We start from the raw sequence: 57,671 nt of genomic DNA, 5'->3' as shown, positions 1-57,671 counted from the left end.
GTGAAGGAGCCTGACATAGATGCGGTGGCGATGATAAAGCCGGAGCTGTACATTTGTCAGGGATGCTCGAGGGACAAGGTCATTGCGGTGGACTCATACGATGAGGTGTATGAGCTCATAAAGACTGGCAAGGTAGACGCCGGAATGGGAATACTTGAGGACATAAGCTACGGAGTTTCGGATGCGCTTCACGAGGTGCTCACCAACAACAAGCTGTATATATACAGATGTAACATTGTAAATGAGAATGGACACAACAAGAAGGTTGTCACATTTGCAGACCACCTCATAGTGGAGGAGAACCACAACAGGCTGAAGGTGATGTTCGTATGTAAGAATAAGAGCGGAAGTCTCAGCAGCGTACTGTCCATGATCTCTGATTACGGGGTGAACCTCACAGAGATACACTCGGCGCCAAACAGGCAGGAGCATTGGAATTACAGATTCTATGTGGAGCTGTCTGCCAATTTACTGAAGAAGGATATACAGGCTTTAGTGTTCCAGCTCATGAACGAGACGGAGGAGTTTACGATCATCGGGAGCTATGCCTGTGACGAGGAACAGTTTTAGAGAAAAAATAATTTTTAAGGAGAAAATATCATGATAGACAAGTTAGTAAAGAATATCCAGAAGACAAATGCACCTATAGTAGTTGGACTTGATCCAATGCTCAACTATGTACCGGAGCATATCCAGAAAGCTGCATTTGCAGAGTATGGCGAGACACTTGAGGGCGCTGGTGAGGCTATATGGCAGTTCAACAAGGGAATAGTTGACGCTACATATGATCTTATACCTGCAGTTAAGCCACAGATAGCCATGTATGAGCAGTTCGGAATCGAGGGACTCAAGGCATTCAAGAAGACAGTTGACTATTGCAAGGAGAAGGGACTTGTCGTTATCGGAGATATAAAAAGAGGCGATATAGGTTCAACATCAACAGCATATGCGGTTGGTCATATCGGAAAGGTACAGGTGGGAAGCAAGACATATGCTGGATTTGATGAGGATTTCATCACAGTAAACCCGTATCTTGGAACAGACGGAATCAAGCCATTTGTGGATGTGTGCAAGGAGGAGAACAAGGGTATATTCGTTCTCGTCAAGACATCCAATCCATCATCAGGTGAGTTCCAGGACAGACTTGTGGATGGACGTCCACTCTATGAGATAGTCGGAGATATGGTTGACAAATGGGGCAGCGATGTTGTAGGTGAATCAGGATATTCAGCGGTTGGAGCTGTTGTCGGTGCCACATACCCTGAGATGGGCAAGGTGCTGAGAAAGGTTATGCCAAAGTCATTTATCCTTGTTCCGGGTTACGGAGCACAGGGGGGTAAGGCTGCAGACCTTGTACACTACTTCAATGAGGACAGACTCGGTGCGATCGTCAACTCATCAAGAGGAATCATAGCTGCTTACAAGCAGGACAAGTATGCACAGTTTGGTGCTGAGAACTATGCAGATGCCTCAAGACAGGCAGTAGTTGACATGATCGAGGATATCAACGGCGCACTTGATGCGTAATTAAGCCGGAATGTGTGCGGCAAGCCGGGCTTGTCCGCCGTACACTGATAATAGAATGATGATGGAGGAAGACTATGGGCAAACTTAAGATGACAGCAAAGGTGGTCAGCCAGGAGACTCTTGCCACTGATGTATACAGTCTGGTGCTTGAAGCTCCAGAGATAGCTTCACAGGCTATAGCAGGACAGTTCGTGTCTGTATATACTCACGATGGCAGCAAGATGCTCCCGAGACCTATCAGCCTCTGCGGAATAGACAGGGAGGCGGGAACACTCCGCCTTGTATACAGAGTGGTTGGATTTGGAACAAAGGAATTTTCACAGCTTGCGGCTGGAGATACGGTCGATATATTGGGGCCTCTCGGCAACGGCTTCATGAAGTCCGACAAGAAGGCGATCCTGATAGGCGGAGGTATAGGAATCCCACCTATGTTACAGCTTGCAAAAGAGCTTGACTGTGAGAAGTCAGTCGTGCTCGGCTACAGGGATGAGATATTCCTGAACGAGGAATTTGAGCCATACGCACAGGTGTATATGTCATCTGAGGATGGACAGCACGGTGTGAAGGGCAACGTAATAGATGCCATAAAGGAATACGGCGTGGACGGTGCTGTCATATATGCATGTGGCCCTACTCCTATGCTTCGGGGAATCAAGGCATACGCCATGGAGAAGGGCATCGAGTGCCAGATATCCATGGAGGAGAAGATGGCGTGCGGCGTGGGCGCATGTCTTGCCTGCGTATGCAAGACAAAGGATATAGATGAGCACTCACAGGTGCACAACAGAAGGATCTGTAAGGATGGACCTGTATTCTACGCTGAGGAGGTGGAGCTGTAATGTCAGATAAGATCAATATGTCAGTGGATATAGCGGGTGTGACTCTCAAGAATCCAATAACAGTAGCTTCAGGAACATTTGGCTCAGGCATGGAGTACAGCGAGTTCGTGGATCTTTCACAGCTCGGTGCAGTAACCACCAAGGGCGTGGCAAATGTGCCATGGCCGGGCAATCCGACACCTCGTATAGCTGAGACTTACGGCGGCATGATGAATGCCATAGGACTTCAGAATCCTGGAATCGATGTGTTCAAGAAGAGAGATATACCATTCCTCAGGGATTATGATACAAAGATCATCGTAAACGTGTGTGGAAAGTCCAAGGAGGACTATGTTGACTGCGTTGAGAAGCTTGGCGATTGTGATGTGGATCTGCTTGAGATCAACGTGTCATGTCCGAATGTAAAAGAGGGCGGAATCGCATTTGGCCAGCAGCCGGATGCGCTCTACGATATAACAAAGGCAGTCAAGGCAGCGGCAAAGCAGCCTATCATCATGAAGCTGAGTCCGAATGTCACAGACATAACAGAGATGGCCAGAGCTGCAGAGGCTGGTGGTGCTGATGCGGTATCACTCATCAATACACTGACAGGTATGAAGATAGATGTGAACAGAAGAACATTTGCAGTGGCAAATAAGACTGCAGGTGTGTCAGGCCCTGCGATCCATCCGATAGCAGTCAGAATGGTATACCAGGTGGCAAATGCAATAAAGCTTCCTATCATCGGAATGGGCGGCGTGGCTACCACAGAAGATGCCCTTGAGATGATTATGGTCGGCGCAAGTGCGGTGGCAGTTGGAACGGCCAACTTCCACAATCCTTATGCAACAGTGGAGATCATAAAGGGTATTGAGGAGTATATGAAGAAGAATTCCATCAGCGATATCCATGAGCTGATAGGCTGTGTAAAATAGAACGATATAAGTCTTCTGTAAGAGTTTTAAGGGGTGTTGGGTTATGGAAGATAACATAGATATTGAAAAATATGCACAAAAACTCCGCATGGAACTGGATGAGGCGCTTGGCAGAAATGAGGAGCTCAGCGAGGAGATATCTGATCACGCAAGGATGCTGGAGAAGACTCTTGACAATCTGGCAGGCGGTGTGGGTATATTTGAACTTCACGGGAATAAGCCGGCTGTCAGGTACATGAGCAAAAGCTTTTATAAGCTGTTCAATGTGACCGAGGATCAGATGAGTGGATATGCCAGTGACTACGTGATGTTGGCCATTCCAGAGGATCGGTCTGCCCTTAAGAAGCAGATACTGGAGACCATAACGAGTAACAAGACCACGGTGCGTGACATCCGCTTTACGGATGTGAATACCGGGGGATATTTCTGGATACAGGTCTGCCTTTCTGTCATGTCCATAAAAAAGGGAATCATCGCACTGTGTGCGGTGTTTATCGATGTGACAAGCAAGATGGAAGCGGAGCTGGAGAACAAGGCGCAGTCTGAGATGCTCAGGCTGATACTTCAGGGAAGCGGAGAATCCATAATCGTGTACGATGTCCCGACGGATACTCTGATAAATGAGAAGGTCGTGGATGGTGAGATGGTCACCACCATGAAATATGAGAATTTCTATAAGGGTATCGACACTAACAGGATAGTCCACGCTGACGACAGAGACGCCGTGACCGGCATGTTCAGAAAGATCCTTGATGCGGATGCGGATAGCTGTGACAGGCTGATGGGTGATCTGCGCCTTGATCTGGATGGCGGAGGCAAATGTGAGTGGTACAGAGTGCTCTTTGTTCCTCTCAGGGACTCCAAGAAAAAGGTTCGCAAGATATTCGGCAAATATTACTCCATAAACGATGAGAAGATAAGAAGTCAGGAGCTTCAGCTCAGGGCGGAGAGGGATTCTCTGACGGGACTTTACAATCATGTCACATTTCAGCACAAGATTACGGATATGCTAGAGTCTTTCCCGGGTGAACTGTGCGCTTTTTATATCATGGATATAGATGACTTTAAGCATATAAATGACGCATTTGGACATTATGCGGGAGATGATCTTCTGTGTGATGTTGCAGTGACGCTGGAGGAGGTTGCGTCGGCAGCCGGAGGATTCTCAGGACGACTGGGCGGCGATGAATTTGCACTGTTTATCCCGATAGTCGACAGAAGAGAGGACGTGTATAAGCTGGCTGAGAATATACAGACCAGACTCACCACGATCAATTGCAGTCTGCCGCATACTATGTCGATGGGAATAAGTATCCACAGGATAGAGGGTGGTATAGATTTTGACCTTCTATACAGTGAGTCGGATCAGGCGTTGTACGCAGCAAAGAGGGGCGGCAAGAACCGTTACTGTGACTATGCCGACTCAGCGGATATGCATTCATGTGATTCGCATCACAGCGGATATACATACAATGATGACGAAGGTCTTATGCTGGATGAGATATCTGATATAGCATATGTTGCTGACATGAAGACCCACGAGATGTATTTCCTCAACAAGGCGGCGAAGAGAAGTCTTGGAATTGCGGAGAACGACGATTCTTACAAGGGTAAAAAGTGCTTTGAGATAACCCAGGGCGGTGATGACCAGTGCCCATTTTGTTCTAATGAGATACTGGTTCCCGGACAGAGTTATGTATGGAATCACTACAACAGCAAGGCAAAGGGACTGTATGTGGTGAAGGATAAGATAGTTGACTGGCACGGAAGAAAGAGCCGGCTTGAGATTGCAGTTGACGTGTCTGACATAGATAAGACAACACAGGTTCTGGCGGACAGCTATGACATAGAGGATGCCCTTGTCAATTTCATGGCGAATATAACTTCAAAGCAGAGCAGTGAGGAGAAATATACCAGTCTGCTCGAGGTGATGGGAACTTTCTACAATTCCAAGAACGCCTGCCTTGTGGAGTATGGACAGGATGGCACAGGGGAGCTTTATTACTGGAAATCATCAGATGAGGAGTCGATAGAGGATGGTCTGAAGGCTCTTGTCACACAGAAAATGAGGGATGAACTGGAGAAGGAAGTCCTCAGGGACGAGGTTCTCATAGTGGACCGTTCCCATCCATTAAGGAATCCTGAAACAGAATTTGCACGGATGCTGAGTGACAGCAGGATATGGTCACTGTATGCGGTTCCGATCATAGTGGACGATGAACTGCTCGGCAGGGTATTTGTGTTCAATCCGGAGAAGCACAATGGAAACATAAGACTCATGAAGAACTTCGCTGCTTTTATCGGAAGTGAGATATATCAGAGACATCTGAAGGAGGACCAGCAGTTTGAGTTCACCCACGATAAGCAGACAAAATGCTTTAATAGGAACAGTTACATAGACTATATAAGAGGCAGAAAGAATCTGAGCAGTATTGGACTGGTTGCTGTGGATATCAATGAGATAAGGGGCATCGCGGAGATGTTCGGTCCGGATTATGCGGACGATGTGATCCTGCAGCTTGTCGGCAGGATAAGGAAGACGTTCCCGGACGACAGGGTGTTCCGCATGGGCTATGACAGCTTTATCATCATATGTGAGAACATTGAGCAGTTGAAGTTCAATGTATACGCTTCAAGACTCAGGGAAAATCTGCTCTACGGTGAGTTCACGGCATGCTGTGGCTATGTCTGGACAGATTGCAATATTGATGTCCGCAGGATGGAGGATCATGCGGCAAATCTCCTGTATTCCGAGAAGCAGCGGTGGTATGAACAGCAGGACTGTCATTCGGTGAAGTGGAATACGCTGAAAAAGGATATGGTGAAGAAGGAGCTTGAGGAAGGACTGTTCTATGTCCTTTATCAGCCGAAGATGCTGTATCCGTCAGGAAAGATATGTGGGGCAGAGGCCCTTGTAAGATATTCCGGAAATGATGACTTGGCGGATGTTATCGACAGGCTTGAGAAGAGCAGGACTGTAAAATATGTGGATTTTTACGTGCTTGAGAATGTGTGCAGAGATCTGGCAAAATGGCATGAAGAGGGAATGCCATACATCCCGGTATCCTGTAACTTTTCCAGAATGTCGCTTATAGAGAGCGATGTGGCCAAGCAGATAGCAGCAGTGGTTGACAGGTACGGAATACCGCATGATGTGGTCGAGATAGAGATAACGGAGTCGGTCAGTGAGCAGGAGCATGATACTCTGGTGAACATTTCGAACAATATACATGAACTGGGCTTCAGGATCGCGATGGACGATTTTGGAACAAAATACTCAAATGTCGCTATGCTTGCCCATATGGGATTTGACATTATCAAGTTCGACAAGAGCATGATAAATGACATAACTGTCAATCCGGTGGATCGCACGGTTATGTGTCATCTCATAAACATGTTCAATGAACTGGGAATGTTCTGTATAGCTGAGGGTGTGGAGACCGAGGATCAGGCGGATGTGCTCAGCAGCATAGGACTGGCTTGTATACAGGGGTATCTGTGCAGCAGGCCGCTGGAGAAAGAAAAGTATGTGGAGATGTGCAGGGAAAGAGGCATATCACAGCCGTACACCAATAAATAATTGAATCTTTATATGGATTATGGTAGTATGTGTAGGAAAAAGGGCAAAAAAGCCTGAAAACAGGAGGATTCGCAGAGACATGGAACAGTACAAGAAGGAATTTATAGAATTCTTGGCTGTCCTGTTTTGAAGACTCTCCCAAACCTCGAAAAACGCCGTATTTACAAGGCTTACAGCACTTTTACAGAAATCGCAAAAGTATCGTAACTTATCGTAAAAGTGTGTAGTTTATCATAAAAAGTGTGTAGTAAAGTGTGTAGTACAAACGAATAGGAATCATCAGATGAGGATGATAAAAGTATAAGTCCATGTACTTGTAGAAATGCAGGTATGTGGGCTTTTTTTATTATCAAAAATTCAAATGGATTATGGAAGGAGAGTTAAGATTATGAGTAATGAAATTTCATTGTTTGAGAAGCTGGGAGGTACTTATACAGAGGTGGATGGTATTTTGTATCCGAATATCGGTATGGATGATACTGATACGAAATCCGATACGGCTTCGGTTGTAGCAGCCGCCGATATCGGAAAATACGGTCATCTGTGGATTTGTTATATGAAGGAAAACCACCCTGACAGGTATCGTCATCATATTAGGCTGGGTCAGCTTCTGATTAGGGCAAAGGAAGTAAATGAGGAGGCTTATGAGATGTTAGATAGGATTGTAGAGAAGTATCTGGTGAAGCATAAGCCAAAGGATGCACATTCCACTATGGAAATGTGGAAAATAAGAGAGCAGGCAAAACAGCTTGCGGAGGAGGTTATTTATGGAGAGATTGTTTACAAGTATCACTAATGCAGGAGCGACTGCAACACAAAACAAAAATATTATGCAGACCGGTTATTATGCCGGAGAAAGAGAGGATTTTATGAGAGAAAATTTATTTATGACTGAAACAACTATGGCACCTGTTAAAATTGCACTGGATCATGGCTGGAGTTCCATTAAGGGCGAGCATACTTTTATGGAGACTTCTATAGTTCCGGTGGATTATGAGCCTCTTACCAAGAACGGACTTTTGGAGTATAAAGGGAAAAAGTATATCGTAGGACAGGGCAGACTTGGAAAGCAGGCAACCAAGACAGAGAATGAGAACTATTTTCTGCTGACCCTTGCAGGGATTGCCAAGGAATTGCAGTATCAGGGTAAGACAGCGGCTTCTCATGTGGAATTATATGCAGGTGTGCCTCTGACCTTGTTTGGTGCGGAGCGTAAGGAGTTTCGTGATTATCTGTGGCATAAGGAGCGTATTTCTTTTACCTTTGAGGGAGTGCATTATTCTTTCTTCATGGATAAGGTAAAGATTTATGCCCAGTGTTATGCAGCTATTGCGAACCGTATGGGAGATATGGACAGACTCAGATGTGTGGACTTGGGCTCCTGGACCTTGGATATATTAAGCGTCCGTGACAGAATCCCTATGGATAAGGATGCCTGTACTTATGAGCTTGGACTGATTACCACCATTGAGCGTATCAAAAAGGAAGCCCTTCCCAAGTTAAAGTGTGAAATGCCGGAGGATGACATTGTTGATGTTATCCGTGGAAAGCAGTCCAATGTAAATGCTGACTTTATCCCTTTTATTGAGAAGGGCTTACAGCAGTATGCAGACGAGGTGGAAGCGAAGCTTCGGGAGATTAAGGTGGATTTAATGCATGAGAATATTGTGTATGTGGGCGGTGGCACCTGTGTGATGAAGCGTTTTGGCAGAGCGCAGGGCAGAAACATCCAGTATGTAACGGATGTGAAAGCCAATGCCATCGGCTACCGTTATCTTGCAGAAAATCTGGGATAGGAGGCTTTTATGGGAAATGCAATATCTTTTCGGTTGAATCCGAAATGTGAAAGTGACAGAAAAATCCTTGCGTGGCTGGAGGCAAAATCCAGCCAGCCGGGATATCTGAATCAGACAGAGCTTATCAAGCAGGCATTGTTTTCTGCTATGGAAAGTGAGCAAAGGGGCATTCGGGAAAAGGAAACCACAGAATGGATGGAGCAGGCAATCAAAAGCATGGCAGAGGAATTTACCAAGGTGGTGCAGGAGTCCTCACAGAATATGGCTAACAATATGTTTGCCGGAGTTCTGGGAGCAATGGCTCAGCAGATGAATATGGGAGTTGTTCCTATGGCTACGTTGCCGATGTCTGGTGCAGTTCCTAATGGTATGACAGTTGCTGTACCGAATGTAATGCCTTCTGCTGTAGCAGCTAATGTGCCGGAGCCAACGGTTCCCGATAATGAACTTGCCGCAGATACTTCCAATGCTATGGATAGTGCCACAAAAGATATGCTTGGAAGTCTGTTTGATATGGATGATGAGTAAGAAAATGAAAAATCACAGTATGACGGACTGTCTTACAAAAAGGTGCCTTGTATGAGGAAATGACCTTATCTGTAAGACAGTTCTTTTTCTATGGGAAAAGCTGTGATACGAAATTCTTACGAAGCCAGCCAAGCCTTTGGCAAAAAATAAAGTCTGCTTGCAGGCTTTATTTTTATGTCCATAAGGCGAAAAAGCTAGGGCTTGGGGATGTCAAATCCCCAACAAGTTCCTGCCCGTGTATATACAGGGCGGAACTTGCTCTACCTTATGCGACGTATCCGGAGCCCATGCCGACTTAGGTCGGCACGCATCAGCGAAAGAAGGATTTCTTAAGGAAAATGATGCGGAGGCTATAGCAGGATTTCTTATGAGAAATGTGATTAGCAGATTTCTGTAAGACAGGTGTATGACACATTTCCATATATTCGGCGAGCGAATTATAACGAGCCGCAACAGACTGCTAAAGGAAATATCCGTGAGTGCAACGAGCGCATTGGTGAGCGACCTTAGGGGAGCGAGGCTATGCACGGGAGGGGAGATGCAGAATCTGCATCGGGGAAAATCTTCTGACGTATCCGGCAGTTTAATTATTCTATTGGAGTAGCAATTAAAAATTTATATTTTGTAGGTACGAGGGAGCAGGTATTTATTTACCTGCTTTTTTGTGTATCGGAATGGAGGAATTTATGAGAAATACAGATAAAAAGAAAGAGAATATGGTTCTGATGTCCATGCGTATTTCGGCAGAGGATAAGGAAGAGATTGAAGCGAAGGCAAGAAAGACCGGGCTTAGCACCTCGGAATATATCAGACGGTGTGCATTAGGAAGAAAGCTTCCTTGTTATGGTGATACCAGTCTGCTGAAGGAGTATTCCATGCAGCTGGGCAAGATTGGTTCCAACCTGAACCAGATAGCAAAGCACTTAAATGGTGGCGGAGATTTTTACAGCATTTATTATGAACTGAAGGAAGCCATAAGGGAGCTGTTGGATTTGAAATTTAAAATACTTCCTGCATTGGAGGATGTTGCCTGTGGAAAGAAGCGTAGGCGCAAAAGTGGAGAGGATGGTGAAGGTTAATGGCGATTTTGAAGCATATCTCAGTAAAGAACCGATTTTATTCTTCGGCGGTGGAGTATCTTACCTGCCAGTTTGATGAATATACCAACAAGCCTGTGTTGTATGAAAAAGGCAGAATACAAGAGCGTGAGAATTATCTGATTGTAGGTGTGAACTGTGATGTGGACAGCTTTGGTGCAGAATGTATCGAGGTCAATCGTCTGTATGGCAAGAATAATTCCGTAAAGGATGTAAAGGCGCATCACTATATCATCAGCTTTGAGCCAAATGATCCCATTACCATAGAGCAGGCGTTGGAATTTGGCAAGCAATGGCTTTCGGTATTCGCACCGGGGCATCAGGCAGTGGTGGCAGTTCATCCGGATGGTCACAATGGCAGTCAGAATATGCACGTTCACATGGTTATCAATTCTGTCAGAAAGTATGCCGGAAAGCAGAGCAGGTGGCATGAGAAACCCTGTGAATGGAAGCTGGGCTGTAAGCACAAAAGCACCGGGAAGATGATGTTCCATGCAAAAAAGTGGGTAATGGAGAAGTGTATCCGACTGGGTTTAGGACAGGTAGATTTGCTTGCTAAGAAGCACACGGACAACTACTGGGTGGAAAAGAATCTGATGAATCAGAATGCCAAGGACGGTGTTGGTGTCACTTCTAACAGAGAATTGATTCGGGATACCATAGACAAGCTGTTGCCTTTCGTGGATTCCTTTGAGCAAATGGTTGAATGTCTGCAATTTATGTATAACTGGAAGATTCGTGTTACGAATAAAACAGTGACATTTTCCACGTCGGGTATGAAGCAGGGTATTCGAGGAAATAAGCTGGGAGAAGGTTATGGCAAAGCTGACCTTGTAGAAAGAATTGCAAAGGTTGTGGCAGAGCGTAATGCGGAAAAAGAAGCCCGTCGCATTGCTGAGGAAGTAGCAAGGGTAAAAGCAGAGGCACTTGCCAGAGAAGAGGCTGCAAGGAAGGAGAAACAGCTACAGGAGGAGCAGAAGCAGAGAGAGCTTCTTGCGCGGAAAAGAAAACTGGCATTTGACAGAAATCGTATTTGTCAGGATTATTGTAGTGAAGAGCTTGCAAGAGAGGACTGGAATAAAGACTATGTGGATTATCTGCAATCACAGTTTATAAATGTAAATGATGCAGCCGGATTCATGGAAGGGGAGCTTACAGCACCGGTTATGACCAAAGATGAGTTTGAGCGACAGCAGGCAGTAGAACTGTATCATGAAAAAGCTGCCAGAGCAGTAGAACTTTGGGATATGGTGTTAAGCCAGCTTTCCAGTTCTACCCATAAGTGGAAGTGGGAGTATATGGATTATTTGGAAGATATCAAATACCAAGATACAGCAGATGTGACTTTGGAGATGGCAAAGGAAGATATTATGTCTTATGAGGAATTTGCGGAAGTGAAGGACGCAGAGAAAGCAATACAAGAGCAGATTTCTGAGACTGTAGAGGATTCTAAGATCGCAGCTATTCAGACTGCTTCAATAGACGAGCTACTGGCTATTGTAGTATCAGAGGAAGCAGATGTTGAAATTCCTGAGACAGAAGAAAAAGTATCAGAAGATACAGAGGTTTTTCCGGAAACGATTGATTATACTAAGCTGTCTATGGAAGAACGTGCTTCGCTTCTACCTGTGCCTACAGATGATTATACAGCAGAATATAATGCTTACTGTCAGCGTATGGGATATACGAGAGAGAAGATGAATAGTATCCGTTATAAGATGACTGTGTATGATGAATTTATGGCTGAATATCAGTATCGTAAGAAATACTATGGTGTAAGAGATGATTCGAGAAGTATCAGCGTACAGAAGAGTAGAGAAACAAGGTAGTAATTATTAAAACGTAATATTTGCTATATTGTTATGTTGTGGGCGAATTGTTGTAATTTACAGTTCGCCCTTTAATAAAAAATATAGAAAATATAAGTGGAATGAACCTCCTGAACATGGTAAAGTGTAGGTTGTACAAGTAGCGTAGTTGTATGTGTTATAAAGCTATTGATTGGTAGGTAAGATATGTTTGATAATTATGAAAGAAAATTGCATAAGTGTATTGCCAAATTTATAAAAAGAGCGAATAAAGACTATCCGGATTGGAGCGAAAGTCACGACAATGGTGAATGGGAAATCGACTTAGTTGAATTTGATGATATGTGCAATATTATCTTTGAAATAATTAAGACCACATCCTGTGATGAAGCTTCGGAGCAAATGCTTGATGATATTTTATTTGGGATAGCAAGGGATAATGAAGGTAGCCTTATTGTAGGCATGTTATTAAAATACCCTGAGTGGTATGTATGCCTATGCAGGAAAGTACTGTCCACCGATTATATAAATGCAAAATGGCAGTTTGCGGAGACCCTAAAGGATTATAATGGTAAGGATGAAATACGGGAGTTGATATTCGATTTTTTACAGGTGGATAACGAATATACACAGCGTCTTGCCTTGAAATCTTTAGCATATCTCTATCCGGACAAGGCAGAGAAGTACGCAATAGATTTTTGGTGGAGAGATAAATATAAGGATGATGATTACGCATCAGAATACCAAAAGATTATGGTGCTTCATGTGTTATATATTATTCATTCAAAGGAGCTTGAAAATTATCTGGATCTTGCGGATAAAAGTGAATATCACTATTTGAAGGAAAATGCAAGGGAAATTAGACAGAATATGTTGAAAGAGCAATGCTAATTGGGAGTGAGGTTTTAGGTGTGGAAGACAAAATTGAGAAATTGAATATTGAAAATACAGATACCATAGATGGTTTGGCGTATGAACAGGAGACTTCCATCTTAATACTTCTTTTAGCAGATGGAATGGATTGGTCAGATATGAATCGTCATTTATTGTTGTTGCAGGAGAAACTTAATACCTATATCTGGTACATAGATTCAAGACAATATGAAGAAAAATATACTGATGTTAAAAAAATAGAAATTCGTGTAAGTTTTCTATTTCAGGAGCCGGAGATATGTCATAAGCTTTTAGAAAGAGCAAAACTGGTGTTTTTGAATGCTTTTGAAAATTTGGAAATGATTGTGGAGCATGGAACAAAGTAGTGGAGGAATTGAACATGGATAAAGCAACCGAAATGTATAAGGAAATAATAGATGAACTTGCCAATATGTCAAAGGATTGTGCCGATGCCAGAGGTGTGAAAAAGGGCAAGCTGCCGGGAACCGATGCAGAGCAAATGGGCATGAATGACATATTAAAAAAGCTTAATGATACTGAACGTGATATTTTGGCAGAGCTGATAATAGATGTATATCATTCCGGAATATATGACACCTTGGAAAAACTGGAATGGCTTAGGTGTTGTAAAAATATGGAGCTTACAGTAGAGGGTGAAAAGCTACCATTGGATAAGTATGAGGGCATACCAAATGATTATATCGGTCGCAGGAGTGATTGGGAGTGGCCTGAAGAGGATTAATTTTACGGAGATGGCATATGGTTCGTGGATGGATGGTGCCAGATGAGATGGAAGAAGGGAAAGTAAAATGTCAATATATATGATTCGAAGCAAATCCAGAGGACAGCAGAAAAAATTTAAAAGATTGTTAAGCTGGCTGGATAAAATAGAGCCATTTAAAAATACAAATGATTTACTCTTCAAAGATGTAGAGGATAAATTTGAGCATTTTCATGTTCCATGCGGACCATGGCTTTCAAAGCCAAAAACCTCCGGTAAGATAAAGACTGCGTTTTGTAAGGAATGGATTAAAAAGACTGAGGAATTTATTGATAACAAACCGAAGGATATACCCTTTTGCAAGGTGGTAGCAGCCATAACCTATCCGGAAGTACGGGAGTCCCAGATTATTATTTTCTATGACGAGGAATATTATCATTCTTTTTGGGATAGGAAAGGACCTTATCAGATATGGACGCTGGTAGATACTAAGCGTTCCTTTATGAAGGAAAGAGGAATCATGACAGAATTACCGGAGATAGGTTATTTAGAAGAGCTTAATGATGAAGACTATTGTGCTAAGTCGCATATTTGGTTTTATGGTGAATGGATTTAATATGTGTTTTGGGAGGATGAGCTGAGTGTTACCTGATAATATAGACTACGAAATAGTATTTCAAAAAGCAAAAGAATTTGCATTATCTTATTCCAGCGAAATTTGTATAGATACCAGTCATAAAGAAACAGTTTACAATGATGGGAAATATTATCCATGTGTGCCTTTACGTTTTCCGGCAAAAGGGAATAAGCAATTGTTTGAAAATATTATGAGTACCGGCGTTTGCAGTAGAATGGATGGACGAACTATAGACGGTCGAAGATGGATTGCTGTATTGCTGTGGATAGAACCAGAGACATATAACTACCATAGGATTACATAGCTTTTTGTGAGGTGTGATGGATGAAAGAAAATGAATGTAGAATCATTAAAATCGATAAGGATGCATTATATGAATTTATATATGAAAATTTTATAGCAAATCATGAAGAACTGATGGATATGGATGCTGTTGGAAATATGAACACATTTGCTATCAATTGGGAGACTGGAGAATTTATCTTCTGTGCACATAAGGACGAAAATGAACACGGGGATATTGTTTCGTTTCCGAAAGACATTGATGTGAATGAATTGCTAAAGGTGATTCCGGCAACGACAAATTCTATTCTGGAACCCGGTAAAAAATATATGGATTATACCTTTGATGAGTTAAAGAAATTGCAGAAAAAGCAGGTGATTATTTGAGTATTGAAGATTTCAAATATTATTGGAGATTTAGCGATGAAAAATATGCAGTACTATCTGAACAGGAACTATCTACAATAAGTGTTATATCCAAGGATGAAGTAGAGAAGGAATGGATTCGGATTTGTGAAAAGGAAATATTTCAAGAGAGTGCATACATAAACGATATCGTTCATCATAGTGCTCCAGTATTAATTAAAGATTGCCAGTGGGGAAAGAATGAAGATAAAACCAGAGAAGCTTTTGAAACATTTTTTAGTGAATTAAATGTGGACAAGATATTGGTATATTATGACTGTGAAAATGGCTTGCAATTGCCAATTAATCTTTTTTGTACAAAGTGGTCGGATTTTTGTTATCCATCTGATTTGGTTTTGATTTTGTTGCCGTCGGTGATGGTTGTTTATTATGAGGATATAGTATATGGACCATACAGAATATAATTTGAATGCAGTAGATTTTAACTATTTCTTGGCAGAATTGAGAAAAGGCGAAATTATGAATGAAACATCCTTCTATTTTGTTGGTGAAATAAGTGAACCAGAACACTATATAGGTTGCCTTCCACAGTACGATAAACCCTACTGGGCTGGATTGTGTGATATTCCTAATGGAACGGAATTTTTAACAGCAGATGAATTAGTGAATGCAACAATTTATAGAGGAAAATCATTAAAAGAAAGATGGGATGATGTACGAATTATCTGCATGGGTGGAATTCCGGTAGATGATTACATGAAGTTGAGTGATTAGCGATAGAAACTTTAATGGTGTTATAAATCGTTTGAAACGGAGGTACTTATCATGAAGGACACTGCACCTACAATAGAGGAAATGAGAGAGGTTATACATACATTTGAAATGTTATCATTTAAAGAATTACAGGCACAGGGTATATTTGATGACAAAAGAAAAATGATAATTACAAAGCCTATGACCTATATCCTTATGTCTCATACAGACGACACCAATAAGGAAAAGATCTGGAAGTATTGTAAGAAGATAGCTTCTTTTAGTCATGCGCTAATCAAATTAAAGGACTACCAGAGAATGTTACCTTTTTCAGAGGATGTGGAATCGTAGATGTGATTATGAAAGCATTGGAAGAAAATAGGTATCCGTTCTCTGATGGGAAGAATAAAGTGGAGCCGGTGGAAGGATATTATTACGCCATAGCGACTATATCACAATCCACATACCGAAGAGAGGAAATTCTTTCACTACTTCAAGTTATTACGGATTATTTTAAGAGTAATCAGCCGGATAAACTATCGCTGCTAAAAAGGAATATGGATGTGCTTAAGAAGGGCTATCCGGACCTTGGAGAGATTGTGTTTTAAAATTTGAACTGGAGAAAATACGTGGATAAAGGAGAAAATTGTGATGAAAGGTTTTGAAGACGCGTTTACTGATTTACAGGCGGAGTTTGTATCTCTATGTATGGAGTATACAAACGGAAATGTTGATAAAATATATATCTACATTTACCAAGATACATCACAGAAAATGTTTAATGCCATTTTCGTGAAAGGAAACGATGTTATACCCGCGGGGAATTTTGCTGATGATGAAGCTTCTGACGAGTTTTTATCAATTGGAACAAAAGATATTAATAAGCTGGTTGAATTGTGTGATAGTTATCAACAAAAATGTCCCAATGAATATAAGCTGGAATTTGATGTTGCTACGCATAAATTCGATGCATCCTATCGTTATGACAACTATACCAAGAGTGGAATATCACCTGTGTCAGAGCTGATGAGCTGGTATGGAGAAATTAAAAAAATGGTTTAATAGGATTGGTGGTTTTGAGTATGGTTGCAAAGAAAGGGAAAAGAAAAATAGAATATGAAGGAAATATATTTTATTGGTTTGTACGTGTTGATGATAATGGTAACATGAGAATTCGTATTTTGTCAGATAATAAAAAGATAAATTTGGAATATCCGCCGTTTGATTCGGAAGTACCTGTGACACCATCCTATATTAGAAGTCTATTGGATAATTATTTCATGAATCATACAAGGTAAAACTTATATACGAAGGGAAAATTCGAATATGTACAAAGAGAATTTACATACAGCCAGTGGCATGTGGGGGCTATGGAACTATAATGAATATAAATACATTGACGATTATGATAAATGTTTATAACATAGATGATAGTGGGTGGACTTAACATGGCGATATGGCAGTTTCAATGCAATATTATACCGGCAAGATTAAATTTTGATAGATTAAGTCATGATGAAATGATTTCGTGGAAAGGGATACCTCAACCACCGCATAATCTTAAGTTTCTTGAACAGGAGGATAGTTGGTCAAAAGACATTATCCAGTATGGAAAATCGGATGAAACGTGTATAGAGTTCATATACATTGATAACATATTAGATGAAATAAGCTGTCGATTGGATTTGCGAAGTCTTACGAAAACCAACTTAATTTCAGTGATTGAATATGTACAAGAAATCGGTGCAATGTTTCTTGTGGGAGATAAGATTTACTCACCACGAATGGAAGAGATAATTGGGGTTATGAAAAAATCAAGAGCAAATCGGTTTTGCAAAAATCCAGTGGAGTACATTTTATCTCAAAATGAAAAATTAGAAATTTAGCAACACAATGCCGGGAGGGATCGATATGTATTTGAAACTGAATAATTATGAATATAAAATCACTGCTGCTAATGTAGGTTTTGAGATGTCAGAAGATAACAAATCATTAATCATGTTTCTGGATATAGACGGAAGCTATGAGGGTGAAGATTTGGATTATGAGCTTAGAACCATTAGATTGTATCATAATAATGGTTTTCATATCGGAGTAAAAGAACCAAATAAATTAATAGGAAAAAGCTTTGAATGGAATGAGGCTTATAATAACAAGGGCGAAGAGGCAGGAACTTTGTATGTGCTAGAGCACGAGGATGTCACATCAGGAAAAATTGATATTTTAGATGTTACGCAGGATTTGATTAAGGTAAAATGGTCCGGTCAGGCGAATGTGTTTTGGAATGAGGAATGTGGAGAAAACGTTTCTTTTGAAGCAGAAGTAGAAGCAAAAGTGCCATCTGTTCCAAAGGTAAAGGTGATAAATGGCTTTAAGGAGACAAAATTAAAAATAGATAAAAATACAGAAATCGAGCTGTTGAATTTTTCGGATATGGTAATGGAAGCAGAAAGGTGCAAGGAGTCATATCTGAAAAATGATTCGAATGCATGGTCTACTTTTGATAAAGCATTAAAGCTGAAGCTTACATATATGAAAAAGGAATATTACGGAGAGGCTGTATATCAGGGCTCGGGAACGAAATGTTATACGGTATTTGATGACCAGTGCCCTTTAAATGTGCAAATTACAAAGACTTCCATGTGGATTGAGAACGAGGAATATAAGTTTTATATTTTGGTAGAGGCTAAAATTGAGTAATATGGTTGAACAAAAAATAGTAAGGATGTAAAAAAATGATTGTAGAATTTCATGGCATGAAGTGTCGCTGCAGCACATACCGAACAAATGGAGAAGATAAGAATATTTTAACGCTTTTGAATGCAAAGGATTGGGAGAAATCATTGCAATATGATTTTACGGAGCCGCAATACGGTTTGTGGTGTCATTTCTTGACGGAAGAGGAAATGATGCTGTGAAAAACAGTTCTGTCAGACCGACTTTTGAGTATAATGGACAGTATTATAGAGTGGATGAAGTTTGTTTTTCGGATAAACCATTTATTGTGATAGAGTATGGAACATATGATGAACTTATGAATAATGCTATGGAGGATGCAGAGCCTTTTCCGTATAACTTAACTGAGGAAGAGCTATTGAATGAGGTAAAATATTCGTTGGGAATAGAAGTATGTCCGGGAGAGTATTAAGAAAAATTTATTAGTCGGAATGAAGGGATAAAATTATGAATAGAATAAAAGATGATTTTAAGTCAAAGGAATACTATCAGAAAGAATTAGAAAATCTTGAAAAAAGAATTAATCGATATAAAGATAATCTTAACCAAGAGAATGCCTCAAGACTTCATATTGCAATAGGCTTAAAGCTATTATCTGTTATTTTGATTAAATATCAATTGGGGTATGAAATTGATGAGATAAAGCATGATGTTTTGGAATATATAGAAAATGATAAACAGAAGGTTCTGTACTGTGAAGGGAACCTAACATATGACGATGTGGCTAATTTACTCTCATTAGCATATTTGTTTGATGTTGATTCTGAGCAAGTGGATTTTATTAAAACAAAAATGGTTGAAGAAAAATACATAGATATTCGTCTGGATATTATCCGTAATTTATATTTTGAAGGAAAGTGTTATTCTTCCAAAGGTTTTTATTATAGGGATAAGGGGTATTTCGGAGATTTTAGTAAAGAAAATGGAGGGATTGTAGATGTTTACAATGCTCCTGATGCAGAAAGAACTGACTTGTTTTTAAGGCATTTGAACACTGTAAAGGACAAGCATCACAGAAAGCTTGTAAAGTATTATGAGTCATTAGCGGAAGACAGATATACATATACCGGTGCTACTGATATTGTGCTGACAGCAGTTGCAAAAGCGCTAGCGCTTGATATGTCTGCACTATGCGATTCGAAATATATCGCCTCCGATTTATTGTAAGGAACTACAGGTTGGGTATGTTGCAGTGTTGTGATTTATGGATTGGAGTGATTAAATGTTCGGAATAGAATTTGGTAATCTTGCCTTTAATTGCGAGGTTTCAGAACAGACTTTATGTATAGTAGTTGCAGGAAAAAATGAAACATCAAGCATTGATGAATTTATTCAAAAAGCTTTGGACTATCAGATAAAGAATGATTTTTCTTGTGATGCTGAAGAATATAAAAACTGTGTTTTTGTAGATGCTACAGACGATGTTGTAAAATGGCTACATGAAATTATTGAGGGAATGAATCGAAAAGTATCCTTTGAAATAGGAGAACCCATAAAAACCTTAACAGGTACTATAACAGATTTTGACAATGCTTGGGTTATAGAAACAAAGGAAATGTTTTATTATATATTTTGGTGTACAACGGCATAAATAGATTTGATTATTGTGGAGGAGCGACTATGGATATACATGAAATCTATCAGGAAGATAATAAATTTGAGGGTGAGGAGAGCATATATTACGTTCTTGTTGGAAAAGGTGACTCGTCCAGATGGGACAAGAGTCACAAGTATTATATTATTACACGTTCTGCTGTTGCAATCTATGATATAAACGCTGCCAGTATGGTGAAGAAGATAAAGGTTATGACATGGCCTATACCTAACGAGGAACATGATGCACAGGAGAAAAACAGCGGATATTTTAACAGATTTAAAGAGGGTGTCATTTATAAGGTGGCAGGAAGATTACAGTATAGTTACTTCGGAGAACTTGCATTTCTGTACATCAGAGAGGTTTTGGAAGAAAATGCATCCGGAACAAAGCTTGATAAAAATCAGGAAAAGTATCTGGCACCAATTGTCTTAGAGGATGAGGTGCTGGGGAAATTAGTGTTAGAAAAATCGGAAGGTCTGTTTGAAGGTAAGTATGATTTTGCAGGTAATGACATCACAATTTATATTGAGGTAGAGTGGGACAGTAAGGCAACTTGGAAAAAGCCTTTGACTGTTGCCAGAGATTTTGCAGAGCATATTGCTTCAAAGGATGAGGTGTTTAGATCGTATATTGCATCTGATGAGGATCTGTATGATGCTGCATTGGAGTGCGTGGAAGAATATGAAGATGAATGCGAAATTCATTTTTCTACACCGGAAGAATTTGCAGACGCATTAAAGGGTCGAATGAAATATATATTTGTGAATCAGAATGGCTCTTATACTGTAGGATACGATGATGGTTATGTATTTGGTGGACATGAGATAGATGTGGATGTAAATTCTAAGGGTGAAATGGTGTGTGCCGAGATGAGATAAAACATAGGAGCATGAGAAATAAGATGAGTGAAAAATCTGTTTTTATAAACCATTGGTTATATTCAAAGCCTAATCCGGAACCAAATAAAGCTGGAAATGTTGTTAGACGTGATTAATTCCGAGATTCAGAAATTTAATGAATGCGGATTGGCTGAATGGAGCGGAATCTTGGATGAAGCGATTGCTAAATTTGATTTAGGAAATCCAAGAAGTTGATTTTGTTGCAAGCGGGCTGTTTAGGCCCGCCTGAAGTATTTTTGGGTATTTATTTCTTGTCGGAATCTGCAATCTCTTCCAATGTACCAATGCTTTTGATAAAGTCCTGTTCAACTGGGGAAATGGTGTTTTCCAAGCGGTTCTTGTACTTGGTGTATTCGGCATGAGCCTTATCAAGTGCCTGCTTGTGGCTGATGTGACCGCTACTGGTAAGAATATCACGGCGGGTCATTTTCAGATAGTCGTCAATGGTTTCCAACCAGTCCTTCATATACATTGGTTCCTGATTAAGAGCATGTACCTCGGCGATATCAAGGTAGGCGGTAACTATTTTATTTAAAGCATCCAGCTCCTGCTGGGTGAGATAGTTTTTGGCAACTTCCACATCGGAGCGACGGATGGTGTCACTAGCCCATGAAGTAAGTCCCATATTATCTTTTTCAGCATCGGCACGCTGGTAAATAACTTCTGCGGCTGTGTGCTTGTGTGCTGCCCAGTGCATCTTATTCTGCACCTGCTTAAAGAATAGGACGGAGCTTTCTGCACTAGGATCGTAATCGATGCTGGTAGCATAGATTTCCAGAACCTTTCTCCAGAATACTTTTTCGGATGACCGGATGTCTCTGATACGGGCAAGCAATTCGTCAAAGTAATTGCCGCCGCCAAGTTTCTTCAGTCGGTCATCATCTAATGCAAATCCCTTTTTCATATATTCCTTTAAAATTCCCATAGCCCAGATACGGAACTGTGTACCACGGTGGGATTTTACACGGTAGCCTACGGAGATGATTACATCGAGATTGTAGTAATCGACATTGTAGGTTTTTCCGTCGGTGGCAGTTGTTGCAAAATTTGCAACAACTGAAATGCGCTGTAATTCTCCCTCTTCAAAGATGTTTTTGATATGGCGAGATATAGTGGATTTATCACGCTGAAACAACTCTGCCATCTGGTCAATGGACAGCCAAACAGTATCTTCTTCAAAGGTAGTTTCTATTTTTGTCAAACCATCTTCGGTTGTATACATAATAATATTCGATTTGTTCATGTGTATGTCCTCCCGCTATTCAAGATTGCTGTCATTATTCTTTTTTGCCCTGCTCTTATACACATTGTACTGGTTTTTACATTGTGGTGAACAGAATTCCATATTTGGTCTGGTGGCAACAAAAGCCTTGCCGCAGTGCTTGCATACCTTCATGGTGGAGTTTTCATCCGTCAGCATAAAGGAAAACATCATTTGGACGCATAACAACAAGGAATTGAAATCCCAGACAATGGTAGGGCGTTCCCGTAGTTCTATGCGGTAGGTAGGTGCCACACCGCCGAAAGCCGCCATTCCCTGACGGTATAGGTTACGCTCATTCTCATCTAGTCTGTCATAATCCAGATAATAAAGAAAGCTGGAGAAGAAGGTAAATGCCCAGTCTCGGAATACTTCAACAAGCCATTCATAAGGCTCTGCATATTCCTTCTGAAAGCTCATCATAACAGCCTGCGGCTTATTCTTCATGGTCATAATCAAGGCAATCATTTCCACGCAATCCGTACTCCAACTGGATTCCACACCCATTTTGCGGAAATCAATGTTGTCAAAAGGGAAGAAGTAGGACAAATACTTCTCTGTAGAGATGCTTTCTTCCTTGATAAAATGATTCTTTGGCAGATAGACTGCCTCATATGTAATAAAATCCGGTGTGGTAGGCAGGGCAGTCATTAGTCCCAGCATACCGTATTCGGATACAAAGCTCATAATGGCTTCTTTTAATTCAACTTCACTTGCCTTGTTCATGGCAGTAGTACCGATGTTAATTGCGGTCAGCACCAGCTTCTCATAATCCTTGATAGGATTGTAGATGGATGGCTTGGCATCCGCAGAAGGTGTAATATAACACTTTCCGTTTGCGGCTGTTCGCCATTCGTATTTATCATATTTCACCCAGTTGGAACTGGATTTCTGAAAGATATTCTTCATAGTAATTCCTTTCTGTGCAAAAACTATTACTATCATAGCACGTCTGTATGCATATTTAAACTTTTTTTTTACGATCCGATCGATTATTTTTCTTGCGTTTCTTGGTTTCTTCCTTTGCCTGGTTTTCCTGTTCTCTGGCAATTCTTCTTACCACTACACCGATTTCCTTTAGTAGAGCCAGCTTTTCTTTATCCAGTTTTTCCATAGTAGCCGGGATCTCTTCTTCATGTCTTAATAGGAAGTCCAGTTCTTCCATGGTAAGATTACCATTGGTAGAAGGAAAATCCTCTCCCTGCCTGTCCACCAGTATCATAAGAACCTTTTTCTCAATCTGACCAAGAATAGTAGAGCGGACACCACGGATATTTCTGTCGCTCTGATTACGTAAAGCAGCAAGCTGACTGGTAGTGAAATCTCTAAGATATAGGAAGTATATCAACTCCTTATGGTCGTCCTTTAAGTCATAAATAATCTTGGAATAGTCCTCATCGGAAAGGGAGTTGTGCATCTCAAAAGGACAGTTAGAGATAATGTCTATATAGTCCCCTTTCATAAGCTGTCGCCAGTAAGCATGATTGATGGGAGCCGGGATAACAATGGCAAGTGGTGCCACATCCTTCTTGCTGTCTAGGTTTTCTCTGCCGATTTCGTGATATCGCTCCTTGCGTTCTCTGTTGGAATCTAATAGGTCCCATTCCCTTATCACTTCCTCAAAATCCGAAACAGTGCGGGCACCGTCCTCCAGTCGCTTTAAAGCAATGGCACGAAGCTCCTTTTTTAACATGGTCTTATTGGGGTGCTCATCCTTCGGCTGGAAATTATCATCTTTTATGGGATGTAATTCCTGTTCCAAATCCATTTCATTAAAATGCTCTAATTCAATTTGTAATTCCTGCTGGGATGCCTCAAAGGTAATATCCTCATCTATGGAAAAGGCTCCGTCTTCGCTGTCGAAGTTATGAGAATATTCCCAGAAGTCCATCAATTCCTGATGTTTTCTAATGTTCATTTATCCGTAAAACCTGCCTTGTATATACATATTTAAAATTTTTTGCAACTTTTTTTAAAAACACTTCCGCAAAACCCCTTCTAAATCTCCTATAAGTGAGAGAGTAATAGTTTTTGATAAGAAACGATTACTTTTGAAAAGAAATGGTATGCGCATAACCATTATAACATGACACAAACAAATGTTCTGTATTTTTGGAGAAAAAACAGAAATTTATTTGTGTTTGGCTTAGAAATAGGATTTTGAGGAGGTAGAAGAATGAAGGATAAGGCTTTATTGACTGTAAAAGAGTTTTGCTCTTATTTGGGGATTGGTCAGACAAAGGCACGTGAGTTGTTGGCTGAAAATGCTGATGTATTCGCGGTTCGCATCGGAAACAGACTGTATGCTCACAAGGGCAAGCTGGATGAATGGCTTTTGAATCAGATTGGATGCTAGGAAATTTGATTCATAAAAAGACAATGAATTTATTAAATAACCATGAAACTAATTGAAAATTAAGTGTGTATATGCTACAATTGGGTGGACTGATGGTTCCTTTCAACGTATATACACGCTGGAAGGAGGCAGATATGGGTAAATCCATAAAAGGTAAAGAACTTGGTAAAGGCATTACACAGAGAAAGAGTGATGGACTTTATCAGGGACGATTTGTGAATCGTTTCGGCAAGACGCAGACCATATACGCAAGCAATCTGAATGAACTTCGTAAAAGGATGCGTGAGGAACAGTATGAGGATGAGAAGGCACTGAATGTTGTCACCAAGGATGTAACCCTTGATGAGTGGTATGAGATTTGGATGAATACCTGTAAGAAGAATTGCAGGAATTCCACTAGGGAATCCTATGCCACACATTATAAGCGGATACAGAAGGAGCTTGGGTGGCGTAAGCTGACATCATTGAACCTGATTATCATGCAGAATGCACTCAATGAGCTTGTTTCTGATAATGCCAGAAAGAACACGAAAAAGATTCTGGTGGATATGCTGGAAAAAGCAATCGACTCTGATTTACTTACAAAAAATGTTGCAAAGCAATTAAACACGGTGATTTCCAAGGAAGATAAGAAGGAAAGACGTGTACTGACAGTAAGTGAAGCAGAGTTGTTTTTAGGTGAGGCACAGAGTAGTTTCTACTATAATCTGTTTGTGCTTGCCATAGAAACCGGAATGCGTATTGGAGAGCTTTGTGGTGTTCAGTGGAAGGACATTGATTTTGACAAGAAGGTACTGTATGTGCGTCACACATTGTGCTATTTTCAAAAAGATGGTAAGTACATTTTTGAGATGCACGATGCAAAGACCAAGAATGGAAGACGAACGATTCCATTAACCACGAGGGCGTTGGAGGCATTGAAACGACAGCGCATTCAAAAACAGAAGATTCTCTTTAAGGGAATCGAAACAGAGGAACAGTACAGGGACTTGGTGTTTGTTACGAAAAACAACAGACCTACACAACAGTTCATAGTGCAGGAGGCAATCGGTGCCATTGTAAACCGGATTCGAAAAGAGCATCCTGACTATGAGATGTTTTCACCACATTGCTTAAGACATACTTTTGCAACCAGAGCAATTGAGAACGGAATGCAGCCAAAGACATTACAGAAGATTCTCGGACATGGCTCCTTGCAGATGACAATGGATTTGTATTGTCATGTGACAGAGGATACACTGTTTACAGAGATGATGAAGATGGAAAAGGCTGTGTAAGCTCAAAAGTGTGTAGTAAGTGTGTAGTAAGGCTATTTTGAGAATAAGGGGTTCCCCGGAACCCCTGTAAATACAGGAGGTTTTATTAAAATGGAAGCATATAAGCAGGAATTTATCGAATTTATGATTGACTGTAACGTACTCAAGTTTGGAGATTTCGTTACAAAGAGTGGAAGAAAGACACCATTTTTTGTCAATACAGGCTTTTACAGAACAGGTGCCCAGCTAAAGAGACTTGGCGAGTATTATGCTGAGGCTATAAATGCAGAGTTTGGTCTGGACTTTGATGTGTTATTTGGTCCTGCATACAAGGGAATACCTCTCACAGTTGCGACAACTATGTCCATAGCAGAGATGTACGATGAGGACATCAAGTATTGCTCAAACAGAAAAGAGGTAAAGGATCACGGCGACAAGGGAATACTCCTTGGAAGCCCTATAGAGGATGGTGATAAGGTTGTCATCATCGAGGATGTCACAACAGCCGGAACATCTATTCAGGAGACACTTCCTATCATCAAGGCACAGGGCGACGTGGATGTCATGGGGCTTGTGGTTTCAGTAGACAGAATGGAGAGAGGCCAGGGCGAGAAGAGTGCGCTGACAGAGATCGAGGAGAACTACGGAATCAAGACAACAGCCATCGTAACAATGGCAGAGGTAGTGGAGCATCTTTACAATAGAGAGTATAAGGGAAGAGTTATCATAGATGACACCCTTAAGGCCGCTATCGACGCTTACTACGATCAGTACGGTGTAAAGTAGATATAATATATCTTAAAATATTGTAAAAAGTCTTAAAATATTATATAAAATAAAGATATGGAGTTAAGGGCCATATCTTTATTTTTTTTGTTTATATGGGAGATTTCAACGTATGATAAAGTTTTTTAAGGCGATGTTTGGGGCTGCAAGGGAATATTTCAGAAAATGGTCGGGGTGGATACTGTTCACTGTGTTGATCCTGTATTATGAATTGCTGTTTCACGGCATGAATTTCAGCCTGGATGATGGAAACATAGCCGCTATAATAGCATTTGCGGTGGTGGTTGGAGGCGTGTTCGGCGTGCTGACAGGATTTTTTCCGCCGGTCATCAATAAGATACTTGCAACGCTGTTCACGTTGTTTACGGGTGTGATCTTCATCGCCCAGTACGTATATCATTCTGTCTTCAACAACTATCTGTCTGTTATTGGAACCATAAAATTCGGCAATCAGGCTGTGGACAATGCGGACACGGTCATATCCAATATAAAGGCACAGATAGTGGACGTTATTCTTCTGGCTGTCCCGGTGCTCATAATGATCGTGTGCATATGGACATTTATGGCATTTGACAGGAGAAGGTGGTGGGTGAACCTCATAGGTGCCGCCGGAACAGCTCTGGTGTATGCCACAACACTGTTTGTGATGTGGGCTGTGAACTCGGATGTGTACAGTCCGTACAATTTATACAAGGAATATACATCGGTTGATCTCTCTATTGAAAAGCTCGGCGTCATGGAGAGTTTTGTGGTGGATGTCAGAGAGGGTATCGCAGGCAAGAGCTCAGCACAGAGCAGGATAAACTTTGCCTCTGGTGGTGAGGTCGATATCGACTCACTTGCCTCCACAGAGAGCACAACGATGCAGGAGATTACCACCGAGACGGTGGATGTCGCGGAAGCGACCACAGAGGAGGTTGTGATCGACACATCCCCGAATGTCCTGGATCTGGATTTTGATGCCATAAATGACCTTGCGGGAAATGATGCGGTTTCATCGCTCAGCGAATATTTTGCAAATATACCCCCGACAAATAAGAATGAATATACAGGTATGTTCGAGGGCTATAATGTCATATGGATAACTGCGGAGGGGTTCTCAGGCTATGCGCTTGATTCCGGTCTGTTCCCTACACTGTCAAAACTTGCGGACGAGGGCTTTGTCTTTGAAAATTACTATCAGCCGCTATGGTACGGTTCAACATTAGGCGGAGAGTATGCAAACCTGATGGGAAGCCCGACTAAGAACGGTTCATACCTCAGTATGTGCAGGGCTGCCGACAATGAGAATGGCATGCTGTTTTCCATGGCGAATACGCTCAAGAGACTCGGCTATAGCTGTTACGGATTCCATGACAACGACTATACATATTATGACAGGAATATCACCCATCCGGCGCTGGGATACGAGTGGATAGCCAGCGGTAATGGGCTTGAGTACCAGACTGACGAGAACGGGCAGGACATGTGGCCTCAGTCGGATCTTGTCATGATGGAGGAGACATTTGACAAGTATACAGAGACGCAGCCGTTCCACCTGTACTATCTGACGGTCAGCGGTCATGTGCCATATGGATACGGTGCGGCAAATGCCATGGCGGAGAAGAACAAGGCTGTGGTCAGTGACCTTAACTATGTCCTGGATACGACAAAGGCATATCTGGCATCCCAGTACGAAACGGAAAAGATGCTTGAATATATGATGAAGAGACTTGAGAAGAAGGGGCTGCTGGACAATACTGTTATCGTCCTGGCGGGGGATCATGTACCGTATGACAATATGGACGTTGTGGATGAACTGGCAGGGGAGAACTTTGAAAACAGTCTTGAGGCGTACAGGAGCAGACTTGTCATATGGTCGGCGTCGATGGAGAAGCCGGTGAGAGTTGACAAGGTGTGCAGCAGTATAGATATCCTGCCGACCATGCTCAATCTCATGGGAGTGGATTATGATTCGAGGCTCATCATAGGAAGGGATATCCTGTCAGACAGTACAGGACTGGTGCTGTTCCCGGACAGAAGCTTTATAACGGATGCATTTGAATATAACGCAGTCACGGACACGCTGACATCCCACACGGGTGCGGAGGTATCGGATGACAGTTTCATTGCGATGCAGCTATATGTCGCGGATAAATTTACAGCAGCTGACAACATAACAGAGTCGGGGTATTATACATATGTTGCCAGGTATCTGGGGATAGACGAGTATAATTGACAATATTTATCATATTAAAATGTGGAATTATTCTCAAAAACGTATTATAGTATTTGTGGCTAATACCATAGGTATGTAATGAAAATATTATGCAATAAAGAAAGAGGTTAATTATGAAACTTGGTAGAAATGATATGTGCTGGTGCGGAAGTGGTAAGAAATACAAGACCTGTCACCTGGCTCTTGACGATAAGCTTGAGGATATGAAGAACAGAGGATTCAAGATTCCTACACATGCGATGATCAAGAACGCAGAGCAGATCGAGGGAATCAGGGAGGCTTCAAAGGTCAACACATCTGTGCTCGACTACATAACTCCATTTGTCAAGATAGGAGTGTCTACCAGAGAGCTGGATGACCTTATCTATAACTATACAAAGTCCATAGACGCTATTCCTGCATGTCTTGGATATGAGGGATATCCTAAGAGTGTGTGTATATCGGTAAATGATGTGGTATGCCACGGCATTCCAAGTGATGACATTATTCTCCAGGATGGAGATATAGTTAATATCGACTGTACAACAGAGTACAAGGGATATTTCGGAGACTCATCAAGAATGTTCATGCTGGGAAATGTTGATCCCGCATGGAAGAAGCTTGTAGAGGATACAAAGAAGGCTCTTGATATAGGTGTTGAGGTGTGCAGCAAGCCATATGTGACCATAGGAGATATAGGATATGCCATCAACAAATTTGCACAGGAGCAGGGCTATTCGGTTGTCCGTGAGATAGGCGGCCATGGAGTAGGTCTTGCAATTCATGAGGAGCCTTATGTAAGTCATATAGGACAGCCTGGCAAGGATTATGTGCTTGCTCCGGGAATGGTGTTCACCATTGAGCCTATGATCAACATGGGCGGCCCTGATGTATATCAGGATGCAGATGACGGCTGGACTATCTACACGGAGGATGGCTCACCATCGGCACAGTGGGAGTACACACTGGTTATGACAGAACATGGAGTGGAGATACTTGCCCACTAGGGAGTGTAATAGAATAAAAGAGCAGCAGCCTGATATGCTATCAAAGACATATCGGGCTGCTGCTTTTTGTTGTGTTAGTTATCCATTAGGATCTGCTGCCGTAAACCGGCAGACAGATTATATTACTTTGTAAGTATTCCAAGGATCTCGTTGCTTCTTGCGATGAACTTGGTCATTGCCTCTGCTGACAGTGGACGGTTGGCAAGTACGGCCAGATCATATAACTGGCAGCAGATCGTAGCTGTGTTGTCGCTGTCAGGGTTGTCCAGAACGTATTTAACAAGCTTGTTGTTGCTGTTCAGGATGAGTGTCTCGCCCTCGCCCTGACCGAACATTGATGGATCCATACCGGCCATGCCGTACATCTTCATCATTTCCTGCATACGTCTTGTCTCCTCAGGCTGGGTGAGGATAGAAGATGTGTTCTCGTCCTTCAGGGATTCAACCTTTACATTCAGGTTCTTCATGTCGAGAGCCTTCTCAAATGTAGCTGTGAGCTTATCCTTGTATTCCTTTGCAGTCTCCTCTGAGAGCTCCTCGCCGACAAAGTTGTCAGAGAGCTCAGCGTCTATTCTGTAGAAGTGAACATTCTCGTTCTTCTGCTCAAGCAGAGTGATGAATGGGCTGTCTATGGTCTGTGTCATGATCAGAGCGTCCATGCCCTCAGCCTTGAACATGTTGATGTACTGTGACTGAGCCTGCTCGTCGGTTACATAGAATACCTTGTTCTCGTACTTTTCTTTTCCTGCCTCAAGATACTCAGGGAGAGTTATATATTTGCCCTCGAGGTTCTTGTAGATGCAGAAGTCCTTCATCTTGTCGAGGAACTTGAGATCCTTCAGACAACCAAACTTGATAAATGGGTTGATGTCATCCCAGTACTTCTCGTAGTCCTCTCTGTGTGTCTTGTACATGCCGGACAGCTTGTCTGCAACCTTCTTGGTGATGTAGTCTGAGATCTTTTTGACAAATCCGTCATTCTGAAGCGCACTACGTGATACGTTCAGTGGGAGATCAGGACAGTCGATACATCCCTTTAAGAGCATGAGGAACTCAGGAATTACTTCCTTGATATTGTCGGCGACGAATACCTGGTTGTTGTACAGCTTGATCGTTCCCTCAAGGTTGTCATACTGTGTATTGATCTTAGGGAAGTACAGGATACCTTTCAGGTTGAATGGGTAGTCCATGTTCAGGTGTATCCAGAACAGAGGCTCCTTGTAGTCGTGGAATACCTTTCTGTAGAACTCCTTGTATTCCTCGTCGGTGCAGTCGTTTGGATGCTTTGCCCACAGTGGGGTAGTGGTGTTGAGTGGCTTAGGAGCTTCAGGCTTCTTCTCCTCGGTCTTTATATCGTCTGCGTCTGGGCCTTTGCTGTCAGTGCTGCCCTCAGCATTATCTGCTGTGTCGCTGACTTCCTTTGCATCCACGTCTACAGTAGCATCCTTAGGATCTTCCTGTGGCTCGTCTGCGTTGGTGTAGTAGATCTCAACAGGCATGAACGAACAATACTTGTCGATGACCTCCTTGATCCTGTATTCATTTGCAAATTCATAGCTGTCCTCGTTCAGATAAAGGGTGATGGTAGTACCTCGGTCAGCCTTAATGCACTTCTTCATGGAGTACTCAAGGCCGTCCTCGCACTCCCAGTATACAGCGTCCTCGCCGTCCTTGTATGACTTTGTCTCGATGGTGACCTTGTCGGCAACCATGAATGCGGAGTAGAAGCCCAGTCCGAAGTGGCCGATGATCTGTTCCTCTGTTGCCTTGTCCTTGTACTGCTCAAGGAATGCCTCGGCTCCTGAGAAAGCGATCTGGTTGATATATTTCTCAACCTCCTCCTCAGTCATACCGATACCGTTATCGGTAAATGTGATGGTCTTGTCATTGGCACTTGTGGTCACATCTATACGATATGGCTCATCCGGCTCGTCAAATTCGCCCATGAGAGACAGCTTCTTAAGCTTTGTCACGGCATCACAGCCGTTTGATATAAGCTCCCTGACAAATATATCGTGGTCTGAATACAGCCACTTCTTGATGACAGGGAAAATGTTTTCACTGTTGATCGATAAATTTCCGTTCTTCATAATTGTATACATCTCCTTAAAATATAATGGTTTTCAATGAAAGATGTGTCATCCTCGATCTGTGTTCAATCTTAATAGAAATGTACACTGACACATCAGGCTAAAAGGTATGATAAATCAGCTGGGAACTAAAGTCAAGAAAAAATTAGCACTCAGACAAAATGAGTGCTAACAGGGGGCGGCGCGTAAAAAAATCCGGCATCAGATGAGGTGCCGGATCTTCAAAAATCATATTAAATTTCTTCAAAAAATCAGCTTTCGGTGAAATATATTCCGGCAGTCTTAAGGAAATCCCTGATCTCCGCATCCCACACATGCTCAAGGGTCTTATCCATGGTGAATATGTTCTGGGTCGCCATGGATGTGAGTTGTATGCTCATGCCGTCATAGTAGACGTTCAAGGTGAGATTTGCCACACCGGATACCGGTATGGTGAGATGGTTCTTCTCAAGCATATCCATGATGTCCGGCTGGGAGAGCACGAGCACTATCTTGAAGCTCAGTGGCAGCTTCTTTCCTCTTATAACATTATATACATGTGGTTTTATGGACTCCCATGAGGCGTAGGATGTGGAAGCCATGAGCTCCAGCTCCTCCTTGTCATAGAAATCCTTGTTTACCCTTCCGTCAAAGCTGTATGTTATCCCGCTTTTTACAAATGCCTCCATGGCGAGAAAACGGTCAAATGTATTGTCCATCAGAAGCTTCTTCACGAAGTCCCTGGTCTCGGTGATGGTGATGTCTAACATTGAAAATCTCCTGTTTTCTGGATTGTGATCGCAGCCGTATCTGCGTGCGGCTGCATGCTAAAAGTATATCAGCGGAATGTGGCAAATGCAACAATATAGATACACTGATTTATTGAATTATGGATACCCGTGTGATATAATATACAAGGATTTAATGTCTAAATGTCATGGAGGGTTTATTTGATGAAGAAGGTTGCATATATAGCATCAGAGTGTGTGCCATTTATAAAGACGGGTGGTCTTGCGGATGTAGTTGGAACACTGCCAAAGATATTTGATAAGAACGAGTATGATGTGAGAGTCATCATGCCGAATTATCTCTGTATTCCGAACAAGTACAGGGAGAAGATGCAGTATATAACGCATTTTTATATGGACATCGGTTACAAGAATGATTATGTTGGCGTTATGTATCTGGAGTATGAGGGTGTCAAGGTATATTTCATAGATAACGAGTATTACTTTAACGGATTTACACCTTATGGTGATGTAAAGTGGGATATCGAGAAGTTCTGTTATTTCTCAAAGGCAGCGCTTTCGATCCTTCCATCGATCGGTTTCCAGCCGGATATACTTCACTGTCATGACTGGCAGGCAGGACTTGTGCCTGTATATCTCAAGACTCTGTTTGCAGGAGATATGTTCTATACAAGCATGAAGTCTGTTATGACTATTCATAATCTCCAGTTCCAGGGCAAGTGGGATATAAAGACCATTCAGGAGTATTCAGGGCTCCCTGATTATGTATTTACACCGGACAAGCTGGAGATCCAGAAGGATGCTGCCATGCTCAAGGGCGGACTTGTATATGCAGATAAGATAACAACGGTAAGTAACACATATGCCAAGGAGATACAGACTCCATATTATGGAGAGGGACTTGACGGGCTCTTAAGTGCCAGATGGCAGTCACTCTGGGGCATTGTCAACGGTATAGATTACGAGGTATGGAATCCTGCAACAGATCCACAGGTATATAAGAACTACAGCGTGGATAACTTCAGACAGCTCAAGAAGATCAACAAGATCGAACTGCAGAAGGAATGTGGACTTCCTCAGGATGAGAATCAGTTTGTAATAGGAATCATATCCAGACTCACAGACCAGAAGGGTCTTGATCTGGTTGACAGGATCATGAACGATATATGCTGTGACGGAGTACAGTTCATCGTCCTCGGAACCGGTGACGGCAAGTACGAGAACATGTTCAAGTATTATCAGGGAATACATCCTGCAAAGGTATCAGCGAACATCTATTATTCAGATGAGAGATCTCATAAGATGTATGCAGGCTGCGATGTGATGCTCGTGCCTTCAAGATTTGAGCCATGTGGACTCACACAGCTCATGGCACTCAGATATGGCACAGTTCCAGTAGTAAGAGAGACAGGTGGTCTTGCAGATACTGTTGAGGCTTATAATCAGTTCGAGGGTACAGGAACAGGATTCTCATTTGCTAATTATGATGCATATGAGCTCCTCAATGCCATAAACTATGCAAAGGAAGTGTACTATAACAACAAAGAGGCATGGTATGGAATCCAGGAGCGTGGCATGAGACAGGATTACTCATGGTACAACTCAGCGAATATATATAAGGATCTCTACAATTCACTGTAGGATCAGGATAGCAGTAATGTGGTAGTAGATATGGAAGAGGCAGAGAATGAATTTGCATTTTCTGCCTTTTTTCAGGGATATAGGAGAGACAGATATGGCGTTTGACGGAATAGTGATATCCAATGTGGTAAGAGACATGAAGGAGAAGCTCATCGACGGAAGGATATATAAGATATATCAGCCGGAGAAGGACGAGCTCAACATAGTAATAAAGAATAACAGGGAGAATTACAGGCTGCTCATGTCTGCGGATGCAAGCCTCCCGCTTATATACTTTCAGCAGTCCGCCAAGGAGAATCCTATGACAGCGCCGAATTTCTGTATGCTCCTCAGGAAGCATATCAACAACGGAAGGATAGTTGATGTGTATCAGCCGGGCTTTGAGAGAATAGTTGTCATGGTCATCGAGCATCTGGACGAGCTTGGAGATCTAAAGAGAAAGAAACTCATCATAGAGATCATGGGTAAGCACAGCAATATCATATTTGCCACGGATGAGAATGTCATCATCGACAGCATAAAGCATATATCCCATATGGTGAGCTCAGTGAGGGAGGTTCTTCCGGGCAGGACTTATGAGTATCCTCCGGCGGGAGGAAAGGTATCCCCGCTTGAGATAGAGCGCGGGGACTTCATAGAGCGTGTGAGCTCGAGCCCTACGAATATCATAAAGGCGATATACCAGAACATAACCGGATTTTCACCGGTTGTGGCGAGTGAGATAACCTACAGGGCAGGACTTGACGGCAACATGCCTGTGGACAGCATGAGCGAGGCGGATGTCGCAAGGCTTTATGATGAATTTGCCGGGATAGTATCTGATATAAGGAACGGGAACTATACTCCTGAAATCATACTGGACGGTTACACTCCAGTGGAGTTCTCGTCGGTGCATCTGTCGATGTACAGCGACAAGACCATAGAATCAAGGGATGACATTTCAAAGGTGCTTGATGAGTATTTCTACAGAAAGAGTGCGGTCACAAGGATAAGACAGAAGTCATCGGATCTCAGAAAGATCGTCTCGAATGCCATTGAGAGAACGAGCAAGAAATACGACCTGCAGCTCGCTCAGTTAAAGGACACTGAATCCAGGGAAAAGTACCGTGTGTACGGAGAACTGATCAACACATATGGTTACAATATAGAACAGGGAGCGGACAGTTTTGAGGCTCTCAACTACTATACTAACGAGATGATAAAGATCCCGCTTGACAAGACCATATCTGTTATGGATAACTCCAAGAGATATTTTGCGAGATACAACAAGCTCAAGAGGACTTATGAGGCACTTACACAGCTCACTGTCGAGACGAAGAGTGAGCTGGAGCATCTTCAGTCGGTACAGACGTTCCTTGATATGGCGATAGATGAGAATTCACTGGCACAGGTCAAGGAGGAGCTCGTAGCCTGCGGATATGTAAAGGGACATTACGGACGCAAGGGCGACAGGAAAAAGGCAAAGTCGAAACCGCTGCACTACATATCCAGCGATGGATTCCATATGTATGTGGGCAAGAATAATATCCAGAACGATGAGCTCACATTTAAATTCGCAAATGGTGGGGATATGTGGTTCCATGCTAAGAAGATGCCGGGTTCCCATGTCATCGTGAGACTTGAGGGTGCGGGAGAACTTCCTGATTCTACATATGAGGAGGCGGCAAGACTTGCAGCGTATTATTCGTCTGGAAGGACGGCACCGAAGGTGGAGATAGACTATACCGAGCGCAGAAATATCAAAAAGCCTGCGGGGGCAAAGCCTGGATTTGTAATATATCATACGAATTACTCGATGATCGCAGAGCCGAGGATTGCGGGAATAGAGGAAGTACAATAAATAATTTGATTTTTAAACAGGTGTGAAGTATAATATATTATCTGTTATCAGGTAATTGAAAACAACATATAACCTGGGAATATTAGGAGACAGATATGGTAAAAAGCATGACAGGATTTGGCCGCAGCGAGAGGGTGACTGATGCATACAAGATAGTTGTAGAGATGAAGTCAGTCAATCACAGATTCTGCGACATCAATATAAAGCTCCCAAAGAAGATAAGCTTCTTTGAGACAAACATAAGAACATATCTCAAAAAATATATTGAGAGAGGAAAGGTTGACGTGTTCATCACATACGAGGATTTCTCGGATGACAATGTCAAGCTGAAGTACAACAAGGACGTTGCCGAGAAGTACATGGGATATTTCGAGGAGATGTCCAAGGATTTTGGAATTGAGAACAGCATAACACCTGCACAGCTTGGAGGCTTCCCTGACGTGTTCACGGTTGAGGAGCAGGCGGTTGACCAGGATGAGCTGTGGAAGATAATAGAGACATCCCTTGACGAGGCTGCGAAGGTGTTCGTGCAGTCGAGGATAACAGAGGGAGAGAACCTTAAGAAGGACATGATCGACAAGCTTGACGGAATGAGAGCTGCCGTTGATTATATAGAGGAGATATCACCTGAACTTGTGGAGGAGTACAGACGCAAGCTCACGGACAAGATCACAGAGGTTCTTGACAATCCTGTTATAGATGAGAACAGGATCGCCACAGAGGTCGTTATATATGCGGACAAGATATGTGTGGACGAGGAGACTGTAAGGCTTAAGAGCCATATCAGCAGCACGAAGAAGATTCTGGAGGATGGCGGAAGCGTCGGCAGGAAGCTGGATTTCATCGCACAGGAGATGAACAGAGAGGCGAACACGATACTTTCAAAGGCCAATTCACTTGATGTGTCAGACAAGGCGATACAGCTCAAGACTGACATAGAGAAGGTCAGAGAGCAGATACAGAATCTGGAATAGAATACATAATTTTTAGAGGTAATGATGATGGCAGATAAGAGTACAAAGCGTGGATCGCTCATAGTCATATCCGGTTTTTCAGGAGTTGGAAAGGGCACAGTTGTCAAGAGACTTGTGTCGGATTTTGGATATAACCTTTCAGTGTCGGCGACGACAAGATCACCGAGAGAGGGTGAGGTCGATGGAAGAGAGTATTATTTCATGGATCGCAAGGATTTTGAGAATCTCATTGACTACGGCGGATTTATCGAGTGGACACAGTATGTAGAGAATTATTATGGAACTCCAAAGAAGTATGTTGAGGAGAAGCTTGCTGATGGCAAGGACGTCATACTCGAGATAGAGGTCATGGGTGCACTCAATGTCAAGAAGCAGTTCCCTGATGCGCTTCTCATATTTATATCAGCTCCAAGCATAAGCGAGCTTAAGAGCAGACTGGCAGGAAGAGGAACAGAGTCGGAGGAGACCATAATCAAGAGACTCCGAAAGGCCACAGAGGAAGCTGAGGACATGGACAAGTACGACTACATCATAGTCAACGATGATCTGGACGAGTGTATACACACCGTGGATTCAGTCATCAGAAGCTATGGCTGCAGAAGAGATAATCAGCTTGGATATATAGCCGGAATAAAAGAAGAGCTTGCAGAGATAAAGAAACTCTGATAAATTAGACTGGATAACAGTGGACAGCAGTTTAGAAGAATATTTCAATAATCATATAAGAAAGGGGATATAATATCATGTTACATCCATCATACACAGACTTAATGTCAGTAGTAAATGCAGAGGTTGAGCCAGGTGAGCAGCCTGTAGTAAACAGCAGATATTCAATCGTTCTTGCAACAGCAAAGAGAGCAAGAGAGATCATTGATGGCCAGGAGCCTATGGTGGCAGCAGACCCAAAGAAGAAGCCATTATCCATCGCTGTAGATGAAGTTTACCATGGAAAGGTAAAGATCGTCGGAGCAGACGAGGATTAACAGACCGGAATATATAGCGGTAAGTGAGAAGAATGGAGGTTGGAGCTTTTAGCACAGCCTCCTATTTTTCTGATACACAACTGTGCCGGATGTGGCATATTCTAAATAAACAGGAATATGTCGACGGGAGGTGTATCATGAGGGCGTCAGATGTTCTAAAAGGCACGGTCTATGAGATCCTGGCAGGGGACATTGACTGTCAGATTACGGATCTGGCAGATGATTCCAGAGATGTCACACAGGGAACTCTTTTTGTGTGCCGGAGAGGTGCGAGAACAGATGGACATCGCTATATAGATGATGCCGTGGCAAGGGGCGCAGCGTGTATAGTCATGACAGATGATATCGGCATACCTGCGGAGCGGTCAGCCGGACGCTGGGGGGATACCGATTGTGTACTGATCGTGAGACTGTATGACTATCGCCACGGTATAGGAATGATATGTAATAATTTCTGGAATTTTCCGTCACGAAGTATGAAGGTTATAGGTGTGACCGGGACAAAGGGAAAGACCACGGTCGCATGTATGATAAAGTCTATGCTGGACAGATGGGGGCGTAGAACCGGTCTTGTGGGAACCATAGAGATCGATGACTGTATCCGGAAGATACCATCTGTGAACACCACTCCGGGAACGATATATCTCCATCGCAAGCTTGCAGACATGGTGGCAAATGGTGCGGAATACTGCGTCATGGAGGTATCGTCACAGGGGCTTATGCACGGCCGTGTGTCAGGGGTAGAATTTGATATATGCGTATATACAAATCTTGCTCCGGATCACATTGGGCGGAATGAACACCGCACATTTGCCGAGTATGGGAGATGGAAGAGAAGCCTGTTCTCAAAGTGTAAGACTGCGGTGATAAATGCAGATGACATGTATTCTGGGTGTATTGCTGCCGAGGCTGTGAATGCAGGGGCTGAAGTGGTATATTATGGTGTGAGGAATCACACTGCAGCCGGGGATGGCAATGTGTGTATGGCGGGAGCGATACACAGGCTCATTCTCCATAGAGTTATGGGGATAGGCTATGAGTGTGAGAGAACGGACGGGGAGAGCACTTACATGACTGTTGGCATACCGGGAGAGTTCAATGTGTACAATTCTCTTGCTGCGGTAACCACTTGCGGGATCATCGGGATACCGATGGAGGTAATGCAGGATTCGCAGTCGGATATGAAGGTGAGGGGCAGACTCGAGCCGGTGGAGATTCCGGGATACGCAAGGATATTCATCGATTATGCCCACAATGCCGTGAGCCTGGAAAATGTACTGACCACCCTCAGACAGTACAGGCCGAAGAGGCTTATATGTCTGTTCGGATGCGGCGGCAACAGATCAGCCGGGCGCAGAAAAGGCATGGGATTTGTGTCGGGCAGGCTGGCGGATATGACGGTCATAACAAGTGATAACCCGAGGTTTGAATCCCCGGAGGCGATAATGACGGATATTGAGACCGGGGTTCTCGAGGGCGGAGGAGAATATGTAAAGATATGCAGCCGTCTGGATGCTATAAGATACGCTCTGGAGATTTCGGACAGGGATGATATAGTCCTTCTGGCCGGCAAAGGCCATGAGACATATCAGGATATAGAGGGACGCAGGACACAAATGGACGAGAGAGAAATGATACGGCAGATATTGGAGGAGAAAAATGCGGGGATTGTACGCAGATGTGATAATTGATATATCCCATGAGGCGATAGACAGAACATTTCAATATGCTATTCCTGACGATATTGCCGGCAGGATACAGATAGGAAGTCAGGTCAACATTCCATTTGGCAAGGGAAATAATCTGAGAAAAGGCTATGTCATAGGGATATCGGATTCCACGGAATATGATGAGAGCAGGATAAAGTCTATAGATTCTCTGTGCGAGGACGGCGTGGCAGCTCCGGGAAGGCTCCTTGCCCTTGCGGCGTGGATAAAGGAGAACTACGGCTCCACCATGATAAATGCCATCCAGACGGTGATGCCGGTGAAAAAAACGGTTAAGTCCGTGGTGGTCAGATATGTTGTCCTTTCATGCGAGGATGTGGACACATGGGAATACAGATATATGAAGAAGAATGCCAGGGCAAAGCTCAGGCTCCTCCGCGAGCTTATGGTGAGACATGAGCTCCCAATGACGGAGGCCACCGGGACTTTGAATGTGTCACATCAGGCGGTTAAGGCCATGGAGGACGAAGGTGTCGTTCGTATCGTTGAGGACAGCAGATACCGGGATGTGGTGTCTGACGCGGTGAGGCAGCAGGCATTTGAGGCTCCTGATATAGAGCTTAACAGTGACCAGCAGAGGATAGTCGATGATTTCGTAAGTGATGCAGATCAGGGTATACACAGGACATATCTTCTTCATGGCGTGACGGGAAGCGGCAAGACTGAGGTGTATGTGAGGTGTATCCGTGAAGTCGTCCGCGCGGGCAGACAGGCGATCGTGCTGATACCTGAGATAGCACTCACGTATCAGACACTGACATATTTCTCCAGATACTTTGGTGACCGTGTGACCATGGTCAACTCAAAGCTCAGCAGCGGGGAGAAGTATGATCAGTTTGAGCGCGCAAGGAAGGGCGATGTGGATGTGGTGATAGGCCCGAGGTCTGCGCTGTTTACCCCATTTGAGAAGCTGGGACTTATAATAATAGATGAGGAGCATGAGAGCAGCTATAAGAGTGACAGCCCGCCAAAATATCACGCAAGGGAGACTGCCATAGAACGTGCAAGGCTTGAGGGGGCGAGTGTCATACTCGGTTCCGCAACTCCTTCCGTGGAGAGCTACAAGCGTGCACTGGCGGGTGAGTACAGGCTGTGGACCATGGACAGCCGTGTTGAGGGCAGAGTCATGGCAGAGACAAGCATAGTAGATCTCAGGGATGAACTCCACCGGGGCAACAGATCCATAATAAGCGACGAGCTTGCAAATGATATAGCGGACAGGCTCAGCAAGCGGGAACAGATCATACTGTTCATCAACAAGCGGGGATATAACAGCTTTGTATCCTGCAGGAGCTGCGGAGAGGCAGTGAAATGTCCGCACTGTGACGTGTCCATGGCACTGCACTCTGGAAATAATACACAGAAGGGCATGCTTGTGTGCCACTACTGCGGATTCAGAATGCCGGAGCCGGACAAATGTCCGGCGTGCGGTTCAAAGCTCATAGGAGGCTATGGAGTCGGAACCGAGAAGGTCGAGCAGGAGGTACACAGGTTGTTCCCGGAGGCCAGGACTTTAAGGATGGACAGGGATACGACCTCGAAGAAGAATTCTCATGAGCAGATACTTGAGAGCTTCGGAAGAGGCGATGCGGACATACTCATTGGAACCCAGATGATAGTCAAGGGACATGACTTTTCCAGAGTGACACTTGTGGGTGTGCTGCTGGCGGATCTCACACTGTTCAGCGGAGACTACAGAGCCGGTGAGAGGACATTTGACCTGCTGACCCAGGCTGCGGGAAGAGCCGGAAGGGGTGATGTGCCCGGAAAGGTTGTGATACAGACCTACAAGCCGGACAACTACGCCATAACTGCGGCAGCGTCCCAGAATTACAGGGCATTCTACGATATCGAGGAGGCGTACAGATCACTCATGAGGTATCCGCCGGAGTGGAATATGATGGTCATAATGGGCACGGGCATGGACGAAGAACAGCTTGCCAATATAATGGATAGGATGTATTCTCTTATAAGGGGAAAATATATAAATGCAGGACATCTGTCTGTGATCGGTCCTTCGGAACCGGCCATATCAAAGATAAAGGATGTGTACAGGCGGGTGTTGTATATAAAACACCGGGATTACAGGATGCTGGTGGATGTCAAGGATTATGTCGAGGAATGGCTTAAGGAGAACGGAGAGAACGATGTGAGCGTATTCTTTGACCTGAATCCGGTAAATATGTATTAGTGAAAAGGAGATTTGTGGACATGGCGATAAGAAATATAAGATATGACGGAGATGACATACTCAGAAAGGTGTGCAGACCGGTTGAGAAGATGGATGACAGAACACTTACACTCATAGATGATATGTTTGATACCATGTATGAGGCAAATGGAGTTGGACTTGCCGCACCTCAGGTTGGAATCCTCAAGAGGATAGTTGTTATCGATGTCGGCGATGACAATCCACTCTGTCTTATAAATCCTGTGATAACAGAATCAGATGGAGAGCAGACTGGTGAGGAGGGATGTCTCAGCCTTCCTGGAAAATTTGGAACAGTCACAAGACCTATGCATGTAATATGCAAGGCATTTGACGATAATATGGAGGAGTTTACAGTCGAGGGAGAGGGACTTCTGGCGAGAGCTATCTGCCACGAGCTTGATCATCTTGACGGAAAGCTTTACAAGGATCTTGTCGAGGATGGCCTTCACGAGGTAGAGCAGAATTAAGAGATACTTAACCTATAACAAGGAGGACATGCAGATGAGAGTTATATATATGGGAACCCCTGATTTTGCCGTGCACGCACTTGTATCAATAGTGGAAGCGGGACATGACGTTGTGGCATGCTTTACGCAGCCGGACAAGGCAAAGGGAAGAAGCAAAAAGCTTCAACCGACACCGGTGAAGGTACAGGCAATGGAATATGATATTCCGGTATATCAGCCGGTGAAGCTCCGTGAACAGGAGAACGTGGACATCATCAGAGAGTATGCACCTGATGTGATAGTTGTGGCGGCATATGGACAGATACTTCCTGAGAGCATACTCAATATTCCTAAGTACGGATGTGTCAATATCCATGCATCGCTGCTCCCGAAGTACCGCGGTGCGGCTCCTATCGAGTGGGCGATCATTGACGGCGAGAAGGAGACCGGAGTCACCACCATGTACATGGCAAAGGGACTTGATACCGGAGATATGATAGAACATTCGGTTGTGCCTATCGGTGACGATGACACTGGAGAGACATTGACGGACAAGCTTGCGGCAAGCGGTGCGCAGCTTATACTGTCAACCCTTGGAAAACTTGAGAATGGAACTGCGGTCCGGACACCTCAGGATGACAGCCTGAGCTGTTACGCTTCCATGTTGAACAAGGGCATGGGCGATATAGATTTCAGTGAGCCGGCAGAGAAGATAGAGAGACTTGTGAGAGGCCTTCAGCCATGGCCTTGCGCATACACAAGGATAGGCGGCAAGAATGTCAAGGTATATGGGACAAAGGTAGTGAGCCGTGAGGAGGGTTTTGCACCTGGTGAGATAACCATGGTGACCAAGAAGGCATTTGCCATAGCGTGTGGACAGGATGCACTCCAGATAACAAGATTGCAGCCTGAGGGCAAGAAGCCTATGGATGCGGCGGCGTTCCTTGCGGGCAATAAACTCACAGCCGGAGAGCACATCTGATCAAATATATCTGATGAAGAATGGACAGAGGTAGAATGGATACAAAGACTCGAGAGGTGGTTCTGACCACATTACTGGACATAGAGAAAAATCATACATTTTCAAATATAGCACTTGGAACGGCACTCCGCGCCAACCAGTTCATGAGCAAACAGGACAGGGCGTACATCACGAGAATGGTCGAGGGAGTCACAGAGCAGAGGATAAAGCTGGACTACATAATAAACCAGTTCTCCAAAACAAAGGTGAACAAGTGCAAGCCGCTCATAAGATGCGTCCTCAGGATGGGAACTTACGAGCTGTTCTTTATGGACTCTGTTCCGGATTCGGCTGCCTGCAACTTGTCGGTGAAGCTGGCGGTGGATCATGGATTTGGAAGCCTCAGAGGCTTTGTCAACGGAGTGCTCAGAAATATCGCAAGAAACAGGGATGGTATAAAATACCCTGATAAGAACACATCATCTTTGGAATACTATTCGGTTGAATATTCAGTTCCTGTGGAGCTTGTGGAGATACTGCTGCAGGACTATGACAGAGAAACGGTGGACAGGATACTCGGAAGCAGCTACGAAATGCGTCCGACATCCATAAGGGTGAATACAGACAGGATAAGCGTTGATGAAGTCGAGAGGAAGCTGGAGGCCGCTGGAATAGAGACAGTGCGAGGAAGCCTGAATGACACATCACTTCTTATAAAGGGATATGATTATGTCAGAAGGATCCCAGGATTCATGGATGGAGAATTTGTTGTACAGGATCAGAGTTCGTGTCTGGCTGTAAGGGCAGCAGGTATACAGAATGGAGATCTGGTGGTGGATGTGTGTGCAGCACCGGGCGGCAAAACCATGTATGCCGCAAGTCTTGCGGGACAGACAGGAAGGGTTATCTCAAGGGATCTCACCGAGAACAAGACGGAGCTCATAGAGGAGAACGTGGACAGACTTGGACTGACAAATGTCACTGTCGAGGCATGGGATGCGAGAGACCTTGATGAGAACCTTGTCGGAAAGGCTGATGTGGTAATAGCAGACCTTCCGTGTTCGGGACTTGGCATAATGGGCAGGAAGAACGATATCAAGTACAATGTGACAGGTGACAGCATAGACGAGCTGGCACAGCTTCAAAGGGATATTCTTGACACTGTATCCAGATATGTGAAAACGGGTGGAACACTGGTGTATTCGACATGTACTATAGACAGCAGGGAGAATCAGAACAATGTTAAGTGGTTTGCGGAAAATCATGATTTTGAGACTGTGAGTATAGATGAGATTGTACCGGGGCACGGCGGCGATAAAGGATATGTAACTCTGTTACAGGGAGTCGATGAGTGTGATGGATTTTTCATATCGAAGTTCGTGCGTACAAAATAGATAGAACATGTATAAAAGATTGGACAGAGTATGGAAGTAAAGGATAGAGAAGATAAGGATATTAGACAGCCGGATCTGAAATCAATGAATATGGAAGAACTCAGGAACTGGGTCACCGGTGCCGGTCAGCCGGCATTCAGGGCGAAGCAGATATATCAGTGGTTTCATGTGAAGCTTGCGGACGGAACGGAGGAGATGACCAATCTGCCGAAAAGCCTCAGAGAGAAGATGGATGAATATGGAATATATGGTGTGAGCGTTGTCACCAGACTCATTTCAGAGGATGACGGCACAAATAAATTCCTGTTCAGACTCCATGATGGGAATGTCATAGAGAGCGTGCTCATGAAGTACAAGCATGGCAATTCCGTGTGCATATCATCCCAGGTGGGCTGCCGTATGGGCTGCAGGTTCTGTGCATCGACCATAGGCGGGCTGGTGAGGAATCTCACAGCGTCCGAGATGCTGTCACAGATATACAGCATCCAGAAGATAACAGGTGAGCGTGTGTCAAATGTGGTCGTGATGGGAACAGGAGAGCCGCTGGATAACTTTGACAATCTTGTCAGGTTCATAGAGATGCTGACGGACGAGAATGGACTGAACATAAGCCAGAGAAATGTCACAGTGTCGAGCTGCGGTTTAGTGCCTGAGATAAAGAGGCTTGCGGATATGGGGCTTTCCATTACATTTGCATTGTCGCTTCACGCGCCAAATGACGAGGACAGAAGGGCACTCATGCCGATAGCCAACAGATACAGCATTGCAGAGGTTCTGGACGCCTGTGATTATTACTTTGATAGGACGGGCAGGAGGATAACATTTGAGTATTCTCTTGTAAAAGGGCAGAATGACAGCCCTGAGAAGGCATGCGAGCTGGCGCGTCTCATAAGGGGAAGAAACTGCCATGTGAACCTCATCCCCGTAAATCCGATCAAGGAGAGGGATTACGAGAGGGCGGATAACAGCGCCATTGAGAATTTCAAAAATATTCTGGAGAGAAACCAGATAACAGCTACGGTGCGAAGAAGCATGGGGCGTGACATAGACGCAGCGTGCGGACAGCTCCGCCGTAAATATGAGGAGGAGAACAAGACGGATAAATAGTTCGTCTTGTTCTTTTTTATGTGTTGTGCTAAAATAGGCAAGGTGGCGTATCAGATAATATTTTAGGCTGATGGAGAGAATATATGAAATCATTTGGAATAACAGATGTTGGAAAAAAGCGTTCCATGAATCAGGACAGCATATTTTATACAGATGAGCCAATAGGGGCTATCAGCAATCTGTACATAGTTGCGGATGGCATGGGCGGTCATAAGGCCGGGGACGTTGCATCCAGAACGGCGATTGAAGCCGCAGTTGAATATATAAGTGAAAGCGAGATAAGCAATCCTGTATCGCTGCTCAAGAGGGCGATAATATATGCCAATGACAAGGTGTATAAGCTTGCGCTCAGCAATCCGGAGGATTACGCAGGTATGGGAACGACATTTGTAGCTGCAGTGATCGATGATGGAATCATGTATGTCGCGAATATAGGTGACAGCAGATTATATATAGTTAACAATGAGATAAGACAGGTCACACTTGATCACTCATTGGTTGAGGAGCTGATAAGGAATGGTCAGCTCGACAGGAATAAGGGACGGAATCATCCAGAGAAGAACATTATAACCCGAGCACTTGGAATAGGTGATGATGTGGTTCCGGATTTCTTTGAAGTAGAACTTTCAGCGGATGATAAGATCCTTCTATGTTCTGATGGTTTGTCGAACATGATAGAGGACGACGAGATTCGGGACATTGTATCAGAGTCGGATGATCTTAAGACAGTCGGTGAGAAGCTGGTGGAGAGAGCGAATTACTACGGCGGCAAGGACAATATATCTGCCGTTGTAGCTGCGATAGATTGGGAGGAATAAATTGGTATGTTAAATCCGGGAACGATGCTCAGCGGTCGTTATGAGATCATAGAATTGGTTGGATCTGGCGGTATGTCAGAGGTATATAAGGCAAAATGTCATGTGTTAAACAGATATGTTGCCATAAAGGTGCTTAAGCCTGAGTTCAGCTCAGACGTTAATTTTGTTACAAAGTTCAGGATAGAAGCCCAGTCTGCGGCGGGGCTGTCACATCCTAATATTGTGAATGTATACGATGTCGGTGAGGACAACGGAATATATTATATAGTAATGGAGCTTGTGGAGGGAACCACCCTCAAGGAATATATACAGGCCCACGGCAGAATAGAGCCTATGCAGGCGATCGATTTTGCCATACAGATAGCCCAGGGACTTCAGGCGGCCCATGAGCATCACACGATACACAGAGATATAAAGCCTCAGAACATCATCATGTCGAACAACGGCACGCTGAAGGTTACTGATTTCGGAATCGCAAGAGCCGCATCGTCAAGCACGACCACGACAAATGCGATGGGCAGTGTTCACTACATATCACCGGAGCAGGCAAGGGGCGGATTCTCAGATGAGAGAAGTGATATTTATTCACTAGGTATCACCATGTATGAGATGCTCACAGGACATGTTCCATTTGAAGGCGAGAACAATGTGGCTATAGCGCTGATGCACATTCAGGGCGAGATGGTATCACCTAGGGAGTATTACCCGGATATACCTACAAGCCTTGAGAAGATCATAAGAAAGTGTACACAGAAGAAGCCGGAGAGACGATATCTCACAGCAAATGCGCTTATAGCTGATCTCAACAGAGTAAAAGAGAATCCTAATATAGATTGTATAGTGGTGCCTAAGACCAGCGTTCCTACATCCCCTACCATTGAGATGACAAAGCAGGAGATGGAGATGATCAAGACCGGAAGACAGGTCGATAAGGCAGATACTACGGAGATTCCACCTGTAAGTCCGAGAACGTCAGAGATCAAGGCTAACGTGCCAGTTATGCCGCCGTCACAGTTCGACGATCTGTTCCCAGATGACGACGATGAAGAGGATGATACGGACGAGTCAGTGGCAGATGATGGAGAACAGGAGCAGGAATACGATGGAGAAGAGGAGCTTGATCCAAGACTTAAGAAGATAATCATGGTATCAAGTATTGCTATCGCGGTGGTTCTTGCCATACTTGCCATACTTCTCATAGGCAAGATAGCCGGCTGGAATATTCTGGGCGGTAAGGGTAAGACGGAGGAAAGCACCGATGTCATAACCACAGAGGGAACGAACGACACAACTGCACAGGAGACAGTACCTATGGTCAATGTAGTAGGTCTGTATAAGACTGCGGCTGAGGAGCAGATGAAGAAGAATGGCTTCACCAACTATACATTTGTGGAGAAGACAGATGCCACAGTTGAGAAGGGCTATGTAATATCACAGAGTATAGATGATGGAACATCCATAACAAAGGATACACAGATAACTATTTACGTGTCATCGGGCAAGGAAAAGACCAAGGTGCCGGATGTTTTCGGATATGAGGACAGTCAGGCCACAACATTGCTCGAGGAGGCAGGACTTAAGGTAACACATGGCTATGCGTACGATGATAATGTTGAGAAGGATCATGTAATATCCTCAGATCCTGTTGCCGGAACAGAGGTTGAGGAGGGCTCAACAGTCAAGATAATCATCAGTAACGGTAAGGAGACGAAGAAGATCGCAGTTCCTAACCTCAAGGGTATGTCTGAGGCAGATGCAGCAGATAAGCTTCAGGAGGTCAACCTGGTAGGCAATCCAAGCTATGAGTACAGCGATGATGTGAAGGAAGGCCAGGTAATATCACAGGATCCTGAGGTCAACACTGAGGTTGACGAGGGAACTACCGTGTCATATGTTGTCAGTAAGGGACCTCAGAAGGTTACATACTCTGTATCTTTCAGCGGTTCAATATCGAATATAGAGTTTGATTTTGATACATTTGGAAGTGTGACAGTTGACATCTCATACACAATAGGCAGACAGACATTCTCTGTATACAGCGGCAAGGCTGGTGCAGGAGACTTCCCTATCAATATAGATGGAGTTGAGGGTCCTACAGGACTTGAGAGCAACCAGGGATCATTCTCTGTGACCATCACGGATTCAGAGGGAATAGATGTCACATCAAGCTTTAACACGGGCGGTTTGTCCGCTACATTTACACAGGAGAGTAATTAGTAGTGGCAGAGATCATATCAGGAAAGATAATCAAAGGAATCGGTGGATTCTATTATATAGACGCCGAGGATGGACATTTGTACGAATGTAAGGCGAAGGGCATCTTCAGAAACAAAAAGATCAAGCCCCTTGTCGGAGATAATGTGAATATAGAGATACTTGATCCTGAGAACAATCTAGGTAATATCGTTGAGATATTGCCTAGATTTAACTCTTTAATAAGACCTGCTGTGGCAAATGTGGATCAGACGATCATAATATTTGCCGTGAGCGAGCCTGAGCCGAACTTTAACCTGCTTGACAGATTCCTTGTCAGCATGGAGAAAAGCGGTGTTGAGACTATCATTTGTTTTAACAAGACGGATCTTTCGCCGGACAATATGGAGGCTTGCAGATCATACAGCAAGAGCGGGTATGAGACAATCTTTATAAGCGCCAGGGAAGGCGAGGGCATAGACAGGCTCAGGGAGATCATAAAAGACCGCACAACGGTGTTTGCGGGGCCATCGGGAGTCGGCAAGTCGTCTACTCTCAATGCGATCAAGCCAGAGGCGGAGGCCCAGACAGGCGCTATAAGTGACAAGATAAAGCGTGGCAAGCACACCACGAGACATTCTGAGCTCATGCACATTGGCGGCAGGACATATATTATGGACACCCCGGGCTTTTCATCGCTCTATGTTGATTCCATAGAGGCGGAGGATCTCAAGGAGTATTTCCCGGATATTGCGGCATATACGGGAAAGTGCAGATTCAACATGTGCAATCATGTCAGTGAGCCGGATTGTCTGGTAAAGCAGGCGGTTGCGGACGGAGAGATAAGCCGTATAAGATACGAAGATTATGTAATGATATATAACGACTTAAAAGAAAAGAGGAAATGGTAATGATAATTCTTTCACCTTCATTATTGTCAGTTGATTTTGCACATATTGCGGACGGCATTGCGGAGCTTGACAGAGCGAAAGTTCCTGCGCTGCACCTTGACGTTATGGACGGTGCGTTTGTTCCGAACATATCATTTGGTGCGCCTGTCATAAAGTGTCTCAGAAAAGAGACGAACATGATATTTGACGTGCATCTCATGATAGAGGAGCCGGACAGATATCTTGAGGATTTCAAGAAGGCAGGTGCTGACTGGGTAACCGTACATGCAGAGAGCTGTAAGCATCTGCACAGAACCGTTGCCAGGATACATGAGCTTGGAATGAAGGCCGGAGTGGCACTCAATCCGGCAACTCCTGTATCAGTGCTTGACTATGTGATAGACGATCTGGATATGGTACTTGTTATGAGTGTCAATCCGGGATTCGGCGGACAGTCATTCATTCCTTCAGCACTCAGAAAGGTGGCTGAGGTCAGAAAAATGGCAGATGACAGAGGCCTTGAGCTCAATATAGAGGTGGATGGTGGAGTCAATTTGAAGAATGTGGGTGACGTCATAGAAGCCGGTGCAAATGTCATAGTTGCCGGTTCTGCGGTATTTGGCGGAGATGCCTACGAGAACAGCTGCAGCTTTCTCAAAGTATTTGAGAAATATGAGGCATAGATAATAAAGGGCAAATAGTGATATGAAAAGTTATATTATAATATCCGGAGGCAGAGTTGATCTGTATTCACTTCAGGGAATCATGGACAGACACCTTGAAAGCAGCAGAGTGATAGCTGTGGACAAGGGTATAGAGACCTGCAATAAGATAGGAATAGTACCAGATGTGATCGTGGGTGACTTCGATTCAGCCAGCAAGGTGACTGTGGGCGTGTACAGGAAGATGGCTAAAAAGATGCACTCCATACAGTTTGTTGATCTGGACACACACAAGGACTTCACGGATACTCATGTAGCCATCATGCATGCCATGGAGGAAGGTGCTACGGATATTTATATATCGGGGGCCACAGGAACGAGACTTGACCATACGATGGCAAACATAGGACTGCTCAAGGAGTGTGCAGATAAAGGCGTAAATGCGTATATAGAGGATGACCATAATGTAATAACCATGATAAATTCCAGTGCCGGAATAAGCCGGCTGGAGGGATACGATTATATATCTTTTATACCGTACGGTGGATGCGTCACGGGGGTAACACTTACAGGGTTTGAATACAACGTGGAGAATCGTACATTTGAGATAGGAGACAGCCTTGGAGTGAGCAACCGGGTTGTATCGGAGGATGCAAGGATAGAGATAGAAGATGGCTATATGATCGTCAATTACAGCCGTGACTGATATGGTTTAAAAGACCAGGCATATAAACTACAATATAAATATAACGAAAAAGCTCTGCACAGTGTATTATCTGTGCAGAGCTTTTTCACATAGCAGTTTGTTATATTCCTTTACTTTTTCTTGGAGTTCTTTTTACCCTTTTCAGGATATTTCTCATTTATCTTTTCTTTTATCTTTTCGTGCCTGTCGGCTACTTTGTTTTTTGCTGATGACTTTTTCTTCAGGTCGGACTTCTGGTTGTTCCTTGACTCATTCTTTTGCTCGTCGCCGGAAACCTTAGCTTTGTTATCAGGTTCATCAGGTGTTGTTAACTCACGGAGTTCGCGGATGCTTGCATCAAAGCCTTCTGTTATCGGATCGGCATACATGGATGAATAATATGCATACAGAGCCTTGTATTCCTCAGATGTCTTGTATCCGGTGATGTAGATGTGTCCGTGCATCTCGTCCATATGGATACCCCTGATCTTCTTGGCAATGTGAAGGCCGATGTTCTTACAGTGGCTTCCGATCCTGTCAAGACTTGTGAGAATGTCAACCAGTGCAAATCCTCCAGGGATACCACATTCGCCCATCTGAAGTCTCACAACGTGGTGATCCTTTATAAGCTCTGTTATCTCGCTGATGGTCTGTGCAAGTGGCTCTATTCTTGATATTGCCTGAAGATCGTCCTCCTTGAAGGCGTTCAGAGTCATATCAATAATATTGTTAGTCGCCTTGAGCGCTGTATGGATCTCCTTCATTCCCTGATCTGAGAAGTTTATCTTCTGATCTATTATATTTCTCGATACAACGAGAAGATTCTCACAGTGGTCACCAATCCTTTCCATATCACTCAGACTGTTCAGAAGCTCAGACACATCAAGTCGTTCGGATCTGGACATGTTGTTCTGTGATGTTACCTTGAGGAGGAAGTTGTTGAGTGAGCTCTCACATTTGTCTATGAAATCCTCATTCTCCTCGAGTTTGGCGGCATCTTCTTCATTGAAATCACTGATGAGTCTGCATGCTATTGCAAAGTTCTCTCTTATGCAGTCAGCCATGGCAAACATGACATTTCTTGCCTGTGAAATAGCGATGGAAGGGGTAGCGATAAGTCTCGGATCCAGTGTGGCGAGCTCTTTGTCGATCTTGGACTCCTCGTCGTCCCTGATGATCTTTCCTGTAAGTTTTGCCACCTGATTGGAGAATGGCAGAAGTATCAGGCTTATGATAAAGTTGAACAGGAAGTGGACGTTTGCAATGTTACCACGGTTTACGACCTTGTCCATGAAAGGCATGTCTATGAAAAGCTGAAGTCCGTATATGACAATAACAAAGAACACAGCTCCGAATATGTTAAAGAGAAGATATGAGAGAGAAACTCTCTTTGCCTTCTTGTTCGCACCGATTCCCCCGAGGATAATGGTCATACACTTACCGATGTTCTGACCGATAATGATAGGAATGGCTGTTCCGTATGTAACGACGCCTGTGGACGAAATGGCCTGGAGTATACCTACTGATGCAGATGAACTCTGTATGATGGCTGTGAGCACAAGTCCTATTAAAATACCAAGTAATGGGTTATTAAACGATGTGAACAGATTCTGGAAGCTCTCTGATTCCTTGAGTGGCGCAAATACACCCTCCATGGTATTCATGCCGAGAAAGAGGATTCCAAGACCAACAAGAATACTTGCAATATCACGTTTCTTGTTGTTATTTGTAAATAGTATGATAAATGCACCTATACATATAAGGATAGGAGCAAATGATGACGGTTTTAAAAGTTTAAGAAGAATATTAGTCTCCGCAAGATCTCCGAGACGAAGGATCTGTGCGGTCGCGGTACTACCGATGTTGGCACCAAACACGACAGGTATGGCCTGCCCAAGCTTCATGATTCCGGCATTTACAAAGCCGATGAGCATGATGGTCGTTGCTGCCGAACTCTGAATGATGGCTGTTACGGCTGTACCGAGTGTAAAACCCTTGATAGTTCCCGTGAACTGATTTTTTCCGGTTGTAAGTTTCTCAAGAACCTTTTCCAGACTGCCACCGGCGAGATTCTTCAGCGAGGCACCCATGAGATTCATTCCGAACAGAAATAAACCTACGCCTCCGAGCAATGTTAAAATAGAAAATAAATCCAAAATTATAGCCCTCCTGAGTAAAATGAATTTTACCTGTGTTTCTGACAGGTAAAAAATATGTAATAAATATGTAAAAGCCCATACGGTTCAAATTATAACACATCACTAGTTTTTGTACTATTGAAAAAATAATGCAATTGATGGTAACATTTCGGCAAATGTCACAATAAATATGATGGTGGCGGCAAAACTTCAACTGTGGTAGAATGAGCAGGGTATATTATATAAAAATGATAACGAAGATTCAGATAAAAGAATGGAGTGGCTGATACATGTCTGTTTTTAGTGATAAGAGAGTATTTGGAATCAAAAGGCAGAACTGTGGCGATGTGTCCACCGCAGGGCAGGTATGCGCCAATGATGTAATATTGTGGGTCATATTTCTGCTACCTATTAATATAGTAATACATGGTGCAGGACAGTGCCTTGTGGCCATGGGATTGTTCGTGGGCAATGTTGTCGGATGGATATTTCTGTCAAAGCGTATGAATTCGTATGCTGAGATATCCCCTAAAAAGATACACAATGCTCCGGAGCTGTTCGCAGCAAGATATGGGTCATGGAAGTTGAAAGATCTGGTGTCCGTCATATGGATAGTGACGCTTTGCCTGATACTGGTGTCTGTTCTCAAGGTTATCGTATCGGTTGTCGCCTATTTTATGGACATGCCGGAGAGCATAAGCCTTGCCATCATAGTGTCATTTCTCATCCTTGCCACCATACTGGTTGACAATAAGCTGATGGGAATAATCAAGACAATAGTGTTCATAATGGTTATAATCGTATGTCTGACGATGATCGGACTGGTATTTTACAGGATGGATGCGAGGGAGATACTTGACAATTACAGGAGATCAAGGCTTGCAGGGGGAACCAGCATTTATCTGAATATACTGTATTACGATGGCAAAACAGTGGATATAGGAAGTGCGATATCCATGACGGGAGTAGGACTTGGATGTATAGCCATGCCGCTGATGTACAAGGGTGTCTTAAATATCCGGGATATCAAGGAGCTCGATGTCGGAAGAATATGGGCTGTAATCTTTGAAGGGTTCACAATACTTTCAAGCTGTATACTGGCACTTCTGGTCGTACCGGTGCTCTATCCTGAGAAGGCATGGGCAAATATGAACTCATTCCAGGTGTACAACCTGATGCTCAAGAAGCTGCTTGGAACGGGAACCTATGCGTATGTGTTCAGATTTGCCGCGCTTATGGTGTTTATAGCGGCGGTTGTCGTAATGCTGGAATCGTTCATGAGAAATATATGCGAACATATAAGAGGGCTTGTTCCTGCAATCTCAAGAGCCGGTGGAATCGCAAAGCTTCTTATAGATATAGGTGTTGTTGTGCTGACCGGATGCTGCGTTTTCCTGGTGGCAGAGTTTGTTGAATTCAACAGAGAGCATATGATCGCCGAAAACTGGGGATTGTGTGCGGCGGCACTTGCGGCTCCTCTTTTCTGTACACTGACGTACAGGCATGCGACCGGAAAAGGCATGTATGCTGGAATAATAGCAGGAATACTCACATTTGTTATGTGGAAATATCTCCCGTTTGTGAACGGAGGCAGCCTGGCGGCATACTCGGGTATCAGCGGTGACGTGGTTGGATTTGCAGTGAGTCTGCTGTTCACCATTGGAGTAAGTGTGTGCACGCAGAAAAATACAGAGGAAGAACTGAAGATATTTGACAGGATGAGGGCTGATCAGGCCTGATCTGAAGGAGTTCATATGATATACAGGATTGCCTGCGTCGGCAGGATAAAGGAACAGCATTTTACGCAGATGTTAAATGAATATAAGAAGGAGATCGACAAGAGAGGACGTCTGGAGATATGCGAGGTTCCTGACGAGAGGATACCTCAGAAGGCTGGCGACAAGGTAAATGCCATGATCATTGAGGCCGAGGCGGACAGGCTGAGACATGTGATCGGGAGAGACGACTATGTTATAGCACTGTGTATAGAAGGAAAGAAGACGACCACGGAAGGACTTGCCGATCAGGTCCGCAGGGCATCGGAGCGCGGACATGACACGGTTACATTTGTGATAGGGGGATCTCTTGGACTTGCTGCAGATATAGTGAGGAGGGCTGATTACAGGATGAGCGTGTCGGATATGACATTTCCGCATCAGCTCATAAGGGTGACGCTGGCGGAGCAGCTTGCGATCATAAGCCGGAGCTGACAGGGATTATTTGTGGTAGGTTATGTTGTTCAGGATAGTGTATGCCCTGTAGGTCTGCTCGGACAGCAGGAGGGCAGTCATCTCGGCGGACGGCTGTACTGAACAGAGAGAGAAATTTTCCATATCAGCTGTGAGTGATTCATCGTACCCTATGTAGAAGTTTATCTTTGAGGTACCGCTTGAAGTCAGACTGTTGATGCGGGCTGCGTAGTCCTCAGATGAGATGGTATCGGAGCCGGATATGCAGTAGTTTGTGGTGTTTTTCCCTGATGTGCATTTAATTTTCCCTGCAACACATACTATAGACAGAGTACAGTATGGAGAAAGTCTCTTGACGTACTCGGCGATGGCTTTCTGATACAAAGGGTTGATTTTTTTCTGATTAACGTATATGTTTATATCCATGTGATTTCTCCTAAAGTCAGAAATGGGCGGCAGGATGACGTAACGGCATCCTAACTATGACATTATATAGCATCAAGGAGAAAATATATAGCAAATTATGTTATAACATTATGGAGGATAAAATGAGTAAAAAATTACTGGCACTTGATATTGACGGAACGCTGACAAATACTCAGAAGGATATTACTCCGGCAACGCTGGAGAAAATAATAGAGGCACAGGAGAAGGGGCATATCGTTGCGATAGCATCGGGACGTCCACTGCCTGGAATAAGGAAGATAGCAGACACCATAGAGCTTGACAGATTTGGCGGATATGTGCTTGCTTTCAACGGCGGAAGGATCGTCGATTACAGTACCGGTGAGGTGGTATATCAGGCTGTGCTTGACAATGATGTGGTGAGGGATATATATGATTACTGTCTGAAAGCGGGCTGCGGAATGGTGACATACGATGGAGACCGAGTTATAACCGGAACTGATATAGACGGATACATGACATTTGAGGCAAGTATCAATCATATGGAGATCATGAGGATAGATAACTTCAGGGAATATATCGATTTCCCTCTCAACAAATGTCTTCTTACCGCAGATCCTGACAAGGCGGAGAAGATAGAGCAGGAGCTTGCAGAAAAGTTCGGTGATCAGCTTAACATATTCCGCTCGGAGCCATATTTTGTGGAGATCATGCCGCCAAATGTTCACAAGGCAACATCCCTTGAGAAGCTTCTTGAGGTCCTTGATATGGACAGAAAGGATCTTGTGGCGTGCGGTGACGGATATAATGACCTCACGATGATAGAGTATGCCGGGGTGGGAGTCGCCATGGCAAATGCACAGGACATAGTGAAGGAACATGCCGATTATATAACATTGTCAAATGACGAGGACGGACTTGTGCCGGTGGTGGACAAGTTTATCCTGGCTGACTGATCAAGTATAAAAATGTGTGAATTATGTGTATCCCGTTGAATTGATGAGATATTTGTAGTAAAATGTATTGCTATATGAGTTAAATTTTGACAGATACATTCGATATTTAGGAGAAAAATATGGGAAATAAAATGAGTGGTCATGATGACGATGATATGAAGCGTGTTAAGGGCAGATATGCCGGAGAGATGCTTTTTGACGATGAAGATGATTACGATGACGATGCCGATGATTATTCAGATGATCATGGCAGAACCGGTATTGCAAAGGATGATTATTCCGACAGCGCATTTGGACCGGGCGCAGACGATGAAGAGGATGCGGCATCAGAAGAGGAAGCTTATACATCGGATGATGAATATTATGAAGATGAATATGCGGAAGAAGAGCAGGATATGAAGGATCAGAAGAGAAAGAAAAAGAACAGAGTATGGGGAATCATACTTGCAATCGAGGTTGTTGCAGCCATAGTCATAGGCGTTCTGTTTGTGAAGTCGTACATCAACAACACATATAACAAGATGCAGTACAAAGAGCTGAAGGACACTCATATAAATGAGGATCTGGATGAAGAAACAGTCAAGAAGATGACAGGATACACCAACATCGCATTGTTTGGTATAGATACCAGAGATGCAGGCATGGTTGACGAAGGAGTGCGTTCAGACAGTATAATCATCTGTAGCATCAACAATGATACACAGGAGGTCAAGCTTCTCTCACTGTACAGAGATACTTACCTTGAGCTCTGTAATGACAGCCAGTCATACGAGAAGGCAGCTCATGCATACGCAT

Annotated in this window: 60 protein-coding genes (2 of these 60 only partly in view); 53 read left to right on the top strand and 7 right to left on the bottom strand. The window is 43.6% G+C overall.

What is annotated here, in order from left to right; all coding sequences use genetic code 11:
- The 28 genes from DXD11_RS04350 to DXD11_RS04210 all read left to right on the top strand — a co-directional run.
- Positions 1-570, top strand: the 3' portion of a protein-coding gene (locus DXD11_RS04350) for a chorismate mutase (RefSeq protein ID WP_117549095.1). 294 nt of this gene lie to the left of the window's left edge; 570 of the gene's 864 nt are visible here — the last part of the coding sequence; its start codon lies beyond the left edge, outside the window; it ends in the stop codon at positions 568-570.
- A gap of 30 nt (positions 571-600) precedes the next feature.
- Positions 601-1,527 (top strand): orotidine-5'-phosphate decarboxylase, encoded by a 927-nt coding sequence (gene pyrF, locus DXD11_RS04345; RefSeq protein WP_015534777.1) that lies wholly within the window; start codon positions 601-603, stop codon positions 1,525-1,527.
- A gap of 74 nt (positions 1,528-1,601) precedes the next feature.
- Positions 1,602-2,366 (top strand): dihydroorotate dehydrogenase electron transfer subunit, encoded by a 765-nt coding sequence (locus tag DXD11_RS04340; protein ID WP_055144778.1) that lies wholly within the window; start codon positions 1,602-1,604, stop codon positions 2,364-2,366.
- Between the two features lie 11 nt (positions 2,367-2,377).
- The gene (locus tag DXD11_RS04335; RefSeq protein WP_172674885.1) at positions 2,378-3,280 is read left to right on the top strand and encodes a dihydroorotate dehydrogenase; all 903 of its coding nucleotides are present in this window, start codon (positions 2,378-2,380) and stop codon (positions 3,278-3,280) included.
- Between the two features lie 43 nt (positions 3,281-3,323).
- On the top strand, positions 3,324-6,860 hold the full coding sequence (locus DXD11_RS04330) for an EAL domain-containing protein (protein WP_118757820.1): 3,537 nt from the start codon (positions 3,324-3,326) through the stop codon (positions 6,858-6,860).
- A 388-nt stretch (positions 6,861-7,248) separates the two neighbouring features.
- Positions 7,249-7,656 (top strand): TnpV protein, encoded by a 408-nt coding sequence (locus DXD11_RS04325; RefSeq protein ID WP_015534773.1) that lies wholly within the window; start codon positions 7,249-7,251, stop codon positions 7,654-7,656.
- The gene (locus DXD11_RS04320; protein WP_118017454.1) at positions 7,628-8,656 is read left to right on the top strand and encodes a ParM/StbA family protein; all 1,029 of its coding nucleotides are present in this window, start codon (positions 7,628-7,630) and stop codon (positions 8,654-8,656) included. Before DXD11_RS04325 ends, DXD11_RS04320 begins: the two co-directional genes overlap by 29 nt.
- A gap of 9 nt (positions 8,657-8,665) precedes the next feature.
- Positions 8,666-9,184: a hypothetical protein gene (locus tag DXD11_RS04315; RefSeq protein ID WP_015534771.1), complete on the top strand. Its 519-nt coding sequence runs from the start codon at positions 8,666-8,668 to the stop codon at positions 9,182-9,184.
- 686 nt (positions 9,185-9,870) lie between these two features.
- On the top strand, positions 9,871-10,263 hold the full coding sequence (locus DXD11_RS04310) for a plasmid mobilization protein (protein ID WP_015534770.1): 393 nt from the start codon (positions 9,871-9,873) through the stop codon (positions 10,261-10,263).
- Positions 10,263-12,110 carry a relaxase/mobilization nuclease domain-containing protein gene (locus DXD11_RS04305; protein ID WP_118757819.1) on the top strand — a complete coding sequence of 616 codons (1,848 nt, stop codon included), beginning with the start codon at positions 10,263-10,265 and terminating at the stop codon, positions 12,108-12,110. The genes DXD11_RS04310 and DXD11_RS04305 overlap by 1 nt, the downstream gene beginning before the upstream one ends.
- Before the next feature lie 186 nt (positions 12,111-12,296).
- Positions 12,297-12,980 carry a hypothetical protein gene (locus DXD11_RS04300; RefSeq protein ID WP_118757818.1) on the top strand — a complete coding sequence of 228 codons (684 nt, stop codon included), beginning with the start codon at positions 12,297-12,299 and terminating at the stop codon, positions 12,978-12,980.
- Between the two features lie 20 nt (positions 12,981-13,000).
- On the top strand, positions 13,001-13,348 hold the full coding sequence (locus DXD11_RS04295; protein WP_242992613.1) for a DUF6572 domain-containing protein: 348 nt from the start codon (positions 13,001-13,003) through the stop codon (positions 13,346-13,348).
- Positions 13,348-13,725, top strand: coding sequence for a DUF6547 family protein (locus DXD11_RS04290; RefSeq protein WP_147360968.1), 378 nt, complete (start codon positions 13,348-13,350; stop codon positions 13,723-13,725). The genes DXD11_RS04295 and DXD11_RS04290 overlap by 1 nt, the downstream gene beginning before the upstream one ends.
- Positions 13,726-13,792: 67 nt before the next feature.
- Positions 13,793-14,320: a DUF3916 domain-containing protein gene (locus DXD11_RS04285; RefSeq protein WP_117549089.1), complete on the top strand. Its 528-nt coding sequence runs from the start codon at positions 13,793-13,795 to the stop codon at positions 14,318-14,320.
- 25 nt (positions 14,321-14,345) lie between these two features.
- A complete protein-coding gene (locus tag DXD11_RS04280; protein WP_117549088.1) occupies positions 14,346-14,645 on the top strand; it encodes a hypothetical protein in 300 nt (99 codons plus the stop codon).
- Between the two features lie 20 nt (positions 14,646-14,665).
- The gene (locus tag DXD11_RS04275) at positions 14,666-15,010 is read left to right on the top strand and encodes a hypothetical protein (protein ID WP_118757817.1); all 345 of its coding nucleotides are present in this window, start codon (positions 14,666-14,668) and stop codon (positions 15,008-15,010) included.
- Positions 15,007-15,453, top strand: a complete 447-nt coding sequence (locus DXD11_RS04270; protein WP_158564587.1) for a hypothetical protein — start codon at positions 15,007-15,009, stop codon at positions 15,451-15,453. Before DXD11_RS04275 ends, DXD11_RS04270 begins: the two co-directional genes overlap by 4 nt.
- Positions 15,434-15,763 (top strand): hypothetical protein, encoded by a 330-nt coding sequence (locus tag DXD11_RS04265; protein WP_243003549.1) that lies wholly within the window; start codon positions 15,434-15,436, stop codon positions 15,761-15,763. Before DXD11_RS04270 ends, DXD11_RS04265 begins: the two co-directional genes overlap by 20 nt.
- A gap of 51 nt (positions 15,764-15,814) precedes the next feature.
- Positions 15,815-16,093, top strand: coding sequence for a hypothetical protein (locus tag DXD11_RS04260; RefSeq protein WP_117549086.1), 279 nt, complete (start codon positions 15,815-15,817; stop codon positions 16,091-16,093).
- A gap of 8 nt (positions 16,094-16,101) precedes the next feature.
- The gene (locus DXD11_RS04255; protein ID WP_133300871.1) at positions 16,102-16,350 is read left to right on the top strand and encodes a hypothetical protein; all 249 of its coding nucleotides are present in this window, start codon (positions 16,102-16,104) and stop codon (positions 16,348-16,350) included.
- A gap of 43 nt (positions 16,351-16,393) precedes the next feature.
- Entirely contained in the window at positions 16,394-16,804 is a 411-nt protein-coding gene (locus DXD11_RS04250) for a hypothetical protein (RefSeq protein ID WP_055144752.1), read from the top strand.
- 20 nt (positions 16,805-16,824) lie between these two features.
- Positions 16,825-17,040, top strand: a complete 216-nt coding sequence (locus DXD11_RS04245; protein WP_117549085.1) for a hypothetical protein — start codon at positions 16,825-16,827, stop codon at positions 17,038-17,040.
- Positions 17,041-17,190: 150 nt separating this feature from the next.
- Positions 17,191-17,628: a hypothetical protein gene (locus DXD11_RS04240; RefSeq protein ID WP_055144743.1), complete on the top strand. Its 438-nt coding sequence runs from the start codon at positions 17,191-17,193 to the stop codon at positions 17,626-17,628.
- A gap of 25 nt (positions 17,629-17,653) precedes the next feature.
- Positions 17,654-18,442, top strand: coding sequence for a hypothetical protein (locus DXD11_RS04235; protein ID WP_117549084.1), 789 nt, complete (start codon positions 17,654-17,656; stop codon positions 18,440-18,442).
- 214 nt (positions 18,443-18,656) lie between these two features.
- The gene (locus DXD11_RS04225) at positions 18,657-18,890 is read left to right on the top strand and encodes a hypothetical protein (protein ID WP_055144735.1); all 234 of its coding nucleotides are present in this window, start codon (positions 18,657-18,659) and stop codon (positions 18,888-18,890) included.
- A gap of 35 nt (positions 18,891-18,925) precedes the next feature.
- Complete coding sequence (locus DXD11_RS04220; protein ID WP_055144732.1) at positions 18,926-19,645, top strand: PoNe immunity protein domain-containing protein; 720 nt, start codon at positions 18,926-18,928, stop codon at positions 19,643-19,645.
- A 55-nt stretch (positions 19,646-19,700) separates the two neighbouring features.
- On the top strand, positions 19,701-20,069 hold the full coding sequence (locus DXD11_RS04215; RefSeq protein ID WP_055144730.1) for a hypothetical protein: 369 nt from the start codon (positions 19,701-19,703) through the stop codon (positions 20,067-20,069).
- Positions 20,070-20,098: 29 nt separating this feature from the next.
- The gene (locus tag DXD11_RS04210) at positions 20,099-20,953 is read left to right on the top strand and encodes a DUF2262 domain-containing protein (protein ID WP_015534800.1); all 855 of its coding nucleotides are present in this window, start codon (positions 20,099-20,101) and stop codon (positions 20,951-20,953) included.
- Between the two features lie 265 nt (positions 20,954-21,218).
- Here the strand turns inward: DXD11_RS04210 and DXD11_RS04205 are convergent, their stop codons facing one another.
- Genes DXD11_RS04205 through DXD11_RS04195 form a run of 3 tightly spaced genes read right to left on the bottom strand, consistent with a single transcriptional unit; the run spans position 21,219 to position 24,153 of the window.
- Positions 21,219-22,217, bottom strand: coding sequence for a virulence RhuM family protein (locus DXD11_RS04205; RefSeq protein WP_118757816.1), 999 nt, complete (start codon positions 22,215-22,217; stop codon positions 21,219-21,221).
- A gap of 15 nt (positions 22,218-22,232) precedes the next feature.
- On the bottom strand, positions 22,233-23,144 hold the full coding sequence (locus DXD11_RS04200) for a hypothetical protein (RefSeq protein ID WP_117549081.1): 912 nt from the start codon (positions 23,142-23,144) through the stop codon (positions 22,233-22,235).
- A gap of 55 nt (positions 23,145-23,199) precedes the next feature.
- A complete protein-coding gene (locus tag DXD11_RS04195; RefSeq protein ID WP_117549080.1) occupies positions 23,200-24,153 on the bottom strand; it encodes a hypothetical protein in 954 nt (317 codons plus the stop codon).
- 258 nt (positions 24,154-24,411) lie between these two features.
- Here DXD11_RS04195 and DXD11_RS04190 point away from each other — a divergent pair, with 258 nt between their 5' ends.
- From DXD11_RS04190 to DXD11_RS04170, 5 genes are all read left to right on the top strand, one after another.
- Positions 24,412-24,591 (top strand): helix-turn-helix domain-containing protein, encoded by a 180-nt coding sequence (locus DXD11_RS04190; protein ID WP_015534801.1) that lies wholly within the window; start codon positions 24,412-24,414, stop codon positions 24,589-24,591.
- Positions 24,592-24,725: 134 nt separating this feature from the next.
- Entirely contained in the window at positions 24,726-25,868 is a 1,143-nt protein-coding gene (locus tag DXD11_RS04185; RefSeq protein WP_117549079.1) for a tyrosine-type recombinase/integrase, read from the top strand.
- A 90-nt stretch (positions 25,869-25,958) separates the two neighbouring features.
- On the top strand, positions 25,959-26,633 hold the full coding sequence (gene pyrE, locus DXD11_RS04180) for an orotate phosphoribosyltransferase (protein ID WP_055144715.1): 675 nt from the start codon (positions 25,959-25,961) through the stop codon (positions 26,631-26,633).
- Positions 26,634-26,745: 112 nt separating this feature from the next.
- Positions 26,746-28,851, top strand: coding sequence for an LTA synthase family protein (locus DXD11_RS04175; protein WP_118757815.1), 2,106 nt, complete (start codon positions 26,746-26,748; stop codon positions 28,849-28,851).
- 113 nt (positions 28,852-28,964) lie between these two features.
- The gene (locus tag DXD11_RS04170; protein ID WP_015534804.1) at positions 28,965-29,837 is read left to right on the top strand and encodes a methionyl aminopeptidase; all 873 of its coding nucleotides are present in this window, start codon (positions 28,965-28,967) and stop codon (positions 29,835-29,837) included.
- 122 nt (positions 29,838-29,959) lie between these two features.
- Here the strand turns inward: DXD11_RS04170 and htpG are convergent, their stop codons facing one another.
- The gene (gene htpG / locus DXD11_RS04165) at positions 29,960-31,927 is read right to left on the bottom strand and encodes a molecular chaperone HtpG (protein WP_117549077.1); all 1,968 of its coding nucleotides are present in this window, start codon (positions 31,925-31,927) and stop codon (positions 29,960-29,962) included.
- 251 nt (positions 31,928-32,178) lie between these two features.
- Positions 32,179-32,676, bottom strand: a complete 498-nt coding sequence (locus DXD11_RS04160; protein ID WP_117549076.1) for a DUF5721 family protein — start codon at positions 32,674-32,676, stop codon at positions 32,179-32,181.
- Between the two features lie 183 nt (positions 32,677-32,859).
- Here DXD11_RS04160 and glgA point away from each other — a divergent pair, with 183 nt between their 5' ends.
- The 16 genes from glgA (at position 32,860) to DXD11_RS04080 (ending at position 51,209) form a co-directional block, all read left to right on the top strand.
- Positions 32,860-34,296, top strand: a complete 1,437-nt coding sequence (glgA, locus tag DXD11_RS04155; protein WP_055224132.1) for a glycogen synthase GlgA — start codon at positions 32,860-32,862, stop codon at positions 34,294-34,296.
- Positions 34,297-34,390: 94 nt separating this feature from the next.
- The gene (locus tag DXD11_RS04150) at positions 34,391-36,136 is read left to right on the top strand and encodes an Rqc2 family fibronectin-binding protein (protein WP_117549458.1); all 1,746 of its coding nucleotides are present in this window, start codon (positions 34,391-34,393) and stop codon (positions 36,134-36,136) included.
- Positions 36,137-36,231: 95 nt separating this feature from the next.
- Entirely contained in the window at positions 36,232-37,110 is an 879-nt protein-coding gene (locus DXD11_RS04145; protein ID WP_117549075.1) for a YicC/YloC family endoribonuclease, read from the top strand.
- A gap of 27 nt (positions 37,111-37,137) precedes the next feature.
- Positions 37,138-37,776, top strand: a complete 639-nt coding sequence (gene gmk, locus DXD11_RS04140; RefSeq protein ID WP_117549074.1) for a guanylate kinase — start codon at positions 37,138-37,140, stop codon at positions 37,774-37,776.
- Between the two features lie 77 nt (positions 37,777-37,853).
- Entirely contained in the window at positions 37,854-38,093 is a 240-nt protein-coding gene (gene rpoZ, locus DXD11_RS04135) for a DNA-directed RNA polymerase subunit omega (RefSeq protein ID WP_015534811.1), read from the top strand.
- 137 nt (positions 38,094-38,230) lie between these two features.
- Entirely contained in the window at positions 38,231-39,784 is a 1,554-nt protein-coding gene (locus tag DXD11_RS04130; RefSeq protein ID WP_117549073.1) for a UDP-N-acetylmuramoyl-L-alanyl-D-glutamate--2,6-diaminopimelate ligase, read from the top strand.
- Positions 39,753-42,011 carry a replication restart helicase PriA gene (priA, locus tag DXD11_RS04125; RefSeq protein WP_117549072.1) on the top strand — a complete coding sequence of 753 codons (2,259 nt, stop codon included), beginning with the start codon at positions 39,753-39,755 and terminating at the stop codon, positions 42,009-42,011. The genes DXD11_RS04130 and priA overlap by 32 nt, the downstream gene beginning before the upstream one ends.
- A 20-nt stretch (positions 42,012-42,031) precedes the next feature.
- A complete protein-coding gene (gene def / locus DXD11_RS04120) occupies positions 42,032-42,499 on the top strand; it encodes a peptide deformylase (RefSeq protein ID WP_117549071.1) in 468 nt (155 codons plus the stop codon).
- 34 nt (positions 42,500-42,533) lie between these two features.
- Positions 42,534-43,460, top strand: coding sequence for a methionyl-tRNA formyltransferase (gene fmt / locus DXD11_RS04115; RefSeq protein ID WP_118757814.1), 927 nt, complete (start codon positions 42,534-42,536; stop codon positions 43,458-43,460).
- Between the two features lie 35 nt (positions 43,461-43,495).
- Positions 43,496-44,833, top strand: a complete 1,338-nt coding sequence (gene rsmB / locus DXD11_RS04110) for a 16S rRNA (cytosine(967)-C(5))-methyltransferase RsmB (protein ID WP_118017625.1) — start codon at positions 43,496-43,498, stop codon at positions 44,831-44,833.
- 30 nt (positions 44,834-44,863) lie between these two features.
- Positions 44,864-45,940, top strand: a complete 1,077-nt coding sequence (rlmN, locus tag DXD11_RS04105) for a 23S rRNA (adenine(2503)-C(2))-methyltransferase RlmN (RefSeq protein ID WP_015534818.1) — start codon at positions 44,864-44,866, stop codon at positions 45,938-45,940.
- An 83-nt stretch (positions 45,941-46,023) separates the two neighbouring features.
- The gene (locus tag DXD11_RS04100) at positions 46,024-46,758 is read left to right on the top strand and encodes a Stp1/IreP family PP2C-type Ser/Thr phosphatase (protein WP_015534819.1); all 735 of its coding nucleotides are present in this window, start codon (positions 46,024-46,026) and stop codon (positions 46,756-46,758) included.
- Between the two features lie 6 nt (positions 46,759-46,764).
- Positions 46,765-48,975, top strand: coding sequence for a Stk1 family PASTA domain-containing Ser/Thr kinase (gene pknB, locus DXD11_RS04095; RefSeq protein WP_117874270.1), 2,211 nt, complete (start codon positions 46,765-46,767; stop codon positions 48,973-48,975).
- 14 nt (positions 48,976-48,989) lie between these two features.
- Positions 48,990-49,862 carry a ribosome small subunit-dependent GTPase A gene (gene rsgA / locus DXD11_RS04090; protein ID WP_055224231.1) on the top strand — a complete coding sequence of 291 codons (873 nt, stop codon included), beginning with the start codon at positions 48,990-48,992 and terminating at the stop codon, positions 49,860-49,862.
- Positions 49,862-50,524 (top strand): ribulose-phosphate 3-epimerase, encoded by a 663-nt coding sequence (gene rpe, locus DXD11_RS04085; protein ID WP_117549067.1) that lies wholly within the window; start codon positions 49,862-49,864, stop codon positions 50,522-50,524. Before rsgA ends, rpe begins: the two co-directional genes overlap by 1 nt.
- Positions 50,525-50,546: 22 nt before the next feature.
- Positions 50,547-51,209 (top strand): thiamine diphosphokinase, encoded by a 663-nt coding sequence (locus DXD11_RS04080; RefSeq protein ID WP_055224121.1) that lies wholly within the window; start codon positions 50,547-50,549, stop codon positions 51,207-51,209.
- A 110-nt stretch (positions 51,210-51,319) separates the two neighbouring features.
- Here the strand turns inward: DXD11_RS04080 and DXD11_RS04075 are convergent, their stop codons facing one another.
- Entirely contained in the window at positions 51,320-53,344 is a 2,025-nt protein-coding gene (locus tag DXD11_RS04075) for a Na/Pi cotransporter family protein (RefSeq protein ID WP_242992612.1), read from the bottom strand.
- A 272-nt stretch (positions 53,345-53,616) separates the two neighbouring features.
- On the opposite strand from DXD11_RS04075, the gene DXD11_RS04070 reads away from it, so the two are divergent.
- Positions 53,617-55,065 carry a hypothetical protein gene (locus tag DXD11_RS04070; protein WP_118757813.1) on the top strand — a complete coding sequence of 483 codons (1,449 nt, stop codon included), beginning with the start codon at positions 53,617-53,619 and terminating at the stop codon, positions 55,063-55,065.
- 15 nt (positions 55,066-55,080) lie between these two features.
- On the top strand, positions 55,081-55,536 hold the full coding sequence (locus DXD11_RS04065) for a 23S rRNA (pseudouridine(1915)-N(3))-methyltransferase RlmH (RefSeq protein WP_015534824.1): 456 nt from the start codon (positions 55,081-55,083) through the stop codon (positions 55,534-55,536).
- Positions 55,537-55,542: 6 nt separating this feature from the next.
- On the opposite strand, the gene DXD11_RS04060 is transcribed toward DXD11_RS04065, so the two are convergent.
- Positions 55,543-55,941 carry a 23S rRNA (pseudouridine(1915)-N(3))-methyltransferase RlmH gene (locus DXD11_RS04060; protein WP_015534825.1) on the bottom strand — a complete coding sequence of 133 codons (399 nt, stop codon included), beginning with the start codon at positions 55,939-55,941 and terminating at the stop codon, positions 55,543-55,545.
- 122 nt (positions 55,942-56,063) lie between these two features.
- Here DXD11_RS04060 and DXD11_RS04055 point away from each other — a divergent pair, with 122 nt between their 5' ends.
- Together DXD11_RS04055 and DXD11_RS04050 are read left to right on the top strand one after the other, a co-directional pair.
- Positions 56,064-56,876 (top strand): Cof-type HAD-IIB family hydrolase, encoded by an 813-nt coding sequence (locus DXD11_RS04055; RefSeq protein ID WP_055224117.1) that lies wholly within the window; start codon positions 56,064-56,066, stop codon positions 56,874-56,876.
- A gap of 119 nt (positions 56,877-56,995) precedes the next feature.
- Positions 56,996-57,671, top strand: partial view of an LCP family protein gene (locus tag DXD11_RS04050; protein ID WP_117549064.1) — the 5' portion only. Its footprint extends 737 nt past the window's final position; only the first 676 of its 1,413 coding nucleotides appear in the window; it begins with the start codon at positions 56,996-56,998; its stop codon lies off the right edge, out of view.

Origin of the sequence: Coprococcus sp. TF11-13 (assembly GCF_003481085.1) — a bacterium.
GTDB classification, from domain to species: domain Bacteria; phylum Bacillota; class Clostridia; order Lachnospirales; family Lachnospiraceae; genus Coprococcus; species Coprococcus aceti.
This window is presented reverse-complemented; position numbering and strand designations above follow the sequence as displayed.

Coding starts and splice junctions, on each gene's coding strand:
- pyrF (WP_015534777.1), top strand. CDS start 601: ATGATAGACAAGTTAGTAAAGAATATCCAGAAGACAAATGCACCTATA.
- DXD11_RS04340 (WP_055144778.1), top strand. CDS start 1,602: ATGGGCAAACTTAAGATGACAGCAAAGGTGGTCAGCCAGGAGACTCTT.
- DXD11_RS04330 (WP_118757820.1), top strand. CDS start 3,324: ATGGAAGATAACATAGATATTGAAAAATATGCACAAAAACTCCGCATG.
- DXD11_RS04325 (WP_015534773.1), top strand. CDS start 7,249: ATGAGTAATGAAATTTCATTGTTTGAGAAGCTGGGAGGTACTTATACA.
- DXD11_RS04320 (WP_118017454.1), top strand. CDS start 7,628: ATGGAGAGATTGTTTACAAGTATCACTAATGCAGGAGCGACTGCAACA.
- DXD11_RS04315 (WP_015534771.1), top strand. CDS start 8,666: ATGGGAAATGCAATATCTTTTCGGTTGAATCCGAAATGTGAAAGTGAC.
- DXD11_RS04310 (WP_015534770.1), top strand. CDS start 9,871: ATGAGAAATACAGATAAAAAGAAAGAGAATATGGTTCTGATGTCCATG.
- DXD11_RS04305 (WP_118757819.1), top strand. CDS start 10,263: ATGGCGATTTTGAAGCATATCTCAGTAAAGAACCGATTTTATTCTTCG.
- DXD11_RS04300 (WP_118757818.1), top strand. CDS start 12,297: ATGTTTGATAATTATGAAAGAAAATTGCATAAGTGTATTGCCAAATTT.
- DXD11_RS04285 (WP_117549089.1), top strand. CDS start 13,793: ATGTCAATATATATGATTCGAAGCAAATCCAGAGGACAGCAGAAAAAA.
- DXD11_RS04275 (WP_118757817.1), top strand. CDS start 14,666: ATGAAAGAAAATGAATGTAGAATCATTAAAATCGATAAGGATGCATTA.
- DXD11_RS04265 (WP_243003549.1), top strand. CDS start 15,434: ATGGACCATACAGAATATAATTTGAATGCAGTAGATTTTAACTATTTC.
- DXD11_RS04260 (WP_117549086.1), top strand. CDS start 15,815: ATGAAGGACACTGCACCTACAATAGAGGAAATGAGAGAGGTTATACAT.
- DXD11_RS04255 (WP_133300871.1), top strand. CDS start 16,102: ATGAAAGCATTGGAAGAAAATAGGTATCCGTTCTCTGATGGGAAGAAT.
- DXD11_RS04250 (WP_055144752.1), top strand. CDS start 16,394: ATGAAAGGTTTTGAAGACGCGTTTACTGATTTACAGGCGGAGTTTGTA.
- DXD11_RS04245 (WP_117549085.1), top strand. CDS start 16,825: ATGGTTGCAAAGAAAGGGAAAAGAAAAATAGAATATGAAGGAAATATA.
- DXD11_RS04240 (WP_055144743.1), top strand. CDS start 17,191: ATGGCGATATGGCAGTTTCAATGCAATATTATACCGGCAAGATTAAAT.
- DXD11_RS04235 (WP_117549084.1), top strand. CDS start 17,654: ATGTATTTGAAACTGAATAATTATGAATATAAAATCACTGCTGCTAAT.
- DXD11_RS04220 (WP_055144732.1), top strand. CDS start 18,926: ATGAATAGAATAAAAGATGATTTTAAGTCAAAGGAATACTATCAGAAA.
- DXD11_RS04215 (WP_055144730.1), top strand. CDS start 19,701: ATGTTCGGAATAGAATTTGGTAATCTTGCCTTTAATTGCGAGGTTTCA.
- DXD11_RS04210 (WP_015534800.1), top strand. CDS start 20,099: ATGGATATACATGAAATCTATCAGGAAGATAATAAATTTGAGGGTGAG.
- DXD11_RS04205 (WP_118757816.1), bottom strand. CDS start 22,217: ATGAACAAATCGAATATTATTATGTATACAACCGAAGATGGTTTGACA.
- DXD11_RS04200 (WP_117549081.1), bottom strand. CDS start 23,144: ATGAAGAATATCTTTCAGAAATCCAGTTCCAACTGGGTGAAATATGAT.
- DXD11_RS04195 (WP_117549080.1), bottom strand. CDS start 24,153: ATGAACATTAGAAAACATCAGGAATTGATGGACTTCTGGGAATATTCT.
- DXD11_RS04190 (WP_015534801.1), top strand. CDS start 24,412: ATGAAGGATAAGGCTTTATTGACTGTAAAAGAGTTTTGCTCTTATTTG.
- DXD11_RS04185 (WP_117549079.1), top strand. CDS start 24,726: ATGGGTAAATCCATAAAAGGTAAAGAACTTGGTAAAGGCATTACACAG.
- pyrE (WP_055144715.1), top strand. CDS start 25,959: ATGGAAGCATATAAGCAGGAATTTATCGAATTTATGATTGACTGTAAC.
- DXD11_RS04175 (WP_118757815.1), top strand. CDS start 26,746: ATGATAAAGTTTTTTAAGGCGATGTTTGGGGCTGCAAGGGAATATTTC.
- DXD11_RS04170 (WP_015534804.1), top strand. CDS start 28,965: ATGAAACTTGGTAGAAATGATATGTGCTGGTGCGGAAGTGGTAAGAAA.
- htpG (WP_117549077.1), bottom strand. CDS start 31,927: ATGAAGAACGGAAATTTATCGATCAACAGTGAAAACATTTTCCCTGTC.
- DXD11_RS04160 (WP_117549076.1), bottom strand. CDS start 32,676: ATGTTAGACATCACCATCACCGAGACCAGGGACTTCGTGAAGAAGCTT.
- glgA (WP_055224132.1), top strand. CDS start 32,860: ATGAAGAAGGTTGCATATATAGCATCAGAGTGTGTGCCATTTATAAAG.
- DXD11_RS04150 (WP_117549458.1), top strand. CDS start 34,391: ATGGCGTTTGACGGAATAGTGATATCCAATGTGGTAAGAGACATGAAG.
- DXD11_RS04145 (WP_117549075.1), top strand. CDS start 36,232: ATGGTAAAAAGCATGACAGGATTTGGCCGCAGCGAGAGGGTGACTGAT.
- gmk (WP_117549074.1), top strand. CDS start 37,138: ATGGCAGATAAGAGTACAAAGCGTGGATCGCTCATAGTCATATCCGGT.
- rpoZ (WP_015534811.1), top strand. CDS start 37,854: ATGTTACATCCATCATACACAGACTTAATGTCAGTAGTAAATGCAGAG.
- DXD11_RS04130 (WP_117549073.1), top strand. CDS start 38,231: ATGAGGGCGTCAGATGTTCTAAAAGGCACGGTCTATGAGATCCTGGCA.
- priA (WP_117549072.1), top strand. CDS start 39,753: ATGCGGGGATTGTACGCAGATGTGATAATTGATATATCCCATGAGGCG.
- def (WP_117549071.1), top strand. CDS start 42,032: ATGGCGATAAGAAATATAAGATATGACGGAGATGACATACTCAGAAAG.
- fmt (WP_118757814.1), top strand. CDS start 42,534: ATGAGAGTTATATATATGGGAACCCCTGATTTTGCCGTGCACGCACTT.
- rsmB (WP_118017625.1), top strand. CDS start 43,496: ATGGATACAAAGACTCGAGAGGTGGTTCTGACCACATTACTGGACATA.
- rlmN (WP_015534818.1), top strand. CDS start 44,864: ATGGAAGTAAAGGATAGAGAAGATAAGGATATTAGACAGCCGGATCTG.
- DXD11_RS04100 (WP_015534819.1), top strand. CDS start 46,024: ATGAAATCATTTGGAATAACAGATGTTGGAAAAAAGCGTTCCATGAAT.
- pknB (WP_117874270.1), top strand. CDS start 46,765: ATGTTAAATCCGGGAACGATGCTCAGCGGTCGTTATGAGATCATAGAA.
- rpe (WP_117549067.1), top strand. CDS start 49,862: ATGATAATTCTTTCACCTTCATTATTGTCAGTTGATTTTGCACATATT.
- DXD11_RS04080 (WP_055224121.1), top strand. CDS start 50,547: ATGAAAAGTTATATTATAATATCCGGAGGCAGAGTTGATCTGTATTCA.
- DXD11_RS04070 (WP_118757813.1), top strand. CDS start 53,617: ATGTCTGTTTTTAGTGATAAGAGAGTATTTGGAATCAAAAGGCAGAAC.
- DXD11_RS04065 (WP_015534824.1), top strand. CDS start 55,081: ATGATATACAGGATTGCCTGCGTCGGCAGGATAAAGGAACAGCATTTT.
- DXD11_RS04060 (WP_015534825.1), bottom strand. CDS start 55,941: ATGGATATAAACATATACGTTAATCAGAAAAAAATCAACCCTTTGTAT.
- DXD11_RS04055 (WP_055224117.1), top strand. CDS start 56,064: ATGAGTAAAAAATTACTGGCACTTGATATTGACGGAACGCTGACAAAT.